Origin of the sequence: Mesorhizobium sp. BR-1-1-10 (genome assembly GCF_020165595.1) — a bacterium.
Taxonomy (GTDB): Bacteria; Pseudomonadota; Alphaproteobacteria; order Rhizobiales; family Rhizobiaceae; genus Mesorhizobium; species Mesorhizobium australicum.
In genome coordinates this window covers 1-57671 of sequence record NZ_JAIUIL010000012.1, presented here as the reverse complement: position 1 = coordinate 57671, position 57671 = coordinate 1, and the positions used below count along the sequence as shown (strand labels likewise).

Here is a 57671-nt window from a genome sequence, read left to right as displayed (position 1 = left end):
GTTGCTGCCTGCCTTCCGCCGCACGAAACCGATTGCTTTTATCGTGATGTTGTTTTCCACTCGACCCGTCCCATTGGCCCCAGTCCTGCTGAGTTTGTCCCGCTCGGTCGACGCCCGGAGTTTCCCCGATGTCGCCTAAACCGACTTGTCATCTTATCCGCCCTGAAAGCACTTATGAAGGCAAGCAGGGCCTGACCTACTTCGCCGGCATCGCCACCGAGTCGGTCGGCTCCTCCGGCATCTGCATGCACGTGCTCACCATGCCGCCCGGTGCCCGCGCCAAGGCGCATCTGCACGAGAACCATGAAACGGCGATCTACGTGCTCTCCGGCGAGGTCCATACCTGGTATGGCGACCGGCTGGAGCATCACATCGTCGTCAAGGCCGGCGACCTCTTCTACATTCCCGCGGGCGTGCCGCATTTGCCGGCCAATCTGAGCAATGCGCCGTCCTCGGCCGTCATCGCCCGCACCGATCCCAACGAACAGGAAAGCGTCGTCCTGCTGCCGGAACTGGACGCGCTCGTCGCCTGAGGCTGACGGAATGCCTTCCGCCCTCATCGGCACCGGGCAACTTCGCCCATGACGCTGCCGTCCTCGTCGGCGATCGCCAATTTCTTGGCATTCTTGGCGCTGTGCTTGATCGTGAAGGTGGCCGGCGACTTTCCCTCCTCGCCTTCGGCTTCGCACTCTGCCTTGACCGTCAGCGAACCATCGGCCTCACCGTGTTTGCCGGTGAAGGCGCAGGCACTGGTCGCGGTGATAAAATCGGTGTCGGTCAGCAGCAGCATGTCTTCGGCATAGACCTTCTGGCCGTTCTTGTTGATGCAGCCGGACTTATTGCCATAGGGCTTGGACAGGTCGATGCCGGCCGCAGAGGCGGAGCCGGCTGCCAGAACAACAACGGCGGTGAGATAGAGCCCCGCGCACCTCACCTCAAACACCCGTCGCCGGAATGCCTGTCCGCTCGACCTTGCGCGGCGCGGTGATCTCCTTCCAGGTCGACAGCGCCCGGTTGACGGCCGCGTTCGGTTCGCGGCCGACGAACTCACCATGGCCAGGCTTCGCCTTGACCTCGCCCTCCTCGACCGACAGCTCGCCGCGCGAGAACACGAAGCGCGGCAGGCCGGTCACTTCGACCCCTTCGAAGACGTTGTAGTCGATGACGGATTGCTGCTTCTTGGCGGAAATCTTCTTCTTGCGCTGGGGGTCCCAGACGATGATGTCGGCATCCGCGCCTTCGACGATCGCGCCCTTCTTCGGATACATGTTGAGGATCTTGGCGATGTTGGTCGAGGTCACGGCGACAAACTCGTTCATCGTCAGCCGGCCGGTATTGACGCCCCTGGTCCACAGCACCGGCAACCGGTCCTCGAGGCCACCCGTGCCGTTGGGGATCTTGGTGAAATTGCCGACGCCGAAGCGCTTCTGGTCGGTGGTGAAGGCGCAATGGTCGGTCGCCACCACTTGCAGCGAACCGGCCTGCAGGCCGGCCCATAGCGAATCCTGGTGCAGTTTGTTGCGGAAGGGTGGGCTCATCACGCGGCGCGCCGCATGGTCCCAGTCCTTGTCGAAGTACTCGCTCTCGTCCAGCGTCAGGTGCTGGATCAGCGGCTCGCCGAACACCCGCATGCCTTTCTGGCGTGCCCGGCGGATCGCCTCGTGGCTCTGTTCGCACGAGACATGCACGACATAGAGCGGCACGCCCGCCATGTCGGCGATCATGATGGCGCGGTTGGTCGCCTCACCCTCCACTTCCGGCGGGCGCGAATAGGCATGTCCCTCGGGGCCATTATTGCCGGCGGCAAGCAGCTTCTGCGACAGGGCCGCGACCACGTCGCCATTCTCGGCATGCACCAGCGGCAGCGCGCCGAGGTCGGCGCAGCGCTGGAACGACGCGTACATCTCGTCGTCGTCGACCATCAGCGCGCCCTTGTACGCCATGAAGTGCTTGAACGAGGTGATGCCCTTATCGACGACGGTGGCCATCTCGTCGAACACCTGCTTGCCCCACCAGGTGATCGCCATGTGGAACGAATAATCGCAGGACGCGCTCGAGGTCTTGTTGTCCCACATCTGCAGGGCTTCGAGCAGCGATTGCTGCGGCGCCGGCAGGCAGAAATCGACCACCATCGTGGTGCCGCCGGCCAAGGCCGCACGCGTGCCGGATTCGAAATCATCGGCCGAATAGGTGCCCATGAACGGCATTTCGAGATGGGTGTGCGGGTCGATGCCGCCCGGCATCACATAGCAGCCGGTGGCGTCGTACTCATGGTCGCCATGCAGGTTCGAGCCGATGGCAACGATCCTGCCATGCTGCATCAGCACGTCGGCCTTCCAGGTTCGGTCGGCGGTGACGACGGTGCCGTTCTTGATGACTTTGGTCATTTTGCTGTTCCCTTGTTCTTCTCTTCCCGCTTCTTGGTGAGCGGCGTTGAAGGTAAATCTCTAAGTTCACTCAACGATAACGGCCGTCTCCACCACGGCATGAAACAAAACGTCGGCGCCGGCCGCTGCCCATTCCTTGGTGATCTCTTCCGCCTCATTGTGGCTTAACCCATCCACGCAAGGGCACATCACCATGGCGGTCGGCGCGACGCGGTTGATCCAGCAGGCGTCGTGGCCGGCACCCGAGACGATGTTGCGATGCGTATAGCCAAGCCGCTCGGCCGCATCGCGGATCGCCTTGACGCAGCCCTTGTCGAAGGTGACCGGATCGAAAGCGCCGACCTGCTCGATCTTGTACTGGATGTCGAGCGCGTCGCAGATCGTGTCGATGCCTTCGCGGATGCGGCCATCCATGGCGTCAAGCACTTCCTTTTCCGGCGAGCGTATGTCGATGGTGAAGACGGTGCGCCCGGCGATGATGTTGCGCGAGTTGGGATAGACCTCCATGTGGCCGACCGCGCCGACAGCGTCGGGCTGGTAGTCCATGGCGATCTCGTGCACCAATTCGATCACTCGCGCCATGCCGAGCCCGGCATTGCGGCGCTTGGGCATCGGCGTCGAGCCGGTATGCGCTTCCTTGCCGGCCAGCGTCACCTGCAGCCATTTTAGGCCCTGGCCATGGGTGACGACACCGATGTCGATGTCCTCGTCCTCGAGGATCGGCCCCTGCTCGATATGCAGTTCGAAGAAGGCGTGGATCTTGCGATCGCCGACCTTCTCGGCGCCCTTCCAGCCGATGCGCTCAAGTTCCTCACCGAATTTCTTGCCGTTCTTGTCCGTGTGCTCGTAGACGTCGGCCTGGTCGAGCACGCCGGCGAACACGCCGGACGCCATCATAGCCGGCGCGAAGCGCGCGCCCTCCTCGTTGGTCCAGTTGGTGACGACGATCGGATGTTTCGTCTTGATATCGAGGTCGTTGAGCGAGCGCACGATCTCCAGCCCGCCGAGAACGCCGAGAACGCCATCATATTTGCCGCCGGTCGGTTGCGTATCGAGATGGCTGCCGACATAGACCGGCGGCAGGCTGGGGTCGGTGCCTTCGCGGCGGGCAAACATGGTGCCCATCTCGTCGACGCCCATTTCGAGCCCCGCGGCATCGCACCAGCGCTTGAACAGATGCCGGCCTTCGCCATCCTCGTCGGTCACGGTCTGACGATTGTTGCCGCCGGCAATGCCGGGGCCGATCTTCGCCATCTCCATCAGCGAATCCCACAAACGGTCTGAATTGATTCGCAAATTCTCACCGGGTGCGGCCATTCAAAACCTCATCAATTGCGGGGCGTCCCCCTCCCCCTCGAGGGGAGGGTGGCCGCGAAGCGGTCGGGTGGGGTCGGCTGACATACGCTCGACTTTTTCCTTGACCACCTGCGCGACATGCCAAGCGCTGTTTATGACATCGGGTTCGTCGACACGGAAGACCTCGAACCCAAGCGATCGTAGATACGCGTCACGAACGGCATCGTGCTGCTTGCCCTTTTCGTGCTCATGCAAATCGCCGTCGACTTCAACAATCAGCTTTGTAGAAAAGCAGGCAAAGTCAACGATATAGGGCCCAATCGGACATTGTCGGCGAAACTTGATTCCGTTTGTTTTCAACTCACGCAATTCATACCAAAGAAGGGATTCGCCTTTGGTCGCGTGAACTCGAAGCGCGCGCGCCTTTTGGCGCATTTCGAAGCTCACGCGGGTACGGGGCATCAGAAGCGACCTCGCGGCAAAGGATCACGTCGGCACCCGGTCGAACCGACCCCACCCGACCGCTTCGCGGCCACCCTCCCCTCGAGGGGGAGGGATATCGGCGCCCAGTTCTTCAATCGATCATCCTAAGCACTTCACGCACATGGTCGATCAGTTCGTTGATCTGGCCCTTGGTGATGATCAGCGGCGGCGACAGTGCGATGATGTCGCCGGTGGTGCGGATCAGCGCGCCGCGCTCGAACGCCTTGACGAAGGCCGAGAAGGCCCGCTTTGTCGGACTGCCGGCGATCGGCGCCAGTTCGATCGCACCGATCAGGCCGATGTTCCTGATGTCGATGACATGCGGTTCGCCCTTCAGCGAATGCAGTGCATCTTCCCAGTAAGGCGCCAGTTCGTCGCCGCGCGTCAGCAGGCCCTCTTCCTTGTAGGTGTCGAGCGTGCCGAGTGCGGCCGCACAGGCGATCGGGTTGCCCGAATAGGTGTAGCCGTGGAAGAACTCGATCATGTGCTCGGGGCCGGTCATGAAGGCGTCGTGGATTTCCTTCTTCACGAACACCGCGCCCATCGGGATGACGCCGTTGGAGACGCCCTTCGCGGTGGTCATGATGTCGGGCGTGACGCCGAAATAGTCGGCCGCGAACGGCGCGCCGAGACGGCCGAAGCCGGTGATGACCTCGTCGAAGATCAACAGGATGCCGTGCTTGGTGCAGATTTCGCGCAGCTTCTCGAGATAGCCCTTCGGCGGCAGGATGACGCCCGTGGAACCCGCGACCGGCTCGACGATGACGGCGGCGATGGTCGAGGCGTCATGCAGGGCGACGATACGCTCGAGCTCGTTGGCGAGCTCCGCGCCATACTCCGGCACGCCTTTGGAGAAGGCGTTCTTCTCCGGCAGATGCGTGTGCGGCATGTGGTCGACGCCGCCCAGCAACGTGCCGAACATCTTGCGGTTGGTGACGATGCCGCCGACCGAGATGCCGCCGAAATTGACGCCGTGATAACCGCGCTCGCGGCCGATGAGCCGGGTGCGCGACCCTTCGCCCTTCACGCGGTGATAGGCGATCGCCATCTTCAGCGCCGTTTCGACCGATTCCGAACCGGAATTGGTGAAGAAGACATGGTCCATGCCCTTGGGCGCGAGGTCGACCAGGCGGTTCGCCAGTTCGAACACGATCGGATGGCCCATCTGGAAGGCGGGTGCATAATCCAGCTCGGCGGCCTGGTGCTGGATCGCCTCGGTGATCTTGGGACGGCAATGGCCGGCGTTGACGCACCACAGGCCGGCGGTGCCGTCCAATACCTTGCGGCCATCGCTGGTCGTGTAATGCATGTCCTTGGCGGACACGAACATGCGCGGCGCCTGCTTGAACTGCCGGTTTGCCGTGAACGGCATCCAGAATGCGCTGAGATCGTTCGGCGTGACTTTCAGCCGGTTGGACATGACCAAGACTTCCCCTTGTAACCTGTTTCGCTGCGTCCAACGCTTGGTCTTTGCCGCGCTTTCATGCTACGCAAATTTTGACCGATTGGACAAACGTTTAGCACCGCCATGTCGGCGGTCAATGGATTACTAGCGGAAATGCGGCTCCTGAAGTGCGTTCCACAGCCTGGGGAAAAACTGGTCCAGAGAATTGGTCCAGATGACCTTGAATGCGAGATATGGCAATAGGAAGGTCCGCAACGGTGACCACGAGCACGCAAGCCCCTCGCCGCACCCGCATCCAGCAGGAAAAGCGCGAACTGATCCTGGAGGCCGCGCTCGAAGTGTTCTCCACCAACGGCTTCCGCGGTTCGACCATCGACCAGATCGCCGAAGCCGCCGGCATGTCGAAGCCGAACCTGCTCTACTATTTCCGCCGCAAGGAAGACATCCACGAGACATTGATGGAACGGCTGCTCGAAACCTGGCTGGCGCCGCTGCGGGAACTCGACAACATCGGCGATCCGATGACCGAACTCAGGAGTTACATCAGGCGCAAGCTGGAAATGGCGCGCGACTTTCCGCGCGAGAGCCGCCTGTTCGCCAACGAGATCCTGCAAGGCGCGCCGCGCATCATGCCGCTGCTGGCGGGCGAGTTGAAGACGCTGGTCGACGAGAAAGCCGCCGTCATCAAGGGCTGGATGCGCGCCGGCAAGATCGCCCGGACCGATCCCTGGCATCTGATCTTCTCGATCTGGGCGACGACGCAGCATTACGCCGATTTCGATGTCCAGGTCCGCGCCGTGCTGGGGCCGAACCGTGGCGGCGACGGCCGCTTCGAGGACGCTGCCCGCTTCCTGGAGCAATTGTTCCTCGATGGGCTGAAGCCGAAAGGGTAACAGGCGAAATCATGTCTAGATTGGCCGAAGCGCACATTGGCTTCGTCATTCTAGGGCGAAGCAAGGAGCGAAGCGACGCGGCGCAGACCCTAGAATCCATGCCGCGACACATGAGCGCCGCTACGGTCCAGAATTCTGCTCGGCTGCACTATACTGTCAAGGTAACGGCATGGATCCTCGGGTCTGCGCGTCCGCTTCGCTTCCGCTCCGCCCGTGGATGACGAAGTTGAGAGCGCGCCGGCAGATAACTTCACGCGCTGCGCCGTTCGGCCGGCATCGCCTCCAGCAATCTTTGAAGTTTGGAGATCGAGTTCTGCTCGGCGAGCGGCGTGTAGACGATCAGCCGCATGTCCGAGCCGTCGTCGATCGACAGGCTCATATGCTCGAAGGCCATCAAGCCCACCATGGGATGCCGGACATGCTTCACTCCGGTTAGCCTGCGCGCCACGTCGCGCCGGGGCCACCAGTCACGGAACTCGGGACTTGAACTCATCATCAGCGCGATCAGCCGTTCGAAATCCAGATCGCCGACATATTTGGCGCTTTCGGCACGAAACGAAGCAAGCACCACGCGGGCGAGTTCTTCCCAGTCGACCAGCAGGCGGCGATGGTGCGGGTTGGTGAACACCATGTGGACGATGTTTCTGCTATCGCCCTCGAGCAAGCCATAGTCGCCGAACACCGCCACGGCCGCGTCGTTCCAGGCAAGAACGTCCCAACGACGGCCGACGACATAGGCGGGCTGCAGCACCAGGCTTTGCAGCATGTGCAACAGCGTAGCGTCGACCTTTTCAGACGCCGCCACACGACGCTCCGGCTGCTGGCGGCCGGCCAGGATGAACAGATGCCGCTTCTCGACGGCGTCGAGGCGCAAAGCCTCGCAGAGCGCCGCCAGCACTTCCACCGAGGGCCGCACGTCCCTGCCCTGCTCGAGCCAGGTGTACCAGGTGGTGCCGACACCGGCGATCATCGCCACTTCCTCCCGCCGCAGACCCGGCGTGCGCCGTCGCGGACCTGTCGCGATGCCGGTGGCCGATGGCGCCAGCCTTTCCCGGCGCGACCGCAGGAAGGCGCCGAGTTCGCGCCGGCGGCTCTCGTCGGCTGATCGGGTGGAGGCAACGGGAGCGTTCATACCGGCTATTATAGCAGTATTGATACCAGGATAAAGTTTGAACTGTTTGACATGGGCGAAGCGCTCCATCTTGCGTTCAGAGCAACAACAGGAGGCTCTGAACATGGAATTGAAAGACAAGACCATTCTCATTACCGGCTCGACCGACGGCGTCGGCCGCGTGGTGGCGCAAAGGCTGGGTTCCGCCGGCGCACGGGTGCTGGTGCATGGCCGCGATTCCACACGCGGCGACGCCACTGTAGCCGCCATCGAAGCGCCGGCGGCAAGGCCGAATTTTTCGCGGCCGATCTCGCTTCGCTGGCGGAGGTACGACGCCTCGCCGAAGCCGTTCGCGCCAGCACGAGCCGCCTCGACATCCTCATCAACAACGCCGGCGTCGGCACCGCTGGCGACAAACGACAGACAAGCGCCGATGGCCACGAGTTGCGCTTTGCCGTCAATTATCTCGCCGGCTTCCTGCTGACTTCGGAGCTTCTGCCGCTGCTGAAGGCGAGCGCGCCGGCACGCATCGTCAACGTCGCGTCCGCCGGCCAGCAGGCGATCGATTTCGACGACGTCATGCTGACCCGCGGCTACAGCGGCGTGCGCGCCTATTGCCAGAGCAAGCTGGCGCAGATCCTGTTCACCGTCGATCTGGCGGGGCAGTTGGAAGGCAGCGGCGTCACCGTCAACGCACTGCATCCGGCGAGCTACATGAACACCACCATGGTCCGCCAGGCGGGCGTCACGCCATGGAGTTCGGTCGAGACCGGCGCCGAGGCTATCTTGAATCTCGCCACCTCGCCCGCGCTGGAAGGGCGCAGCGGCCTCTATTTCGACGGCCTGCGCGAATCCCGCGCCGACGCCCAGGCTTACGATGCCAAGGCAAGACAACAATTGCGAAGCCTGAGCCTCGACCTCGTCGGGCTGGCTTTCCCTGAAACGAAGGAACAGCATTCATGACCAGCAACATCGAACACACGGTGATCATCGGCGGCTCATCCGGCATCGGCCTGGCGACGGCGCGCAAACTGCTCGGCCCGGGCATGAAGGTCACGATCACGGGGCGCAACCAGGACAAGCTCGTCAGCGCCTGGAAAGGCCTTGGCGTAGCGGCCGACAAGGCGGCCTTCGACGCTTCGAAACCGGATGAAGTCCGCCAATTCTTCGAGCGCCTCGGCTCGTTCGACCACCTCGTTCTGGCGGCGAGCGGCGGCAAGGGCCTCGGTCCGTTCGAAACCCTCGACCTCACCGATATCGCCGGGGGCGTCGACGAGAAGGTGCGGCCTCAACTCTCCTGCCTGCAGGCCGCCTTGCCGACGCTGAACAAATCGGGGTCGGTCACCTTCATCTCGGCGGTATCGGCCCAGCTCGCCACGCCGGGCGTCGCCGGCATCGGCGCCATCAATGGCATGCTCCTGACCGTGGCGCCGATCCTGGCCATCGAGCTGAAGCCGCTGCGCGTCAACGTCGTGGCGCCGGGTGTCATCGACACGCCATGGTGGGACTTTTTGCCCGCAGAGCAGCGGCAGGCGGTCTTTGCCGACTATGCGGGGAAAACGCCGGTCGGCCGCATCGGCCGCGCCGAGGACGTCGCCTCGGCGATAGCCTTCCTCGTCTCCAACGGCTTCATGACCGGCCAGGTGCTGACCTGCGACGGCGGCCTACGGTTCGCGGCGTAAAACGTTGGAGAGTTAAAGCGACTGCGCGATCAGCGACAAAAACCTCCGCTCAGTGCGACATTGCCGACGAAGCCATTGATGCGGGATGCACGCTCCGGACCTGATGATCCCAGAAATTGTGGAACATCGGCGTCGCCACGATCAGGAACAGCACCAGCACCACGCAGGCAATCGCGGTCCAGAGGCCGACCATCACCAGCACTCCCGCGATGATCTGCGCGACAATGCCCGCCCACAACGCCAGCCGGGCCTGGGGCACGCCACGCGCGGCCACTAACCTGGTCAGGAAATCCGCGTTCTGGATGTTGCGCAGGCCGGCGAAGACAAAGGCACCGCCGAGCAGCAGCCGACCGAGAAACAGCAAGGTCGAAGGCAAATCGACAGGCATTGAACTCCCCCTTTGAAACAGTAGGGGCGCCGCCTTTCCCGGGCGGCGCCCCAACAGATGTCCGGACTGTCAGGCTGCCTTGGCGGCCGGCATCGGATGGATGGCGTGGAACGGAATGCAAAGTCGGTTCCATGTGTTGATCATGCCGATCGCGACGGAGAGCTTGACCAGTTCCTCTTCCGAGAAATGCTCCAGCGTGCGCGCATAGAGTTCGTCCGGCACGCCATCGTTGGCGATCAGCGTCACCGCCTCGGTCCAGGCCAGTCCGGCGCGTTCGCGCTCGGAGAACAGCGGCGATTCCTTCCAGGCGGCGACGAGATAGAGCCGCTGCTCGGTCTCGCCGTCGCGCCTGGCTTCGCGGCTGTGCATCTCGACGCAGAAGGAACAGCCATTGATCTGCGAGGCCCTGAGCTTGACCAGGTGCAGCAGGCTCACCTCCAGTCCACATTCGTCGACCGCCTTGTTGAGTGCCGACACAGCCTTCATGATCTCGGGCGCCTTGGCGAAGAACTGCAGCCTCTGTTTCATCGTCTTTCCTTTCACATCCTTGGGGAGGTTAATTTAGGCTTGGTTGGTTGAACTGGGTTTCTGCCGCCGTTGATGGCGCTCGACAAAGGCGCAGCTCGCGGCAAATGATCTGGGGTCGCCTTCCGCGGCGTAATCCGCCACGATATCGGACAACTTCACCTCGGCGAGGGCTGCCCGGTAGGCGCGCTCCGCCTTCAGCATCGCGGCATTGATGCCGCAAGGTTTGACATAAGCAGAGGCATCGAGCTTGACCGGACCGTTGCGGCGGATCTCGCCGCAGCGAAAAGCCGGCTCGCGCCCTTCGATGGCCAGCACGATGTTGAGCAGCGTGATGCGTTCGGCAGCCCGCGCCAGCCGGTAGCCGCCGGCCGGGCCCGGCACCGATTCCAGAATGCCGGACGCCGTCAGCATGTTGAGGTGCTTCAGCAAATAGCTCGGCGACAGGCCAAAGGATTCCGCCAGCGCCGCGCCCGGCATGGTACTGTTGCCGTCGACGCTCGCCAGTGTCGCCGCGCAGTGGATGGCCGCCTCAACACCCTCGCCCAGCTTCATAATGCTAGTCTCCAATTCATAGACACAGAATATCCTGGATAATATTTATCTGCAATAGGAAAATGAAAAAGCGACGTCCGCAGACGCCGCTTTTGAAGGTTGCCCCTACTCCGCCGCCACCTTGGCCATCGGGTTGTTCGGGTGCGTGGTCCAGTTGGCATAGACCGGCGACACCGGTCTGCCGGTGCGCTGATCCAACGCGCCGGCGGCCAGCGGTTCCATGGTGATGCAATTGTCGACAGGGCAGACATTGACGCACAGATTGCAGCCGACGCATTCGGCCTCGATCACCTCGAAATGCCTGACGCCGTTGACCATGCTGGTGATCGCCTGGTGCGAGGTGTCCTCGCAGGCGATGTGGCAGCGGCCGCATTTGATGCAGGCATCCTGGTCGATATGCGCCTTGGCGACATAGTTGAGGTTGAGATACTGCCAGTCGGTGACGTTGGGCGTGGCGCGGCCGATAATGTCGTCGAGCGAGCGGTGGCCCTTCTCGTCCATCCAGTTTTCGAGGCCGGCGATCATCTCCTGCACGATCTTGAAGCCGTAGGTCATCGCCGCCGTGCAGACCTGCACATTGCCGGCGCCTAGCGCCATGAATTCGGCGGCGTCCCGCCACGTGGTGATGCCGCCAATGCCGGAGATCGGCAGGCCGCGGGTTTCGGGATCGCGGGCGATCTCGGCCACCATGTTCATGGCGATCGGCTTCACCGCCGGGCCGCAATAGCCGCCATGCGAACCCTTGCCATCGATGGTCGGCATCGGCGCGAAACTGTCGAGGTCGACGCCGGTGATCGAATTGATGGTGTTGATCAGCGACACCGCGTCGGTGCCGCCGGCATGCGCTGCCCGCGCCGGCTTGCGGATATCGGCGATGTTGGGCGTCAGCTTGGTGATGACGGGCATGCGCGTATATTGCTTGCACCAGCGCACCACCATTTCGATATATTCCGGCACCTGGCCGACGGCCGCGCCCATGCCGCGTTCCGACATGCCGTGCGGACAACCGAAATTGAGCTCGATGCCGTCGGCGCCGGTCTCCTCGACCAGCGGCAGGATCGATTTCCAGCTCTCCTCGACGCAGGGCACCATGATGGAGGCGATCAGCGCACGGTCGGGCCAATCCATCTTGACCTGCTTCATCTCGCGCAGATTGGTCTGCAAATCGCGGTCGGTGATCAGTTCGATGTTGTTGAGGCCGAGCAGGCGCCGGTCGGCGCCCCAGATCGCGCCGTAGCGCGGGCCGTTGACGTTGACCACCGGCGGCCCCTCTTCACCCAACGTCTTCCAGACCACACCGCCCCAACCCGCCTTGAAAGCGCGGATGACGTTGTAGGCCTTGTCGGTCGGCGGTGCCGAGGCCAGCCAGAACGGATTGGGCGATTTGATGCCGACGAAATTATTTCTGATGTCAGCCATGACAGGTCCCTTTCAACGGAGACGAAGGAGCATTTCCACAGGTGCAAGACTGCCGCCTTCAAGCGCGGCGGTGAGATTAGCGATCTTGGTGCGGGCATCCTCGCCCATGATCAAGGCGACGCCGGGCGGCGGCTTTTTGCCCTCGGCCTGCGCGGCAGCCATGCGGGCACGCATGGTGGCGAAGAATTCGATGGCGAAAGCGCCGCGCGGGCGCTCGGCGATTACTGAAAAGCCGCAGGCGGTGGCGGCGGCTCGATAATCAGCAGGCGTGGCGACGAACGATATGGTCGCGTCGGAGGCCCATGGCAGCGGATAGGCCAGTGCTCCATCCTTGAGCCGCATCACGTCATAGACGGCAAAGACGCCGCCGGGCTTCAGCACGCGGGCGGCCTCGCTCATCAGCTTGGCCTTGTCGGGAAGGTTCATGCCGACATGCAGGATCATTGCCGCATCGAAGCTGGCCTTGCCGAACGGCATGTCCAGCGCGCTGCCTTGCACGAAGCGCGTCTTGCCGGCCATTCCCACCCGTTTCGACAGGCTGGTCGCGATATCGACATAGCTTTGGGTCAGGTCGATGCCGGTGACATCGGCGCCGGCATTGTTCGCGGCAAAACGGGCCGGGCCGCCGATGCCTGAACCGATGTCGAGAAGCCGGGCTCCAGGCTTCAGCCCCATCTGGTCGATGAGTTCCCTGGTGGCGGCCACGCCGCCAATGTGGAATTCGTCGACCGCTGCGAGATCGTCAGCGCTCAGATGGTCAATTTCCACGCCGGTGTCGGCAAGCGCGGCAAGAATCCGCTCCTCCAGGCCTGAAATCTCGTAGTGACGGGCAATGCCCGGTTCCACCGTGGCCATGGTCCTTATCCCTGGGTCAGGCTCCTGTGGATGCTTTCCGCCGCGTCGCGGCCTTGCGCCACAGCCGAAACGGTCAGGTCGTCGCCACCAAAAATGCAGTCGCCGCCGGCCCAGACCTTGGCCAGCGATGTGCGCCCTTCCGCGTCGACCTTGATACGGCCGGCTTCGAGATCGATCGACGCCCCGCTGCCGTTGAGTGCAGCCGGCACGAAACTCTGGCCGATGGCCTTGAACACCTGGTCGGCAACCAGCGTCAGCGTCTCGCCGGTGCCGGCAAGCCGGTCGCCGTCGAGTGCCGTGTATTCGAGTTCGATGGCACTGACCTTGCCGCCTTCGGCAATCACCCGCTTCGGCTGCAGCCAGTGACGGATGGTGACGCCATTGGCGGCGGCCAGGTCCTGTTCGAATTCGGAGGCGTTCATATGCTCCTGGCCGCGCCGGTAGCAGATCGTCACCTCCTCGGCGCCAAGCAGCTTCGACTGCACGGCGGCGTCGATCGCCGTCATGCCGCCGCCGATGACGACGACGCGGCGGCCGACCGGCAATCCGGAGAGGTCGCTGGCCTGGCGCAGTTCGGCAATGAATTCGACCGCGTTGGTGACGCCGGCGGCATCCTCGCCATCGGCGCGCAGCGCGTTGACACCGCCAAGCCCCATGCCAAGGAAAACGGCGTCGTAATTGCGGATCAGGTCGGAGAGCTGGTAATCGCGGCCGAGCGCCTTGCCATTCTGGATGTCGATGCCGCCGATCGCGGTGACATAGTCGACCTCGGCCTGGGCAAAGTTGTCGACGCTCTTATATGCGGCGATGCCATATTCGTTGAGGCCGCCCGCCTTCGGGCGCGCCTCCAGGATGGTCACGTCATGGCCATGGCGGGCGAGCCGGTGCGCCGCGGCAAGACCAGCCGGGCCGGCGCCGACGACGGCTACGGTTTTTCCTGTCGGCTCGGCGCGCGGATAAAATTGCCTGCTCTCGCTCATCGCGACATCGGTGGCGTAGCGCTGCAGACGACCGATCTGGACCGGCTTGCCTTCCGCAACCTCGCGCACGCAAACCTCCTCGCACAGCGTCTCGGTGGGGCAGACGCGGGCGCACATGCCGCCCAAAATGTTCTGGTCGAAGATGGTCTTGGCCGAGCCGATCGGGTTACCGGTCGAGATCTGGCGGATGAACAGCGGAATGTCGATCGAGGTCGGGCATGCGTTCATGCACGGCGCGTCGTAGCAGAAATAGCAGCGGTCGGATTCGACCAGCGCCTCGTGATGATCGAGCGGGGGATGCAGGTCGGAAAAATTATCCGCGTATTGGTCGGGCAGAAGCCGGCCGCCGACAATACCCTCTTTGAACTGGCCTTCTGGCATTCTCAGTTCCCCATGTTTTCGTTTTGGGGAAGGCTAGCACGTTTTATTTTTTTATCAATTGGTCAATTTTTGGCACAAACCGTTGAAAAGACTGGAAGAAAACATGATAGTGGTATTCATGTTATGATGACGGTGACACTGGGATAAGGCCGCCACCCCTGCCATTGCCATGGATAGACCTGATTTCGTCGGCGACCAATTGCTGCAGGCGCCACAGATTGCGGTCGCGAATGCCGAATTCCTCGAGGTGGCTGACGGTGTTGTAGAGATATTCGGCGCCCGATCCGACATGGCCACAGGCCCGCGCCAGCACCCGCGCCACCCGGTCCAGCGGCTGCCCGAGCGAAGTGCCCCTGCCCGTCACCCCGACCCAGAAACCCAGCGCCCGAAGATGCCCTTGCGCCGTACGCACCGAGACCCACCTGACCGAAGCGACGCTCTCATGATCGTCGATCTCGCGCCGCAACAGCCTTTCGATCTGAGCAGTCTTCTCCCCTTCCGGCAAACGGTAGATCACACCATCGCACCGCCCGCCGCGTTCGAGGGCCATCATCAGCCCAGGCTGCGCGACGCTGCCGCGCCAGCGAACCATGTCGATGCAGAACGAGCGGTGCCAGCCATGGGCGGTGGCACGCTGGCGTTCGACGGACTCGAAAGCCGGCTTCCAGATCAGCGAGCCATAGGCGAACACCCATAGCGGCCCCGCATCTGCTTCATCGGCGAGCCGCGCGGAAAGGACCCGGAAATCCTCGTCGCTCAGTTGCGTCCAGCCGCCGCTGGGCCCGGGATCGGCCTCGTCGCGATGGCACAGTGCGACAAGCTCGGCTGTAAGTGACATCTGCCGCATGGAACGACGACCTCCTCCTCGAGGCCAAGCAAAGGCGAAAATCGCAAGACACGCAAGATTGCCAAGAGGGTGCGCCTTGCCGTTCCCGATTTCCAGCCCAGATGTCGGATTTCCGTCGTCAAGATCGTCCTAGGATGGATCGAACGACGATCGGCGCACAAAGGTGAGGAGACCGACCATGCCACAATCCCCGATGCCCTTCTTCTGGTACGAACTGATGACATCAGACCTCGACGCCGCCGAGGCTTTCTACCCCGCCGTGGTGGGCTGGAAGGCCGAGCCCTTCGATAAGGCTCCAGGCATGCCGCGCTATGTCGTCATGAATGCCGGCGAGCGTGGCGTCGGCGGCCTGATGACGATGCCTCAGGATGCCGCCAAGATGGGCATGCCGCCCGCCTGGCTGGGCTACATCCACGCCAGGGATGTCGACGCGGCAACAGCGTCGCTGGAAAAGGCGGGGGGCGCCGTTCACCGCCAGCCCGACGACATTCCAGGCGTCGGCCGCTTTGCCGTCGTGGCCGATCCGCAAGGCGCGACCTTCATGCTCCTGCAGCCGAACGGCCCCGACCAGCCCGTCGTGCCGGCCAGCACGCCGGGCCATATCGGCTGGCATGAGCTTTATACGAGCGACTGGAAGGCCGCGTTTGACTTCTATTCCAGCCAGTTCGGCTGGGCCAATGCCGGCGAATTCGACATGGGGCCGATGGGCACTTACCAGACCTTTACCGCCGGCCCCGAATCCGGCGGTGGCATCATGAACAAGCCCGAGCAGATTCCGGTGCCGGTCTGGCAGTTCTATTTTAACGTCACCGGCATCGACGCGGCCGCAAAACGCGTCACCGACAATGGCGGCAAGATCCTGATGGGACCGATGGAGGTCCCCGGAGGCAGCTGGGTCGTGCAATGCCAGGATCCGCAAGGCGCGCACTTCGCTTTGATGGCGCCGGTGCGATAAGCGCCCGCGTCAACCGCTGATATCACGCTTGCTGGCGTCGACTTATTCCGGTGCCAGCACCGCGACCTTGAGGGTCTCTTTCCTGGCACCGCTGAACTGGACGGTGGCTTGGCCGGCCGCGAGTTTGAAGCGCACGCTTTTGCGGATGCCGGGACACGTCTTGACGCCGCTATAGCCGGACGATTTCACGGCTTTGCCGTCCTGGATGACATCGACCCAGGCCTCGCCCGACAGGCTGATCTGGATGGTCCCCTCCGGCGGCACCGCCACACTGGCGACGGCACCGAACGTGCCTTCCGCAGGTGCGCGTTCGGGCGGCACCGCAAAGCCGGCCTTCTCGGCCGGCACCAGCGCCAGATCCGCGGCCGCCCCTACTGCCAGTGTCGCTCCGGACGGCGTTGAGGGTGCCGTTGCAAACAGCGCCTGTTCGCGCGTCACCGGCCATCTGAAGGCCTCGCAGCCGGCGTCCTCGGCCATGGCTAAACTGGTACTCACAAGGATTGCGAACAGGCTGATGGCGACTTTTTTCATGACAAGGGGACCCACATGTGAAGAGCATCCAAATCGACGCCTACAACCAATACAACCAAACACACAAAAATGCAACCTTTACGAGAACAATATGAAAGGCGGGGAACATTTCCAATCACCAATTGTTGATGGCTGGCCATGGGAAGTGAATGGTCCACTGCCGGGCAATAACTTATGGGCCATCCGAGAAGCCAAACGGAGTTTTGGATGAAGCTTTTCGATGGCCTTGCCAGATACCAGCCGCAGGCGCTTGGCGTTCTGCGCATCATGACCGCGCTGCAGTTCATCGAGCACGGCACGCAGAAACTGTTCAATTTCCCCGCCAGCGACCACGCAGCCACCGCGTTGAGCGGACTGCCGCTAGCAGCCGGCATCCTCGAATTCGCCGGTGGCATTCTGCTGGCGCTGGGCCTTTTCACCCGCCCGGTCGCATTCCTTCTGGCCGGCGAAATGGCGATTGCCTATTTCATGGCTCACATGCCGCGCGACTTCTTCCCCGTCAACAACAGCGGCGATTCGGCGATCTCGTTCTGCTTCATCTTCCTCTATCTGGTCTTTGCCGGCGCCGGCGCCTTCGCGCTGGACAACCGCCGTAGCGCGTGAACCCCATGCGGGGGTGGTTCACCCCCGCATCCGTTCGAAATTCGCATCGAACAGCGGCGCCGCCTGGATTCGCGCCGCATGCCGTTTGCCGAGCAACTCGATTTCGAAGCCGTCGCTCTCCTCTGCGATCTCCTTCGGCACATAGCCGACAGCGACCGACTTCTTCGAATGATGGGCATAGCCGCCCGACGTCACCCAGCCGCGCACCGCGCCACCGAACCAGATCGGTTCGTCGCCGATGACATCGGCATCGTCGGCATCGACGATGAAGGCGCGCAGCCGCAACTTGCCGCCCTGTTTGCGCTCGGCCAGAGCCGCCGCCTTGCCGATGAAATCCGCGTCCTTGCCGTAGGCGACGAAACGATCGAGGCCGGCTTCCAGCGGCCCGTAGATCGGCCGGTATTCGCGCCCCCATGAGCCGTAGTTCTTCTCCAGCCGCAGCGCGTTGAGCGCGCGCGAGCCGAACAGACCGATGCCGAATTCCGCCCCCGCCGCCATCAGCGCCTGATAGGCGACACGCTGATATTCCGGCGCCACCCAGATCTCGTAGCCGAGATCGCCGGTGTAGCTGACGCGGCCGACCAGGCATGGCGCCATGCCGACATCCATCTTGCCGACGGCCATAAAGGGAAATGCCGCGTTCGAGATGTCGGAGCGCGTGGCTTTCGCCAGCACGTCCCTGGCCTTGGGGCCGGCAATCGACAGGCCGGTAAGCTTTTGTCCCAGCGCTTCGATATAGACCGAGCCATCGTCGGGCAGATGCTGCTCGAACCAGCGCATGTGATATTGCTCGGCAATGCCGGAGCCGGCCAGGAACCAGCCCGCTTCTTCCCGACCTTGGGGGCTGAGATTGGCCAGCGTGAAATCGCCGATCAGCCTGCCGTCGTCCTTCAGCATCGGGGCGAGCGTCATCCGGCCGGGCTTCGGCAGCTTGCAGGCGAGCATCCGGTCGAGCCAGGCCGCGGCCCCCTCGCCCGTCACCTTGTATTTGGCGAAGCTCGATATCTCCGACAAGCCGACGCCTGCGCGAACCGTCGCGACTTCGGCGGCGACATGGCTGAAGTCGCTCGAGCGCCGCCATGAGAACTCGTCCTTGACGCCTTCCGGCGCGTACCAGAGCGGCACTTCCAGCCCGTAGGCGACGCCCCACTGCGCACCCTTGGCCGACAACAGGTCATAGACGGGCGTCGTCTTTAGCGGCCGCCCGGCCGGCAGTTCCTCGTTGGGGAAGCGGATCGAAAAACGCCGGGAATAGTTTTCGCGCACCTTGGCGTTGGTGTAGGCCATCGTCGCCCAGTCGCCGTAGCGCGCAACATCCATCGCCCAGATATCGGCGCCGGGATCGCCCTCGATCATCCAGTTGGATAGCGCCAGACCAACGCCACCGCCCTGGCTGAAGCCGGCCATGACGCCGCAGGCGACCCAGAAGCCCGGCAGGCCGCGCACCGGCCCGACCAGCGGGTTGCCGTCGGGCGCGAAAGTGAAGGGCCCATTGATGATCTGCTTGATGCCGGTGTTCTGGAAAGCCGGGAAATGCCGGAAACCGACCTCGAGCGACGGCGCGATGCGGTCGATATCCGGCGCCAGCAATTCATGGCCGAAATTCCACGGCGTCTGGTATTCTGACCATGGTTTGTTGGCTTTCTCATAGGTGCCCATCAGCATGCCGCCGCGTTCCTGGCGCAGATAGAGTTCGCCGTCGAAATCGACCGCATGGATGATTTCGGTGCCGGTTTTCTGGTTCCAGGCGGCAACCTCCGGCATGTCCTCGGTGATCAGGTACATGTGCTCCATCGCCAGTACTGGCAGTTCGAGCCCAACCATGCGGCCGACCTCGCGCGCCCACAGGCCGCCGGCATTGACGACATGCTCGGCCACCACCTCGCCCTTGTTGGTGATGACGCGCCACAGCCCGTCGGGACGGCGCACGATATCCTCGACCTTGGTGAAGCGCTCCACCTCGGCGCCGAGTTTTCGTGCCGCCTTGGCATAGGCGTGGGTGACACCGGAGGGATCGAGGTGGCCGTCCTCCTTGTTGCGGACGGCGCCGACGAACTGCTTGGGATCGAGCAGCGGCATCAGTTCGGCCGCCTCTTTCGGGGAGATTTCCTCCAGCTCGATGCCGAGATAACGGCCCTTGGCGACCACCCCGCGCAGCCAGTCGAGCCGCGCCTCGGTGGCCGCAAGAAGCACGCCGCCGGTCAGGTGGACGCCGGTTGCCTGGCCCGACAGCTCCTCGATCTCCTTGTAGAGGTTGATGGTGTATTTCTGCAGCTTGGCGACGTTGGGATCGCCATTGATCGTGTGCATGCCGCCAGCCGCGTGCCAGGTCGAGCCTGAAGTCAGCTCGTCGCGCTCCAGCAGCACGACGTCGGTCCAGCCATGACGGGCGAGATGGAACAGCACCGAACATCCGACGACGCCACCGCCGATGACCACGACCTTTGCATGCGATTTCATGGTTTCTTCTCTGATGTCAGTTAGTTGGATGGGTGGGATGATTCAAAACGGGACGTTCGTGGCGCATCACGGCTCGCCCTGTCCGATCGCTTCCTTGCGCTTGGCCACGTAGGCCTCGAGCGCTTCGCGCACGGCGATGTCCATCACCGGCTCGACATAATCCTCCAGCGCCTTCTTCCACAGCCGCGTCGCGCGCGCGGTCGCGTCGAGGCCGCCGGCCTCCTGCCAGGCCTCGTAATTCTGCCAGTTGGAGAGCATCGGCTGGTAGAAGGCGGTGGCGTAGCGCTCCAGCGTGTGCGGCTCGCCGAAGAAATGGCCGCCGGTCGGCACCGCGCCCAGCGCCTCGACGGCAAGTTCGGCCTCGTCGACCACGATCGGGCGCAAAAACTCCATCATGTGCTGGATCACCTCGACGTCGATGATGAATTTCTCGAACGAAGCCGTCAGCCCGCCCTCCTGCCAGCCGGCGGCGTGGTAGACGAGATTGCCATGGCCAAGCACCGCGCCCCACAACGCCATCAGGGTCTCATAGGCGCCTTGCGCGTCGGCGACGTTGGAAGCCGAACCGGGCGTCGTCCGGTATGGCAGGCCATAGCGGCGCGCCAATTGACCCGAAGCAATGTTGGCCTTGGTGTTTTCAGGCGTGCCGAAGGCCGGCGCGCCCGACTTCATGTCGACATTGGAGGTGAAGGCGCCGTACATCACGGGCGCGCCTGGCCGCACCAGCTGCGTCAGCACCACGCCGAACAGCGCCTCGGCATTCTGCTGCGCCAGCGCCCCGGCCAGCGTCACCGGGCTCATCGCTCCCATCAACGTGAACGGTGTCACCGCCACCGACTGGCCGTACTCGGCCATGGTCATCAGCCCCTCGGCCATCATCTCGTCGAAGCGACGCGGCGAGTTGACCGATATGATGGTGGCAATGCCGGGATCATCAGCCATCTGGGCCAGCGTCATCCCACGCGCGATCGCCATCATCTCGATGCCGTCCAGCGCCCTGCCCCGGCCGATCGCCGAGACATGAAAACTCTTGTCGGTCAGCGTCAGATTGGTGAAGTACGTATCGAGATGGCGTGAGTTGGCCGGCAGTTCGACCGGCGCGCAGACCTGGTTGCCAAGCATGTGGACGCAGTTGAAATGCTGCGCCAGCCTGGTCAGATCCGCATAGTCGCGCAGATTGCCGGCACGGCGGCCCCGCTCCATGTCATGCACATTGGGAGGACCGGCAACCAGCGTGAAATTGATGGTGTTGCCGCCGAGATGGATTGTGTTGGCCGGATTGCGTGGGGTCAGCGTATAGCCGGACCGCGTTGTCTTCAGCGCCTCGTCGATCATGCCGCGATCGACGCGCACATTGGCCGAGGCGTGATCGACCTTGGCGCCGGCCTTCTCGAACAGCGACAGCGCACGCGGGCTCATCACCTCGATGCCGAAATTCTCCAATATGTGCATCGACGCCTGATGGATCGCCTCGATCTGGTCTGGTGACAGCAAGGCCATCGGCGGATAGGGATTGATCACCCGCCTGGGCCGCAGCTGTGCGATGGGCGCTGGCCCCCGGTTGCTGGTGCGCTCGGCGCCGCGCTTGCGTCTTGGTTCGGTCATGCCGGCATCAAAGCTTCGGTAAACCGCGCAAGCTGTCAGAAATGCGCCGTTTACGGGCGTGATTTTAGCCAAGGCGGCATATGCTCAGCACGACTTTATAAAAGGCGACAATTGGCGTCGGAATACAGCTATGGCATTTTCTCACCTGACCGTGCCGACGAGGCGTTAACAGCGGCAGCAAGATTCCCTTTATGATTTCGGCCTATTGCTCATCCAATGCGTAGGTCGAGTTTTAGTAAAATTGTAGCGGTTGGCGTGCTGCTGGCACTTTCGGCCTGCGCGACGGCACCCAGTCACATCAACAATGTCTGCGCCGTCTTCGACCAGAACGATGGCTGGTTCGACAATTGGCAGTCGGGTGCCGAGCGCGCCTCACAGAAATACGGCGTGCCGGTGCCGGTGCTGATGGCAACGGTGCGCAAGGAATCCGGCTTCAAGAGCAACGCCCGGCCGCCGCGCACCAAACTGCTCGGCTTCATTCCGTGGAAACATGTCTCCTCGGCCACCGGCTTCTCGCAGGCGCTGGACGGCACCTGGTCGCAATATCAGCGCGAAACCGGCAACTGGGCGGCGCGGCGCACGAGATTCGCCGACGCCGTCGACTTCGTCGGCTGGTATCATTCCAAGACAGCCGACACATACGGCGTCGCGCGTAACGACACCTACAACCTCTACCTCGCCTATTACCTGGGCTGGACCGCCTATGGCCGCGGCAATCGTGGCGATGCCGGCGTCCAGGGCTACGCACGGGCCACCGACAAGATGGCCCGCGACTATGCTGTTCAGCTGCAGCAATGCGGGAGCTGATGTCCTGTCCGCGCTAATGCGGCTTTGTCGTGTCCTTCGGTTTTGAATCACCGGTTTCCGACACCTCGTCGCGGACTTCGTGGCGACGGGCCCGCGAAACGGCGTCCGCCTCCTCGGCGGCCTCCCCGATCGCGTCGGCCTCAGCACCTGCCACCTTGCCATGTGGCCGCTTTGGCGGCTCGCCGGCAAAGCCCGGACCTTCGCCATGCGGCGCGTCGTCAGGCACGCCTTCATGGGCGGCATGTTCCTTGTCGAACTTGATCACCGGCTCCATGGTCTTGAGCACGTCCTCGGAGAGCCAGCACAGGCTCATATGGCCATCGCCGAGGTTCTTGACCGGCGGCACCTTGGTCTCGCACAGATTGTCAGGCACCAGCTTCTTGTAGCCGCAGCGTGTCTGGAACGGACAGCCGGACGGCGGGTTCATCGCCGAGGGGATGTCACCTTCCAGCACGATGTGCTTCTTGACCACGCTGGTGTCGGCAATCGGGATCGCCGACAGCAGCGCCTCGGTATAGGGATGGTAGGGCGGCGCGAAGATCTGGTCTGTCGTGCCTTGCTCGACGATATAGCCGAGATACATGACGACGACGCGGTCAGCGATGTAGCGCACGACCGAGAGATCGTGGCTGATGAACAGCATCGTCGTCTTGTTCTTGCGCTGGATGTCCATCAGCAGTTCCGTCACCGCCGCCTGCACCGAGACATCGAGCGCCGAAACCGGCTCGTCGGCCACCACCACCTTGGCGTCGCCGGCGAAGGCTCGCGCCACGCCGATACGCTGCTTCTGGCCGCCGGAAAGCTGGCGCGGCTTGCGGGTTTCGAACGCCCGCGGCAGTTTCACCAGGTCGAGCAGTTCCAGCATGCGCTTGCGCCGGTCGGCAACGGTCTTGCCGACGTTGAATTTTTCCAGCGTCCGGATGATCTGCGACCCGACCGAATGGCTGGGGTTGAGCGTGTCGAACGGGTTCTGGAACACCATCTGGATCGACGACACGGTGTCGACGCTGCGCTTCTCGATGCCGGTCGACTGGATTTCCTTGTTGCCGAGCGTGACGCTGCCGGAGCTGGCGGTTTCCAGTCCGAGCAATACCTTGGCAAGCGTCGACTTTCCGCAGCCGGATTCGCCGACGATGGCCACGGTCTCGGATTCGCGTGCCATGAACGAGATCGTCTCGTTGGCCTTGACGACGCGGCCTTCGCTCGAGCCGAACACCTCGCTGCCGCCGACCTTGTAGTATTTCCGCAGGTCCTCGATCTTGAGAACCGGCGCACCGGGCACGACGCGCTCATTCACCTTCTTGGCGCCGGGCGGCAATGCCTCCCAATCGATCTCGTTGAAGCGCACGCAGCGCGAGAAATGGCCCTCGTGTCCGGCGACTTCGATCATCGGGATTTCGGCGGCGTTGCAGACGCCCTCGACGAAATGGTGGCAGCGCGGGCCGAAATTGCAGCCTTTGGGCCGTTCGTGCGGCAGTGGCAATTGCCCCGGGATCGAGATCAGCGGCCGCGAGTTCTTGTCGGCGCCAGGCAGCGGGATCGAACGGAACAGCCCCTGCGTATAGGGGTGGCGCATCCGGTCGAAGACGTCCTTGATCTTGCCGGTCTCGACCGCCTCGCCCGAATACATCACCGTGATGCGGTCGCAGGTTTCCAGGATGAGGCCGAGATTGTGCGACACGAAGATCATCGAGGTGCCGAACTTCTCGCCCAACCCCTTGACCAGATCGACAATGCCCGCTTCCACGGTTACGTCGAGCGCCGTCGTCGGCTCGTCGAGCAGAAGCAGCGCCGGCTTCGACAGCAGCGCCATGGCGATAACGATGCGCTGCTGCTGGCCGCCGGAAAGCTGGTGCGGATAGGAGCGCATCATGCGCTCGGGATCGGGAAGCTTGACCGAGCGCACCATTTCGAGCGCCCTGGAGTAGGCCTCTTTCGTCGACACCTTGTCGTGGATCAACGGCACTTCCATCAGCTGCTGGCCGATCTTCATCGCCGGATTGAGGCTGGCCATCGGCTCCTGGTAGATCATGGCGATCTTGTTGCCGCGGATGGCGCGCAGCTCCTCGTCGGAGAGCTCGCCCATGTCCTTGCCCTGGAACTTGATCTTGCCGCCAACGATCTTTCCGATGTTGGAGAGGTCGCGCATGATGCCGAGCGACACGGTCGACTTGCCGCAACCGGATTCGCCGACGATGCCCATCGCCTCACCCGGCATGACCGTGCAGGAAAAGTCCATGACGGCCGGTATCTCGCCCTTGCGGGTGAAGAAGGAGATCGAAAGGTTCTCGATCTCGATGATCGGCTGTGCCGGATTTCGAACTGCCTCGTTCATGGGTCGCTCCAATCCTTATTCTTGGCCAAGTGGGATCTGAGACCCCGCCGTCAATCCTTCATCGATTGCTCACGCAGTGAGTCGGCGAGCAGGTTGAGGCCCAGCACGAACGACATCAACGCGATCGTCGGCGGAAGCGCCGGGTGAATAAAGGACCGCAGCAATCGGCTGGCATCCTTGATCGCCGTACCCCAGTCCGGGCTCTCGGGCGCGAGGCCCAGGCCGAAGTAACCCAGCGTGCCGAGCAGTATGGTGGTGTAGCCGATGCGCAGGCAGGCATCGACAATCAGCGGCCCGCGCGCATTGGGCAGGATCTCCCACAGCATGATGTACCAAGGCGATTCACCGCGCGTCTGCGCCGCCGCCACATAGTCGCGCGTCTTGATGTCCATCACCAGGCCGCGCACGATGCGGAACACGCCCGGGCTGGAGGCGAACACCACCGCCACGAAGATATTGAGCTGGTTGGGATCGATGTGGACGATGTGCAGCGGATCCCTGTCGAAGACAAGGCCGAGGTAGATCCAGCCGCCGATGATCAGTGTCAGGCCGAGCAGGATATAAATCCGGTCGGGCCGGTTCTTGTAGCGTGTCCAGAACAGCACGCTGAAGAAAATGATCGGAAACAGGAAGAAGACGCCGGCCAGGGCATAGGGGATCGGCGTGTCCATGATGCCGGGCGTCACCAGCAGGTAGAACAGGAGGATCACCGGGAAGGCCAGCACGAGGTTGGCCAGGAACGACAGGATGGAATCGATCTTGCCGCCGTAGTAGCCGGCCGGCAGGCCAAGCGTGATGCCGACCATCAGCGCGAAACCGGTCGCGGCGGGTGCGATGATCAACACGATCTGGCTGCCATAGACCATGCGCGAGAACACGTCGCGGGCGAGCTTGTCGCCGCCGAAGAGGTAGACGAGCCCCGATTGCGGTTCGATGGCGCCCGGCAGCGTGTCCTTCATGATCGGGATCTGGCCGAGCGGATCGAAAGGCGAGATGGTCGAGGCGAAAATCGCCGTGAACAGCCAGAACAGGCAGATGAACACGCCCGCTATGCCGACGCCGCTGTCGAACAACTGGCCGTAGAGCGCCAGCTTCTTCTTGTAGAGAAAGCTCGCACCCATGACGATGGCGAGCGCGGCCCAGACCGGCCAGAAGCGCCAGAGCACTTCGAGGATGATGGTGGAGGCGCCGATATATTGAGCTTGCATGCGCCTTCTCCCTACTGAACGCGGATGCGCGGATTGAGGAATGCGTAGCCGACGTCGGAAATGAGCTGGGTGATCAGCACGATGAACACCGAGACCAGCGAACAGCCGAGCAGAAGATCGATGTCGTTGTTGCCGGCGGCCTCGACCAGCGTGTAGCCGAAGCCCTGGTAGCGGAACATCACCTCGACGATGACGACGCCGGTGAGCAGCCAGGGGAACTGCAGCATGATGACGGTGAACGGTGCGATCAACGCGTTGCGCAGCGCGTGCTTGACCACGACGCTTTTGAAGGAAAGCCCCTTCAGGCGTGCCGTGCGGATATATTGCTGCGTCATCACCTCGACCATTGAGGCGCGTGTCATGCGTGCGATATAGCCGATGCCGTAGATCGCCAGCGTGATCACCGGCAGGGTGAAATTGTAGAACGTGATGCCCTGGCTTGCGGACGCGGCCGACCCGTTCAGCCAGCCGAGCCACGAAGCGAAGATGACGGTGAAGATGACACCCGACACATATTCAGGCGTCGCCGTCGAGGCGATCGAGGCGATCGACAGCACGCGATCGGTGCGCGACCCCTCCCGCATGCCGGCAAGGATGCCAACCAGCAGCGACACCGGCACCATTACGCCCAGCACGCAGAGCATCAGAATGCCGGTAGCGCCCAGCGCAGGGAACAGCTTGGCCGCGACCGTGGTCTTGAACTTGGTCGAGCAGCCGAAATCACCCTCGATCACGCCGGAGAATGTCGGCACGGCCGGGTCATTGCAGAAGGAGAAGCGCTGCGTGGTCTTTCCGGTCGCCGGATCCGTGATCGGCTGCTTGGGCACGACGCCGAGCCACTGGCCATAGCGAACGAAGAAATTCTGGCGATAGCCGTGATTGACCAGCCAGCTTTCGAGTTGCTCCGCCGATGTGTGCATTTCGGTCTGGCTGATCGCCAGCTTTTTCAGATTGGGTTCGAGATTGACGAGGAAGAAGACGACCAGCGTCAGGCACAGCATCGTGAGCAGTATCGTGCCGATGCGTCTGATGATGAATGAGAACATTGTGCCCCCCTGCCGGCCGGGTTGGGGTCAGATATGGTCAACCCTGTGACGAAAACCCTGTAGCGTCCCGCCGCCGCTGCATCCAATGCAACGGCGACGATCCTGCGAATATGAGAGGCAGGCGCCCCTCATATCCATCAAGCAGCGGTCACGCCTGATCGAGCCAGACCTTGCCGAAATCGTGCTCGTAGGTGGGGTGCATCGAGTGGTTCTTCACCTCGGGCTTGATGTTGATGTAGAGCTTGCGCCAGTAAGGCTGGATGATGATGCCGGAATCCTGCAGCATCTGCTCGATGTCCTTCATCACCACCTTGCGCTTCTCCGCATCGGCGATGCCGAGCGCCTCGTTGACCTTCTTGTCGAAGTCCGGATTGGCATAGGCCGTCTCGTTCCAGGCTTCGCCCGAGCGGTAGGCGATGGCGATGACCTGGATGCCAAGCGGACGCATGTTCCAGTTGGTTTCCGAGAATGGATACTTCGTCCAGTCGTTCCAGAAGGTCGAGCTCGGCAGCACGGTGCGCTTCACCTTGATGCCGGCCTCGCGCAGCTGGGCCGCGATCGCGTCCGTGGTGTTCTTGTGGTAGTCCTCGTCGTTGCTGATCAGCTCGTGTTCGAAATCGATCACGCCGGCTTCCGTCAGCATCTGCTTGGCCTTGGCGACGTCGCGCTTGATCTTCGGCAGTTCGACATATTCCGGATGGATCGGCGCGACATGGTGGTTTTCGGCCGGCGTGCCGGCATTGCCGTAGCCGAGCTGCAGGACCACCGAATTGTCGACGGCCAGGCACATCGCCTGACGCACCTTCTGGTCGCCATAAGGCTTGGCGTTGACGTTGAAGCGCGACACCACGGTAGCCGCGGTCACCACTTCCGAAGGCGGCGCGCCGACGTCCGCGATGATCTTGACGTAGTCGGCGGTCGTTTCGTGGTTGGTCTGCACTTCGCCCGATTCGAAGGCCGAAACGGTCGCGGCCGGATCGGTGCCGTAGTCGATGAACTCGACGCCGTCGAGGAAGGCTTCGCCCTGCCACCACTTGCCGGTCGTGCGGCGCTTGTAGACCACCTTCTGGCCGACATCATAGGAGACGAGCTCGAACGGACCAGTGCCGATCGGGCAGTTCTTGAAGTTGGCGCCCTTCTCGTCGAAGCTCTTGTGGACGACGAGGCCGGGATAGTCGCACAGGTTCGGGATGATGGCGATGTCGGGCTTCGACAGCTTCAGTTTGACGGTCATGTCGTCGACCTTGACGATCGACCCTTCGCGCAACTTCTTGGTCTTTTCGTCGACGAGGCTGCCGAGACGTCCAGGCATCGAGTTGCCTTCGGCTGATTTGTCGGCCCAGCGGGTGAAATTGTAGATCACGTCATCGGCGGTGAACTTGTCGCCATTGTTCCATTCGACGCCAGGCCGCACATGCAGCGTGTACTCGGTGGCGTCGTCGTTGATGTCCCAGCTTGCCAGCAGATATGGAGCGAATGTGTACTCCTTGGTGTATTTCACCAGCGGCTCGAGCGCCTGGCGCTCGGCGTTGGAAATCTCGGACCAGTCGGCGGTACGCGGATCCTTGGGATCCTTGACCGACATCGCCACTTTCAGCACGCCGCCCTTCTTGCCCTGGACGTCCTCGGCCTTGGCCGGGGTCGGAGCGGCAAGGCCGAGCAGGCCGTAGGCCATGGCGGTCGAGGCACCGAAGACGCTGGCGAGCGCGAGGAATTCGCGGCGATCGACTTTGCCCGACTTGGCTTCTTCGGCCATCGCCAGGATGTGATCCGGAACGCTGTCGCCGTTGCTCTTATAGATTGTCATGACTAACTCCCATTGTTGGCTTTCCGCCGATTAACATTCCGCATCCGGGCCATGATGTCAAAGACGGCATGGATTGGGAACATGTTAGCGAATGTGCAACTTTGGAAGGGGGGCAGTTCGCGTGATAGCGACAGTCTTGGCGCAAAATTGCTAGTGCGCCCAGATTTCGCCAAAATCTCTTCGGGCAATTAAATTGAGACATTCGCACTGGTTACGACAGCGCCAGTTGCGGCCAGGATGAAGGCCAGGCCCTCAATATTCCTTCTCGTAGAAGATGCCGCCCTTGGCTTCGCCGGCGTCCGTCGCCTCGCCGCGCAATTTGACGCCGCGCCCGACATTGAGATCGATGGTCGCCTTGCCGGAACCCGGCTTGTCGCCCTTCTGGATGGTCACATAGGTGCGGTCGTTCAGGTACTTGCCGGCCGAGACCGCCGTGCCGCCCTTATCATCGGTGGTCACGTCGAGGTCGTCGACGCCGATGGCGCTGCGCAGGTTTTCCAGAAGCGACGTCGAACCGCCGACGCCGGCCAATTGTCCGGCGGCCTCGGCCAGCTGCGCGATCTGCAGCGGCGACAGGTTCGACATCGACCGCCCGAAGATCAACTGCGCCAGCACCTCGTCCTCCGGCAGCGCCGGCACCGAACTGAAGGTGAATTTGGGATTGGTCGCCTCGCCCGACACCACGATGGTGACGGTCGCGCCGGTCGTGGTCGTCGTCGCCGTCAGATTGAGGTAAGGCACCAGCGAACCCGAGAACCCGACCGTGCCTTCGGTGAAGGTCAGCCGCTTGCCAAGGATCGACAGCCGGCCGCGCTGCAAGGTGAAGGTGCCGACGGCTTGCGGCGACGAGGCCGGGCCGGTCAGCTTGAGCGAGCCACCGAATTCGGCGTCGACACCCCGGCCCTGGATGAAGATCTGGTTCGGCGCGTTGACCGTGACGTCGAGTGCAAGGCCGCTGCCACCGCTCTTGCCGCTGGTCGTGGCCGGGCGCAGCGCCTTGTCCTGCGCCCTGACCGGACCCGGCGCATTCTTGTGCTTGACGTCGAGCGCCGAGAGCGAGCCCGGCAATTTGTCCGGGACCGTGATGACGGTCTTGGCCAGGTTGACGGTGCCGGCAATCGCCGGTGCCGAAGTCAGCGGCCCCTTGATCGTCAGGTCGCCGCCAAGGTTGGCGGTCACCACGCGACCGTCCGTATAACGGCCGTCCGTGAGCTTGATCGACAGGTCGGCCGGGAACCCTTGCGCCGGATTGATGCCGACCGTGCCACTGGCCGACAGGCTGCCGCGCGTCGACAGTGTACCGGTCAGCCGGTTGATCCTGGCTACGTCGTTGCCGATCGAGACATCGAGGGCGATGTCGTTGACAGCGAGACCCGAATTGGCATCGACCAAGCGTGCGCCGGACGCCCTCACCGTACCACCGATGACAGGCGATTTCGCCGGACCGCGCACCTGGACATTGACGTTGGCGTTGCCGGTCAGCGACAAGCCCTGCGCGGCAAGTTTCTCGCTGAGAAGGCCGAATGGCACCGCACCGTTGAAGTCGAGCGCCAGCGCCGGAGTGCCCACCGTCGTCACCGTGCCGCCGCCCTTGAGCCCAAGGCCGGCCCCGTCGCTGATATTGGCGTTGAAGGCCAGCTTGTTGCCGGCAAAGGTGCCGGACGAAGAAACGCTCACCGCGCCGACGCCCGCGCCACGGGTCTGCGATGTCTGCACGCCGGCCGCGTCTATGTTGAAGGCAACTGCGGGGCTCGCCGGTGCGCCCGTCACCTTCACCGTGCCGGAAATGGAACCCGCGGCATCGAGCCCGGGCGAAAAACTGTTGGCGAGCGACATCGGCACGCGCGCCAGCACCGCATTGATGTCGAGCGCCTGTCCGACCTTGCCGGTGACCGTCGCGGTGCCGCCGCCAAGGTTGAGCACCAGCCTGTCCAATGTCGTCGTGCCATTGGCGATGCTGACGGTCGAGGCCTGGGCGATGGCCGCCTTGATGCCCTGGACGGTCGCCTGCCCTGAAGCGAGCTCGATCGTGGTGGTGTCGCCGGCCACCTTCACGCGGCCGGCAGCCCTGGCCGGAATGCCCTTGACCGTGGCGCCGCCGGAGAAGCCGGTCCAGTCGCCGTCGCGCCTGAGGTCGACGTCGATGCCGCTGATCACGGTGCCACCCGATGTGACCGTGTCGGCGCGGATCTTGCCGGAGACGACTGGCGCCGCAAGATAGTTTGCGATCAACGCATCGATGGAAACTGCCTTTGCCTGGAGATCGCCACGCGTGATCGAGGCGGTAGCCGCCTTGATGGCGACCTGGGGTGCCGCGCCATTCCTGGAGAAGGCGATCGTGCCGCGAACGTCGCCCTCGGCCTTTTCCAGCGCCAGCGCGGCAAGCGGCCCGATGTCAGGGAGGTCGAGCGAAATGATGCCTTCAGGCACGAACTTGTCGTCCAGCGCCAGATCCCCCGAGATCCGGTTCTTGCCCAGCGACAGGAGCAGGCCATTGACGGCGCTCTTGCCGTTCGCCGTTGCCAGCACGGCACTCCCCTGCAGCGCCTGCCCGGCGACATTGCCGGTGAGTTGGACATTGGCCGCCGGATTGGCGGCATCGGCCTTGCCGGTAGCCGTGAGCTTCAATCCGGTGATCTCGCGCGATGCCACCGACAGTCTGTCGCTGTTGACGGTAAGCGACAGGTCGGGCGCCATGGCCGGCCCTTGCGCGCTCAGCGCGAAGGCGATGGCGCCCGTGGCATCCTTCGACAATGGCGAGATGTCGCTCAGCGCCCCCCTGATGTCGGCGGTCACTTTGTTGTCGGCAAGGCTTGCCTGTCCGTCGGCGCTCAGCGCGCCGGAAGTCAGCTTCAATCCACCGATGTGGAGATTGCCGTTGGGTTCGCGCTTCAGCATGGCGCTTATCTGGGCGCGGTCGCCAAGCATGCCGCGCGCCGTCGCCGGCAAGGCCGACGATGGCGCATCCGCCTTCAGGTTGAGATCGATGGCACCGTCACGCAGCGATACCTGGCCGGCCACCTGGCTGCTCAGCGCATCGCTTTTCAGCGAGCCGCTGTCGATGGCCACAGTGTCGGCGCTCAGCCGGGCGCTGAGCGCGGCCGTGACCTTGCCGGCGATAAGCGGCGCGATGGTTGGATTGTCGAGCCCAACCTTGTCCACCGACGCCGTTCCGGAAACCGGCCCGGCGCGATTCCGGAGATCGAATGCGTCCGAGTGCAGTGCCAGGGTCAGTCCGTCCACCTTCGCCGGGCTGGTGACGACCGAGGGCAGGATCACGGAAAGGTCCAGTCGGGCATGCGTGCTTTCGCCCGCGATTTTAGCCGATACTGATCGGACCTCGATCTTGACGGGGCTCTCGGCGCTGCCGACCGTCAGCGGCAGGCTGGGGCCGGACGAGGTCAGATCGATGGCAAAGTCGCTCGCCCCATTCGGATTGATGGTGCCTGTGGCCTGCCCGGAGACCTTGTCGCCGGACAGGGTGGCATGGTCGAGGGCGACGCCGCCGGCGATCGTGTAGCTGCCGGCCGCATCGACGGCGAGCGGTCCGAGCCCTGCCTGGCGGGTCTGACTGGTCTCGGCACCGGCCAGTTTCGCGTTGAACCGGATATCGGGAGTTGCCGGCGCTCCGCTCACTTCAGCGATACCGTCAAGCGTTCCCGTGGCATCCAGGCCAGGCGAAAACGCATTGGCAAGCGCCGCCGGCAAGGCGGAGACCTGCGCCGCCAGATCGAGCGTCTCGCCAGCGCTGCCCGACAGCGCCACCTTGCCGCCGCCAATATCGAGCACCAGCTTCTCGATCTTGGCCGTACCGTCGGCGATGGTCAGAGCCGACGGTTCGGCAATCGCCGTCTTGATGCCACGAACGGTGGCGTCGCCCGAGGCGATTTCGACGCTGGTGGTGCCCTCGGCGATCTTCACCCGGCCGGCAGCGGTCGCAGGAATGCCCGCTATGGTCGCGCCACCAGTGAAATCGGTCCAGTCGCCGTCGCGCTTGAGGTCGACGCCGATGCTGCTGATTTCCGTGCTTCCCGAAGTGACCGCATCGGCCTTGATGGTGCCCGAGATCGCCGGCGCCTTGAGATAATTGGCGACGAGCGCATTGATGGCGATCGCTTTGGCCGTCACCTCGCCACGCCCGACCGACGTGCTTTTGGCATCGATGGCAATGGACGGTGCATCGCCGTCCTTGGCGAACAGGATGGTGCCGTTGATGTCGCCGGTCACCGCCTGGCCGGCGAGCGCGGCCAACTGGTCGATGGCAGGTGCGGCGAGCGTCAGCGTGCCCAGGGGCATGAACTTGTCGTCGAGCGCCAGGTCGCCTGAGACCTTGTTGTCGCCCAGCGACACCAGGAAGCCATTGATCGAACGCTTGCCCTCGCTGGTCACCAGGGCCGCCTTGATGTCGAGCGGCTGGTCGTTGACGGCGCCGGTCAGCGAGACGTTGGCGGAAGGGTTCGTTATGTCGGCCTTGCCGCTCGCGCTCAGCTTGATGGCCTTCACCGTGCGGCCCGAAGCGGTCAGGCTGTCGCTGTTGGCGCTAACGGTGAAATCCGGCGCGGTCATCGCGCCGCTTGCCGACAGCGCGAAATCGACCCCGCCGGCAACCGGCACGCCGACCGTCGGCGACAACACCGAAACGTCGCCCAATTTGCCCTTGATGTCGGCCTGGATGTCAGTGCCTTGCATGCTGGCCGTACCGCTGGCGCTGAGCGATCCTGAAGTGAGTTCGATGGAATTCGCGGCGAAAGATCCCTGCGGATCGCGCGATGCCGTGGCCGAGAACTTCACCCGCCCGCCGAGTACCGAGGCGATCTGCTGGGGAAACGCGGTCGCCACGGCATCGGCATTCATTTTGAGCTGCATCGACATGTCGGCGAGCGCCACCGTCGCCGTCAGCGAGGCATTGACCGCATCGGAGCGCAGCGTACCCTGATCGATGGCAATGGCGTCCTTGCTGATCGAACCGGCCAGATCGACATTGACCTTGCCGGTGATCAGCGGCGCCAACGTCGCGACGTCGGTGTTCAGGCCGCCCGCCTCCAGCTTGACGGCAACCGGGCCGGCGCGGTTCTGGATATCGAAACCATCGGAATGGATTTGCGCCGCCAGATCGTCCAGCCGCGTGCCGCCGGCGACGATCGAAACGAAGGAGGCGCCGATGTCGACGATCGGCGCCTTGCCGTCGCCGAAGGCGCGCGCGGTGGCGTTCTTGATCGCGAGCGTGATCGGCTGCGCCTTGCTGCCGACGCTGATCACCACGGGCGGGCCCTTGGCGGCGAGTTCGACCGACAGGTCGCTGGCGCCGGCAGGATCGGCAATGCCGGACGCGGTGCCGTGCACCGCATCGCTCTCGATGCTGGCCCGGTCGATGCTGATGCCGCCCACCGACGTGGCGGTGCCCGCGACATCGAAGTTGGTCTTGCCGGCAAACAACGGCTTCAGGTTTTCCGGCAGGAAGCGGGCAAAATCGCCGTCGCCCTTTGCCTCGACATGATTGCCCTTGTCGGTGAGCTGGTGACGGCCGGTGAGCTGGGTGACGATCCGATGGTCGACGAGGAAGGTGCCGACACCGCTCCAGTTGGCAAGCGGCCCACTGCCCGAAACCACGATATCTACTGGTGGCGCATCCGGCAGCTTGAGCAGGTTGGCAATGATGCCGCCGGCCGGCTCCGACGCCTTGAGGTCGAGGTCCAGCTTGTTATCGGCGGGTGCGAAATGGATCTTGGCGTCGACATTGCCCTGTTTGCCGTCGTGACGGGTGACATTGAGCACCGTCTGGACCGCCAGTGGCGCGGCATCGGCCTTGAGCATTCCCTTGGCCGCGAGCTCGGCGATGCCGCTGCCGGCCAGTTGCTGGCCAAGCGCGATTTCCGGCAGTTCGATCTGCTTGATGTCGATGGAGACCGGCAGCGTCGTCGTGCCGCTCTGCGCGGGCGGCTGCGTACCGGCCACCGGCAGGCGTGCCAGTTCGACGCGATCGGCGGCGATGCGATCGGCGCTGAAGCTTTTGGACAGAAGTGCCGTCGGCGACCAGTCGACGGCCACCTTGCGCGCCACCAGCCAGGCGCCCTCACGGTCCTCAAGCACGACATGGTCGACGCTGAGATTACCCGACCAGATGCCGTTGATGCCGCTGACGGTGACCTTGCGGTCGGCGCTTGAAGCCAGCCGCGAAATGATGCCGGCGAGGTTGTCGCGCCCGCGCTCGGTCTTGGTCAGCACGACCAGCGCGCCGATCGCACCCGCGACCACGATCAGCAGCGTGTAAAGGACAATGCGAAGGATGCGCCAGACCGTTTTCATCGTCAGAACGCCTGTCCGATGCCGGCATAGATGCCGAAATGCGGATCACCTGGGTCGCGGTTGAGCGGCACGGCCGCGTCGATGCGCAGCGGCCCGAACGGCGTGACGTAGCGCAGGCCGACACCGGCGCCGACCTTGACGTCGGAGAAGTTGGGAACCGACTTGGTCGACACGGTGCCGGCATCGACGAACGGCACGATGCCGATCGTGTCGGTGACCGCGATGCGCATCTCGACCGAAGTCTCGAAGAAGGACAGACCGCCGATCGGCTGGCCGGTGAAGTCCTTCGGGCCGATGCCCTGATAGGCATAGCCGCGCACCGAACCGCCGCCGCCGGAATAAAACCGCCGGTCGGCCGGGACGTTCTGCAGCCCGGTACCGACGATCGAGCCTACGGCGACACGTTCGGCCAGCACGAATTTCGAGGCCGTGTCCAGCGATTGATAGGCCGACCCTTCGCCCTTCAGCTTGAGGAAGGCCGCACCGCTCAAAATGTCGTAGCTCGGCTCGGCATAGGCCAGCAAACGGAAGCCGGTGGTCGGGTTGAGCCGGTTGTCTCTGTTGTCATAGACATACTGCAGCGGAATGCTGGCGATCAGGTATTTGTGCTTGCCGAAGGCGTCGTGAATGCGCGAATAATCGAGCGCGACCTCGGCCGACACGGTCTGCTTCTTATCGAGTTCATAGGACAGGCCGGTGCTGCCCTTGACCGAGAAATGGTCGTAGGCGTCGGGATGTTCCAGCACCGTCTTGATGCTGGCGAAAAACTTCGACGCCGGCCCGATGACGCCGGGTTTCTCGAACATGATGCCGGCGTTGTAGTTCAGTTCGGACAGATTGTTGCTGCCGATGCCGCTGATGGCACCGTCGATGCGCAGCTTTTCGGCACGGCCAAACAGGTTGCGATGGCCCCAGTAGCCCTCCAGGCCAAGCCCCTCGGTGTTCGAGAATGTGCCGCCCAGCCCGAAATAACGCGGCTTGCGCTCGCTGACCTGAACGCCGATCGGGATGTTGCCGTCGGCATCGAGCCTGTCGGCTTCCTTGAAGGTGACACTGTTGAACACCTCGAGCGCCAGCAGCCTGTCGCGCGCGTCGCTGATTTCCTGCGGCGAGTACTGCTTGCCGCGCTTCAGCCCAGTCATGTATTCGGTGAAGTCGCGGTCGACCTTCTCGGTGCCTTCCACCGTGGTCGCGCCATAGCCGGCTACCGGCCCGGCCGCGACCGTCAGCGTCACGTCGAGCGTCGATGTGGCGTGGTCGGCGACGATCTGCCGGCCGGTCACCTTGGCCAGCGGCCTGCCCTGCTCCTTCAGCGTCCGCACGATCAGCGCCTCGGCCTTGAGCACAGCGCCCGATCCGGCGTCGCCGCCTGCTATCAGCCCATAATCGGCGCTCATCAGCCCCGCCGCGTCGCCTTCCAGCCTGATGTTGCCGAGCGTGAATTTGGGGCCGGCCGAGATGGTGATCGCCACCGGAATGGGCTGTGGCCCCTTGAATTCGGCGTCCGGCGGCAATTCGTCGAGCGGCTTGCCGTCGATGGTGACGGTGACGACGCCTTCATAACGGGCATCGGCATAAAGGGCGGCGACCAGCTGTTCACGGTCGCTGCGTGCCTTGGCCATCAGCCCGAGCGAGCCCGAAACCGGCCGGTCCTCGTCGCCTTTCAACGCCGAGGCGTTTTCGAGCTTCTTGACCAGGTCCTTGTCGGCATCGGGCGCGGAGATGGTCACCGCATAGCGCAGGGGATCGACAATGTCGGCGTCCTCGTCGCTGGACGATCCCCACAGCTTGATGCCGAAAAGCTCGAACGCGGCCGCGGGCCTCGATTCGCAAAGCAGCGCCATCGAGCACATCATGGCCAAAAGCAGGGCGCGCGGAAGCACGCGCCCTGGCGCGATCCCTCCTGACATCTGCTCTTCATACGCCGGCATTAAGACAACCTAGTTCGTAAAACTAAAATTGGAATGAAGTTCTGAAGCGCTCGTAAAGGGGCCACAATCCAATTGTCTGAAATAGGACGGGCTTGGAATTCACACCTTCTGCGTTTCCGCAAGAAAGCGTGATCCCCTTTCCCATGGAGGTTACTGTCCGCATACCGGTCCTTGGCCGGAAAATAAACCGTTGGCAGGCGGCACCTGCCGCGTTCGCGCGTTGACAAGCCCGACTGAAGCTTGATCATGCCCGGACGTCTGCAATTGTCTGGAGGGTGTAATGGCAATGCGCGCGGCTCGTGGTCTGTCGATTCTCGTCCTTTTTTTCCTTGCCTGGGGTAGCGTCGCGCAAGCGGCCGAGGCCCGGCGGATCGCGACGACGGACAATTCCGATTATTTCGGCTTCGATCTCCGGTCCGACCAGAACGTCACGCTCGACCAGTGCAAGACGACATGCCTCGGCGATCCGGCCTGCCGCGCCTTCACCTACAACACCAAGGCAAAATGGTGCTTTCTCAAATCCGACTATAACCAGTTGAAATCCTTCACCGGCGCGGTCGCCGGCAAGGTCGTCAACATGGACGGCGATCCCGACATCGGCGCGCCGCCGGAACTCGCCTTCTTTCCCAACTGGATGGCCGACCAGGCCCAGCAATACCGCAACAAGCTGCTCGGCCCGGCCTTCGACAAGCCGACAGAGGGCATGGCGGCGCTGACCAATGCCGCCGAACAGGCCGTATTGACCGGCGACCATCGCTCCGCCATGCAGAAATACGAGGCCGCGGTCTCGGTCATGCCTGACGATGGCCAGCTCTGGCTCAAGCTGGCGCGCGAAACGCTGGCCGTGCAGCCTGCCGCCAACACCTCCGAAGCCTCGACTTTGCCGGCAAACGGCACGTCGGCCGCCTTCAACGCCTATAAGCTGCTGCGCACCACCAAGACGCGCGCCGAAGTGCTGGCGCTGCTCGGCAACGGTCTCGACAAGCGCGATCTCTACCGGCCGGCGCTGCAGGCCTATGAGGCCAGCCTTGCGCTGGAAAGCTCGCCCGCGGTCCAGGCCGACTATGCCGATCTGAAAGCCCGCAAAGGATTCCGCGTTGTCGATCACAGCATCGATGCCGACACCAGCGCGCCGCGCATCTGCGCGCAATTCTCCGAGGAACTGGTCAAGACCGGCGTCGACTACGCGCAGTTCGTCACCGTCGACAACGCGCCGCCCAAGGGCGTCGAGGCCAAGGACAAGCAGATCTGCGTCGAGGGCCTGGAGCATGGCCAGCATTACGACGTCACCTTCCGCGCCGGCCTGCCGGCGGCGATCGGCGAAGTGACCGCCGCCCCCGTGGTGCTGTCGATCTACGTACAGGACCGCGCGCCGTCCGCCCGCTTCACCGGCGACAGCTTCGTGCTGCCGGCCGGCGCGCGCCGCGGCATCCCGGTCGTCACCGTCAACATGAACGCCGCCGAAATGAAGCTCTACCGCATCGGCGACCGTTCGCTGGCGCAGCTTCTGTCGGGCTACCAGTTCCTGCACCAGCTCGACGGCTATGACATCTCCAACATTTCCGAGCAGATGGGCGCACCGGTCTGGCAGGGCCAACTCGACATCGGCAACGACCTCAACAAGGAAGTCACCACCTCCTTCCCGGTCGACGAAGCGCTGCCGCAGCGCAAGCCCGGCGTCTATGTGCTGACCGCGCAGCCCGTCAACGACAAGAGCGACGACTACGGTTCGCTGGCCACGCAGTGGTTCGTCGTTTCCGACATCGGCCTGTCGACCTATACCGGCCAGGACGGGCTCAATGTCTTTGCCCGTTCGCTGGGCAGCGCCAAGCCGATTGCCGGCGCCGAACTGACGCTGGTTGCCAGGAACAACGAGGTTCTCGGCACCGCGACGTCGGATGCCGACGGCCACGCCGTCTTCAACCCCGGCCTGACGCGCGGTGACGGCGGCATGGTGCCGGCCGTGCTGATGGCCAAGCAGGGCGATAATGATTTCGTCTTCCTCGACATGGCCAAGGCCGGCTTCGACCTGTCCGACCGTGGCGTCACCGGACGCGCGGCACCAGGCGCGCTCGACGTCTATGCCTGGACCGAGCGCGGCATCTACCGCGCCGGCGAGGACGTCCATGTCGCCGCCCTTGCCCGCGATGGTGCGAGCAAGGCGGTCGAGAACCTGCCGCTGACCTTCATCTTCTCGCGCCCCGATGGCGTCGAGGACCGCCGCATCGTCAGTGACGGCGCCTCGGCCGGCGGCCATGCCGTCGACCTGCCGCTCGAACCCAACGCCATGCGCGGCACATGGTCGGTGTCGATCCACACCGATCCCAAGCAGCCGGCGGTGGCCAGCCAGATGTTCCTGGTCGAGGACTTCGTGCCGGATCGCATCGAATTCGACATGAAAGCCGACAAGCAGGAGATTGCGCGGGGCGAAACCGCCAACATCGACATCGACGGCCGCTTCCTCTATGGCGCGCCGGCGGCGGGCCTTGCGCTGGAAGGGGAGTTGACGCTGTCGACCTCTCGTGACTGGGACCGCTTTCCCAACTTTTCCTTCGGCCTCGCCGACGAGCAGTCGGCGGAGCCGACGGTCACGCCGCTCACCGACCTCCCGGTGGTCGGCGATGACGGCAAGGCGACCTTCCCTGTTACCGTCGACCAGTTGCCCTCGACCACCAAGCTGGTCGACGGCAAGGTGACGGTGCGCATGCGCGAAACCGGCGGCCGCGCCATCGAGCGCTCGCTCAACATCGGCATCCGCCCGCAAGGCCATATGATCGGCATCCGATCGGACTTCGCCGATGGTGAAGTGCCGCAGGGCGGCACCGCCAAGTTCAGCCTGATCGCCGTCGATCCCAACGGCAAGCGCGAGGCGCTGAAAGGCGCGCGGTGGACACTGGTCAAGGTCGAACGCAATTACCAGTGGTACCGCTCCAACAACTCCTGGAACTACGAGCCGGTCTCCTTCACCAAGTCGATTTCCAACGGCCAGGTCGACCTCGGCGCCGACGGCGACGCCACCGTCTCCGTGCCGGTCGATTGGGGCCAGTACCGGCTCGAGGTCGAGACATCCGATCCTGAGGGGCCGGCGACCAGCTACGAGTTCGACGCCGGCTGGTATGTCGCCTCGACGACCACCGAAACGCCTGATGGCCTGGAGATCGCGCTCGACAAGGACAATTACGCCGCGGGCGAAGTGGCGAAGCTGAAAATCTCGCCGCATTTTGCCGGCGAACTTCTGATCAACATCGGTTCCGACAAGCTGTTGAAGACCATAACGGCGACCGTACCGGCAGGCGGCAGCACCGTCGATATCCCCGTCGGTGACGATTGGGGTGCCGGCGCCTATGTCACGGCAACCCTGTTCCGGCCGGGCGATGCGCAGGAAACGCGCATGCCGGCCCGCGCCATCGGCGTGAAGTGGCTGACGGTCGATCCGGGCGCCAAGAAGCTCGCCATCACGCTGACGCCGCCCGACAAGACCGTGCCGCGCCAGCAGCTGTCGATCCCGGTTTCCGTGGCCGGCGTGCAGCCGGGCACGAACGCCTATGTCATGGTTGCCGCCGTCGATGTCGGCATCCTCAATTTGACCAACTACAAGGCGCCGGATCCGGAGAACTGGTTCTTCGGCCAGCGCATGCTCGGCATGGAGATCCGCGACATCTACGGCCGCCTGATCGATGGCTCGCTGGGCACCACCGGCAAGCTCCGGACCGGCGGCGACGGCGCCAACATGCAGGCGCAGGGCAGCCCGCCCACCGAAAAGCTGGTCGCCTTCTTCTCCGGCATCGTCCAGCTCGATGCCGACGGCAAGGCGCGGATCGACTTCGATATCCCGCCGTTCAATGGCACCGTGCGCGTCATGGCCGTCGCCTGGACCAAGGAAGCGGTCGGCCATGCCCAGGCGGACGTGATCGTGCGCGATCCCATAGTGATTACCGCCGGCCTGCCGCGCTTCCTGGCGCCTGGCGACAATGCCGTCATGCGCCTCGACGTGGCCGACACCGACGGCCCGGCCGGCGACTACGCGCTGTCGATCGATACGACGGGCGACCTGTCGATCGGCGACAAGTCCCTGCCCCAGAAGCTGACGCTCGCCCAGGGCAAGCGCCAGACGCTAACCGTGCCGCTGATCGCCAGGACGGCGGGCAATGCCTCGCTCACCATCAAGCTGGCGCACGCCGACGGCACCAAGGTCGAGCAGACGCTCTATGTGCCGGTGCGCCCGGCGCAATTGCCGGTCACCACGCGCCTTGTGGTCGACCTCAAGGGCAATGGCGGCGCGCTGCGCGTCGACAAGGAACTCTTGGCAGCCAGCCTGCTCGATGGCGCTTCGGTCAGTGTCGGCGTTTCGCAGGCGGCAGCCTTCGACGTGCCCTCGCTGCTGATGACGCTTGATCGCTACCCCTATGGCTGCGCCGAGCAGACCACCAGCCGCGCCATGCCGCTTCTCTACGTCAACGAGATGGCATCCGGCGTCGGCATGGAAAGCGACCCTGACCTGCACGGCCGCATCCAGGACGCGATCTACAAGGTCCTGAGCTACCAGTCCTCGAGCGGCAGCTTCGGCCTGTGGGGTCCGGGCTCCGGCGACCCGTGGCTCGACGCCTATGTCAGCGAATTCCTGACCAGGGCGCGGGAGCAGAAATACGACGTGCCGGCTCTGGCGATGAACCAGGCCCTCAACAACCTGCAGAACTCGCTCGGCTACGACCAGAGCGTACAGGACCGCGGCAGCGAGATCGCCTACGCCCTTTATGTGCTCGCCCGCAACAAGAAGGCCTCGATCGGCGATCTGCGCTATTACGCCGACACCCAGCTCGAAGCCTTCTCGAGCCCGATGGCCGTTGCCCAACTGGCGGCGAGCCTGGCGCTCTACGGCGACACGCAGCGTTCGGAGGCGACGTTCAAGACCGCGCTTCAGCTCGCCAAGTCGAGCACGGACTACGACTGGTACCGCTCCGACTACGGTTCGGCGCTGCGTGACGGCGCGGCGATGCTGTCGCTGGCGGCGGAATCGAAGCCGGTATCGACCATCGTGCCCGAGCTGATCAAACTGGTGACCAGGGAACGCGCCGAAGCCCGCTGGACCAGCACCCAGGACGATTCCTGGATGCTGCTGGCGGCGCGCGCGCTGAAGGAGGGCAACGACTCCATCGCGCTCACCGTCAATGGCGCGCCGCATTCCGGCGGCTATTCCAACCAGGTCAACGGCTCCGAGCTTGTCGACAGCCCGCTGGAAATCGCCAACACCGGCAAGACCACGCTGCAGGCCGTCGTCACCACCGTGGCGTCGCCGATCCAGCCCTTGCCGGCCGGCGGTGACGGCTTCACCATCAGCCGCACCTACTACAAGCTCGATGGCACCGAAGCCAATGTGACCGAGGCAACCCAGAACGAACGCTATGTCGTCGTGCTCAAGGTCACCGAGCAGAACAGCTGGCCGTCGCGCCTGCTGGTCACCGACCTGTTGCCGGCCGGCTTCGAGATCGACAATCCAGGCCTGGTCTCCAGCGCCCAGTTGACGAACTTCTCCTGGCTGGCACAGACCGACGCCGCGCATCTGGAATTCCGCGACGATCGCTTCGTCGCGGCATTCAACCCGGCCGATGGCGACCACGACCACAATCTGACGCTTGCCTATGTCGTGCGCGCCGTGACGCCGGGCACCTATGCCCATCCGGCGGCAACGGTGGAGGACATGTACCGTCCGCAATATTCGGCCCGTACAGCTACCGGCATGATGGAGATCAAGGCACCGTAAGGTGCCTTGGCGGAAATGAACGTGAGGTTCGCGCCGCCCCTCATTGCCCTGCCGGGCATTTCTCCCCGTATAGAGACGGGGAGAAAGAAGCCTGCACCAAAGCTTTCGCCAGCTTTAAACGTCGCAGGAAAGGCGCCAATGCATGCCACAGCTCCCTTCTCCCCGTCACTAAACGGGGAGAAGGTGGCGGCAGCCGGATGAGGGGCGGCGCCATGCTTTCCAAGAAACTCCTCCGTCGCGCTGCCATCGCAGTTGCCTCCCTTGCCGCCTTCTTCACGATTGCCGCCGCCGCCCTCTGGCAACTCGACCGCGCCTTCCCGCCCCCGCTTCCTGAAAGGCTCACCGTCTCCACGGAAGTCCAGGACTGCGACGGCCAGCTGTTGCGCGCCTTTGCCACACCGGACGGCTACTGGCGGCTGGAAACCCGGCTCGACCAGGTCGACAAGCAGTTCGTCGACATGCTGGTCACCTATGAGGACAAGCGCTTCTGGGACCATGAGGGGGTCGACGTGCTGGCGCTGGCGCGCGCCGCCGGCCAGTTCGCAACCAGCGGCCATATCGTCTCCGGCGGCTCGACCCTGTCGATGCAGCTCGCCCGCCTGATCGAGCCGCGCGAGAGCCGCAGCCTCGGCTCCAAGCTCAAGCAGATGCTGCGGGCCATCCAGATCGAGCGGCGGTTGTCGAAGCGCGAGATCCTCCAACGCTATCTCACACTGGCGCCCTATGGCGGCAATCTGGAGGGCGTGCGTGCCGCTTCGCTCGCCTATTTCGGCAAGGAGCCAAAGCGGCTCACCGTTTCCGAAGCCGCGCTTCTGGTGGCCCTCCCGCAACTGCCGGAAAAACGCCGCCCTGACCGCAACCTGCAGATCGCCCACGCAGCTCGCGACCGTGTGCTCACCCGCATGGTCTCATCAGGCCTGATCGGCGAACGCGAGGCGGCACGCGCGGCGCTTGACGATGTGTTGGGCCTGCGCCGGCGCTTGCCGGCCCTCGCCCCGCATGCCTCTTACGCGATGCTGCCCAAGGCCGTCCCCGGCCAGCCGCTCAAGCTGACGATTCGCAAAAGCGTTCAGCAAGGACTGGAACAGGTGGCCCGCGACGCCGCCACCAGGCTCGGGCCGCGTCTGTCGGTCGCCATGGTGCTGGCCGATGCCCGCACCGGCGACATTCTGGGCGAAGTCGGCTCGGCCAATTTCTTCGATTCCAGCCGTTCCGGCTGGATCGACATGACCAAGGTCGTGCGCTCGCCCGGCTCGACGCTGAAGCCGTTCATCTATGGCCTCGCCTTCGAACAGGGACTGGTGGCGCAGGAGACGCTGATCGAGGACAGCCCGGTCGATTTCAGCGGCTACAGACCCAAGAATTTCGACATGGGCTATCAGGGCGATGTCTCGATCCGCCAGGCGCTGCAATTGTCGCTCAACGTCCCGGCGATCCGGGTGCTCGACGCGGTCGGTCCGGCGCGGCTGACGGCGCGCTTCCGCCAGGCGGGCGTCAACCCAATCCTGCCGGTCAATGAGGCGCCGGGGCTGGCCATCGGGCTTGGTGGCGTCGGCGTCACGCTGCGCGACCTCGTCCAGCTCTATACGGGGCTCGCCAATGGCGGCAAGACGCACTCGCTGCGCGACGGCACCGAACCGGCCAATGCCGTGAGTTCGACCGCCACCATCCTCAGCGACCAGGCCAATTGGCAGATCATCGACATCCTCTCCGGAGTAAAACCGCCGGAAGGTGCCTTGCAGCGCGGCATCGCCTACAAGACCGGAACCTCCTACGGCTACCGCGACGCCTGGTCGGTGGGCTTCGATGGCCGCTATGTGCTGGGCGTCTGGGTCGGCAGGCCCGATGCCGGCGCGGTGCCGGGCCTCTCCGGCTATGTCTCGGCCGCCCCGATCCTGTTCGAAGGCTTTGTCCGCTCGGGCCTCGCCACCGTACCGCTGCCAGGCAAACCGCCCGGTGCCTTCACACCCAAGCGCGAGGACCTGCCTGTGACGCTCGCCCGCTTCGGCGCCGGCGCGGATGGCCTGGTGCAGGCGACGCCGACCGAACCGGCGCCGAGCATCATCTTCCCGCCGGACGGCGCCCGCGTCGATCTCTCCACCAACTCGGCCGACGCCTCGCCGCTGGTGCTGAAATTGCAAGGCGGCCGCGCCCCGTTCCGCTGGCTGGCCAATGGCAAGCCCCTCATCGGCCTCGACCGCCGCCGCACCGCGACCTGGCTGCCCGACGGCGCGGGCTATTCGACGCTCACCGTCATCGACGCCGCAGGACGGGCTGCCAGTGTGAAGGTCTTCGTCCAGTGAAAGCGATCCTTGAATAGAATGCGCCAGGCGATTCAGCGCATTGGCTTTTGTGCGCTGATGATTGCCGGCTCGGCCCTGCCGGCGCCTGCCGATCCCCTCCCCGCGGGTTTCGTTCGCCTCGCCGATGTCGCCCCATCGATCCGCCAGGACATTCGCTACGCCAACGCCGACAATTTTCTGCACCGCAAGGTGAATGGCTATGACGCGCCGGTCTGCATTTTGACCCGGGAGGCCGCCGAGGCACTTTCCAGAGTCCAGCGGGCGATCGCCACCAGAGGCCTGACGCTGGTCGTCTTCGACTGCTATCGCCCTGCCCGCGCCGTTGCCGACATGGGTGAATGGACGGCCGCGGGTGGACCGCCGGACCCGCAATGGTATCCGACGGTCAAGCGTGGCGATCTCATTGCCAAGGGCTACGTCGGTGATCGGTCCAGCCATTCGCGCGGCTCCACCGTCGATGTTGCCATCGCGCCTGTCGACAGTACCCCCGTGCCGAAACCGGCCTGCGGCGCGATCGATGCCGACACCCTCGATTTCGGCACCGGCTTCGATTGTTTCGACCCGATGAGCGAGACCGCGCATCGCCCGCTCGGCGCCAAAGCTGCGGCAAACCGAAAGCTGCTCGTCGATGCCATGCGTGCTGGCGGGTTCAAGAACTACGCGCGCGAATGGTGGCATTTTGCGCTGGCCCGGGAGCCATTTCAAAAGCAGCGCTTCGATTTCCCGGTGACCGCCGAGTAACCTGCCCAACCACCCTTGCCCAACCAGCCTTGCCCGGCAACCGCGCATCCCTAGATAGGCCGGATGGTGGGCCGACTCCGGCGCGGAGCGACCGCGAGGAAAATATTTCTCATAACAGCGACAAGTCGTCGAAGATTTTCTTCAGGAGAACAAAAAAGGCAACATTCAATGCATCTTATTTCTATCAATTCGCTAGATTTGGCGCGGGTTCAACGGAGGCAGAAATGACCAAACCTCATTTCAGGAAACTGCTCGGCGCACTGGTCGCCACATCTATCCAGTTCGGCACGCTCGGTTTCGCATTTGCCGACACCACCATTCTCAATGTGTCCTACGATCCGACGCGCGAGCTCTACAAGGCCTATGACGAGGCCTTCGCCGCGCATTGGAAGGCGGAGACCGGCGAGACGGTGACCATCCAGCAGTCGCATGGCGGATCGGGTGCCCAGGCCCGCGCGGTGATCGATGGCCTCGACGCCGATGTGGTGACGCTGGCGCTCGAAGGCGACATCAACGCCATCGTCTCCAAGTCAAAGAAGATCAATCCAGACTGGCGCACCAAATTCGAAAACAATTCGGCGCCCTACACTTCGACGATCATCTTCCTTGTCCGCAAGGGCAATCCCAAGGGCATCCACGACTGGAACGACCTCGTCAAGGACGGCGTCCAGGTGATCACGCCCAACCCCAAAACCTCGGGCGGCGCACGCTGGAACTATCTCGCGGCCTGGGCCTATGCCAACGCCAATGATGGCGGCGATGAAGCCAAGACCAAGGACTTCGTCGGCAAGCTCTACGCCAATGCTCCCGTGCTCGACACCGGCGCGCGCGGCTCGACCGTGACCTTCGCGCAAAAAGGCCTGGGTGACGTGCTGATCGCCTGGGAAAACGACGCCTATCTGGCGCTCGACGAGTTCGGCGCCGACAATTTCGACATCGTTTATCCGCCGACCTCCATCCTGGCCGAGCCACCGGTGGCCGTGGTCGACGCCAATGTCGACGCCAAGGGCACACGCAAGGTGGCCGAGGCCTATCTGAGCTACCTCTATTCCAAGGAAGGCCAGACCATCATCGCCAAGAACCATTATAGGCCGTCCAAGCCCGAACTGGTTCCGCCCCAGGATCTCGCCAAGCTGCCGCCGATCAAGCTGATCACCATCGACGATCCGCTTTTCGGCGGCTGGAAGAAAGCGCAGCCTTATCATTTCGGCGACGGTGGTATATTCGACCAGATCTACAAGCCGGCCCAGTGAGCTAAACCTAGATCGGGACGACATGACCACAGCACCCGCGCGGGCGGGGTGGCGGTTCAGACAGCCGAGCGTCATTCCGGGTTTCGGATTGACGTTCGGCTTCTCGCTTGCCTACCTCACCCTCATCATCCTCATCCCCCTATCCGGGCTGATCTGGCGTTCGGCCGCTCTCGGCTGGGTCGATTTCTGGGCCATCGCCACCGATCGCCGCACGATCAACGCCCTTCGAATCAGCTTCGGCACGGCGTTCATCGCGGCTGTCGTCAATGTCGTCTTCGGCACGCTCGTCGCCTGGGTGCTGGTGCGCTACCGTTTTCCGGGCCGCCGCATCGTCGACGCCATGGTCGACCTGCCCTTCGCCCTGCCGACGGCTGTGGCCGGCATCGCGCTGACCACGCTCTACGCGCCGAATGGCTGGATCGGCAAATTGCTGATGCCGCTCGGCATCAAGGTCGCCTACACGCCGCTCGGCATCGTCATTGCGCTGATCTTCATCGGCCTGCCCTTCGTCGTGCGAACCGTGCAGCCGATCATGGAAGAGATCGACAAGGAAGTGGAGGAAGCCGCAGCCACGCTTGGCGCCAGCCGCTTCCAGATCATCACCCGCGTGCTCTTTCCCGGCCTGGCGCCCGCCATCATCACCGGCTTCTCGCTGGCCTTCGCGCGTGGCGTCGGCGAATACGGCTCGGTCATCTTCATCGCCGGCAACCTGCCCTACAAATCCGAGATCGCGCCGCTTCTGATCGTCATCCGGCTCGAGGAATACAATTACCCGGCGGCGACCGCGATCGCCGCGATCATGCTGGCGCTGTCGTTCATCATGCTGTTGATCGTCAATCTGGTGCAGACATGGAGCCGCAAGCGCTATGGCTGATCCCGAGATCAAATCATACGAACCGTATCATGAGAGCCGCTCGGCGGCGGTGACCGAGAGCCGGCCGGCACGCGCCGTGCTGATGGCCATCGTCTTCGTCTTTCTCGCCGTCTTCCTGCTGCTGCCGCTGATCATCGTTTTCAAGGAAGCTTTCGCCAAAGGCGTTGGCACCTACCTGCAATCGCTAAGCGATGCCGACACGCGTTCGGCGATCCGCCTGACCTTGCTGGTGGCCGCGATCTCGGTCCCGCTCAACATCGTCTTCGGCATCTCGGCCGCCTGGGCGATCGCCAAGTTCGAGTTCAAGGGCAAGGCCTTCCTGACCACGCTGATCGACCTGCCCTTCTCGGTCTCGCCGGTCATTTCGGGTCTGGTCTACGTGCTTCTCTTCGGTGCTCAAGGGTTGCTCGGCGAGTGGCTGAAGGCACATGGCATCCAGATCCTGTTCGCCGTGCCGGGCATTGTGCTGGCCACCGTCTTCGTCACCTTCCCCTTCGTCGCCCGCGAACTTATTCCGCTCATGCAGGAACAGGGCAATGGCGACGAGGAGGCGGCGCTGTCGCTTGGCGCCAATGGCTGGCAGGCCTTCTGGTACGTGACCTTGCCTAACGTCAAATGGGGCCTGCTCTACGGCGTCCTTTTGTGCAATGCGCGCGCCATGGGCGAGTTCGGCGCGGTTTCGGTGGTCTCGGGCCACATACGCGGCCTGACCAACACCATGCCGCTGCATGTCGAAATCCTCTACAACGAGTACAACGCCGTCGGCGCCTTTGCCGTCGCTTCCTTGCTTGCCGGGCTGGCGCTCGTCACGCTGGTCTTGAAAACACTGCTCGAGATGCGCTACGGCGCCGAACTCGCCGCGACGCGCGGACATTAGAAGGTTCATTGCATGGAAGTTCGCGTTGCCAACGTGCGCAAGGAGTTCGAGCGGTTTCCGGCGCTCCACGATGTCTCGCTCGACATCAAGTCGGGCGAACTGATCGCGCTGCTCGGACCGTCCGGCTCCGGCAAGACGACGCTGCTCAGGCTGATCGCCGGACTGGAGCGCCCGACGCGTGGGAAAATCTTCTTTGGTGACGAGGACGCTTCGCAGAAATCGATCCAGGAGCGCAACGTAGGCTTCGTCTTCCAGCACTACGCGCTGTTCCGCCACATGACGGTGGCCGACAATATCGGCTTCGGCCTCAAGGTGCGGCACGGGCCGACGCGGCCGTCGACCCCCGAAATCCGCCGCCGCGCCTCCGAGCTTCTCGATCTTGTCCAGCTTTCAGGGCTGGAGAAGCGCTATCCGGCGCAGCTTTCGGGCGGCCAGCGCCAGCGTGTGGCGCTCGCCCGCGCCATGGCCATCGAACCCAAGGTGCTGCTGCTCGACGAGCCGTTCGGCGCGCTCGATGCGCAGGTGCGCCGGGAACTGCGTCGCTGGCTGCGCGAAATCCATGACCGCACCGGCCACACCACCGTCTTCGTGACCCACGACCAGGAAGAGGCTTTGGAGCTTGCCGACCGCGTCGTGGTGATGAGCCAGGGGCGCATCGAACAGGTCGGCACCGCCGACGACATCTACGACACGCCGAACTCGCCTTTCGTGTACGGCTTCATCGGTGAATCCAGCTCCCTTCCCGTCAAGGTCGAGAATGGCGAGATCTGGCTGGCCGACCGTCCGATCGGATTGTCGGCGCCGCATGCGCCCGAGGGCGACGCGATGCTCTACTTCCGGCCGCATGACGTCGAACTGCTGGACGGCTGCAGCGGCTGCATCGCCGGCACCGTGGCCGCCAGCCGCCGGGTCGCCGGCACAAGGCGCGTCGAGCTCGAGATCGGCGGCGAACGCCAGCGGGTCGAGATCGAACTGCCGGTCGATCATCCGGCGGCGCAGAAGAGCCGCGTGGCGTTCCGGCCGGGGCGCTGGAAGCTGTTTCCGGCTGCGTAGCGATAGGACCGCCGTCAATCCCTATCCCGGTCGAGGGCGGCCGCCTACCCTTTCACCAGGCCTTTCAACGACAGCACCAATGTCATGGGATTTTTCGGGGAAGCCGCAAAGCCATGGCGCTCATAAAAGGCTTTCGCTTCGTCCGATATCGCATGAACAAAAATTCCGCGTATCCCGAGGATCGTCGCGGCTTGACCGGCGCGCAGGACGGCATCTTGCAGAAGCGCTGCACCCAGTCCCTTCCCTTGCCAGCCTGTGCCCACCGCGAGACGCCCGAGCACGACCATTGGAATGGGATCCGGCATGTTGCGCCGAACAATGCCGGGCGCTTCCGCTAGGTCAAGCCCGCCCGAAGACAGGCAGTAGTAGCCGACAACGCGTATGCCTTCCGCGACCACATAAGTACGAGATGCGCCACTGACCTGGTTGGCCCGTGCGCGGCGGCGAAGCCATTGGTCGAGACTTTCCGTTCCGCTTTGGAAAAGTTCGAGATCGTGGTTCTCGGCCAGCGGCGTGGGCGCCGACAGCATCAGTCCTGCCATGGCTTGGGCACGTTCATAAGACGCGCAAAACCTTCCCCGCCTGGCGGTTCATCGAGGATGTCGAGATAGTGCCGGTAACTCTGGGCATCCACCTTGATCAGTGTTTGGTCCAGGAGCGTATCCTCGGCCGCGCGGTAGGCGGCATCGATCATGAAATCGGAACGGGTTTTCCCGCGTAGCTTCGCGGCGCGGTCAATCAGTATGCGCATATCTTCGCGAATGCGCAGATTGACAGGCTTAGCGTGAGTTTCGGCTGCGGCTTTCGCCATGGAGGGCTCCTTTCCTTCACCATAACATGCCGCATACACAATGTGTATCTATTTGTCCTTTCCATTGGGAAAAGGTTGACGTGAACCGAGCTCCAATATGATGCCGCTCAAAAGAAAAACCTAGGATCAGCCTGTCTGGGAAACGGTTTTCTAGCAACGAGTGCCAAGCCCTGAATCTATGCCTCGCCGTCCCTTTGTACCCTCGCTATGCTCGAACGATAAAACATTACATCCGGAGCCATTTCATGAAGCGATTTTTCCTCGGCGTTGCCGCCGCAGCCGGCCTCATCCTCGCATCCTCCCAGGCCTGGTCGGCCGACAAGCTGCTCAATGCCTCCTATGACGTCGGCCGCGAACTCTTCGTGCAGGTCAACAAGGCCTTTATCGCCAAGCATCCGGGCGTCAGCATCGACCAGTCCCATGCCGGCACTTCGGCGCAGGCGCGCGCCATCGCCGAGGGCCTCGGCGCCGATGTCGTCACCTTCAACCAGGTCACCGATGTCGACTTCCTGGTCAAGAAAGGCCTCGTCTCGGCCGACTGGCAGAAGGATTTTCCAGACAACGCCTCGCCCTTCTATTCGCTGCCATCGTTTCTCGTCCGCGCGGGCAATCCAAAGCACATCAAGGACTGGAGCGACCTCGTGCGCGACGACGTGCAGGTGATCTTTCCCAATCCGAAGACGTCGGGCAATGCGCGCTACACCTATCTGGCGGCCACCGCCTACGCCAAGGAAGCCTTCAAGGGCGACGACGCCAAGGTGAAGGAGTTCATTACCAAGCTGTTCAACAACGTGCCGATCTTCGACACCGGCGGGCGCGCCGCGACCACCACCTTCGTGCAGCGCGAGATCGGCGACGTGCTGATCACCTTCGAATCCGAGACGCGCGGCATCCGCAAGGAATATGGCGACGACAAGTTCGAGCAGGTCACCCCTTCGGTCAGCCTGCTGGCGGAATTCCCGGTGGCGATCGTCGACAAGGTCGCCGACGAACACGGCACGCGTGACCTGGCCAAGAGCTATCTCGACTTCCTCTATACGCCCGAGGGCCAGGGCATTGCCGCCGAGAATGGCCTGCGCGCACGCGACGCGGCTGTCGCGGCCAAATACAAGGCCGATTTTCCGGACGTGCGCCTGCTGACGGTGGAAGACGTCTTCGGCGGTTGGGACAAGGTCCAAAAAGAGCATTTCGCCGCCGGCGGCCTGCTCGACCAAGCTTATGGCAGCCGGTAAAGTTTCAGCGGTCCGATAGAAAGATCAGGAGAGCCGGCCCCGGGGCCGGCTTTTCTTGTTTAGGCAGACGATAGGGCAATCCGGCGCCTTCGTGCAAAACGTTACAAACAATCAACGCGTTCGTGCCAAACATGCCTTTCCAATGGCTTGTTTTCGCGAAACGGCAGGGTGTGGAAGCAATGCCGTCATCATTTGCACACAAACAGCCGCCAGATGCGGGGTGGTTGGGGCTTCAACGGGTTGACTCGGGCATGCTGACGAAAAAAGGCAAATACGGCCTCAAGGCCCTCGTGCATCTTTCCAACCTTCCGGTTGGCCAATTGGCCTTCGTCAACGACATCGCCGTCGCCAACAACATCCCGAAGAAATTCCTCGATGCCATACTGGGCGAATTGCGCAACGCCGGCTTCGTCCAGAGCCGCAAGGGCAAGGAAGGCGGCTATCGCCTCGCCCGCCCCGCTTCCGAGATCAAGATCGGCCATGTCGTGCGTGTGCTGGACGGTCCGCTGGCGCCGATACCTTGCGCCAGCCGCACGCAGTACCAGCGCTGCGAGGATTGCGACGAAGCGACCTGCCAGGTCCGGCACATGATGCTGGAAGTGCGCCAGGCGATCGCCGAGGTGCTGGACAACCGCAGCCTCGCCGCCATGCGCGATGCCGACAACGACGATTTTCCGGTCGAGTTGACATCCCAGATCTAGAGCCGGGCGAATGAGGCTGTCGAGGTTCACGAAATCCCGAAAAGTCCCCCGCAAGCCATCGGCAGCCAGCTTCCGCACCGAGATCATCGCCGACGTCTTTGTCCCCGAATATGCCGAGGACGTGCGGTTCTTCAGCCGCAAGCAGCTTAACGCCGGCAAGCTCCGCCGCTTCTCCACCAGGGATCTTCGCGAAAGCCTGGCCGCCCTCTTCTACCTGGCGGTCGCGGCGGTGCTGCCGGTGCGCTGGTGGTCGCCGATCTGCGATTGGGCGTCGCGGTTTCGCCTGAAGCGTCATATGCGCAAGGATTTCCCCGGATATGCCGCCGCAACCCGCGCGGTGCTCGGCAGCGACATCGATGCGCGCAAGCTGTTCGAGGCATTGCTCGCGGCGCGCCATCGCCGCCGCATGCAGCTTGCCGCGCATCTGGTCGCCCGTCGCTGGACGCCGGCGATCCGGCTGGAAGGGCTTGAGGACTTGCAGGCCGCTTTGCAACGCGGCCATGGCGCGATCCTCTGGTGCGATCAGTTCACCGCCCAGACAATGATCGGCAAGCGCGCCATGCATGAGGCCGGCATCGAAGCGCATCAGGTCAGCGTCAACACGCATGGCGTTTCCGAGACGGCATTCGGCCAGCGCTTTCTCAATCCGCCAATGGTTCGTGTCGAGAACCGGTTCCTGAAAAGCCGGATCGTCTTCGACCGTGACGACGCCTATCAGGTCACCATCCGCATTCAGAAGATGCTGAGGCAGAACGGCGTCGTGATGATGACCAACACAATCCACGCCGGCTCGACCTTCACCGAAACCGCGCTTGGCGAAAGCGGCTGGACGCACCTTGCCTCGGCACCGGCGAATTTCGCCGCGCGCGGCAAGACGGCCCTGTTTGCGATGTCGACCTTCGAGGTCGTTCCCTTCCGGGAATATCGCGCCGTCTTGAGCCCCGAGCTGGTGCCGGCGGCACCGGCGCTCCAGGCAGCGGACACAGTCAGGGACGGCGCCAAGAACATGGCCCTGCAGGCACGCTACATCCTGCTCAAACGCGACCGCCTGCTGCAGGCGCTGAAAGAGTGCCCCGAGCAGATGATGTCCTGGTCGCGCCATGAGCGGTTGACGGAAGCCCAGGACGGCATCGGCATCAGCGCCGAAGAAGGCTCATGACGGGCGTATCAAGCGCATTGCCTGGGCGACGAGTTCGTCGACCGGCCGTGTCGCGTCGAGCGTCAATGCCCGCTCGTCTTGCCCCGGCGGCTCGAGGATGGCGAACTGGCTGTCAACCAGGCTTGCCGGCATGAAATGGCCCTTGCGGTTGCCAACGCGCCGCCGCGCGGTGGCGGGATCGATCTCCAGATAGAGGAAGACGATATCAGGGCAAAAACCGCGCAGGCGCTCGCGATAACCGCGCTTCAGCGCCGAGCAGGCGGCGACCACACCTTGCCGCTTGCCGATCGATGCCTGGATCTGCTCGCCGATCGCGTCGAGCCAGCCTTCGCGCAGTTGATCGGTGAGCGGCTCGCCGCGTGCCATGCGGGCGACGTTTTCGGGCGGATGCAGCCTGTCGCCCTCGATGAAGACGGCACCGAGCGCGGTGGCCAGCGCGATGCCGACGGCTGACTTGCCGCAGCCGGCGACACCCATCACCACGACGGCCGCTGGCGCCAAACCGGAAGCGCCCGTCGGCGCCTGCGCTGCGTTTTCGTCCACCGTCAGCGGCTCGCCGGTGCGCGGCCATAAAGCAGGAGCATGGCGACGATGACGACGCCATAGATGATCTGCCGTCCCGCCTCCGGCATCTGCATGACCGAGAGGATGGATTGCAACAGCGTGATCAGGATCACGCCGGCGACGGTGCCGAGATAGGAGCCGCGCCCGCCCAGGATCGAGGTACCGCCCAGCACCACGGCTGCGATCGACGGTAGCAGATAGGCATCGCCCATCGACTGCGCCGCCTTGGAGGCGTAGCCGGCCAGCAGCACGCCGCCGAAGGCGGAGAGCCCTCCGGAGACAGCGAAGGCGATCATCACCACGCGTCTCGTGTCGATGCCGGAGAGATAGGCGGCACGCTCGCGGTTGCCGATGCCATAGACCGCGCGGCCGAAGCCGGTGCGCGTCAGCACGAACACCATCGCGATCCCTATAAGCGCCCAGATGATGACGGCGTTGGGGACGCCCGGAATGGTGAAGCCGGTGGCCAGGTAGCGCATGGCGCCGGTCGCCGAGTCCTGTGGCGAGAAGCCGCCGGTGTAGACCACCATCAGCCCTTGCGCGACGGCATTGGTGGCGAGCGTGATGATCATTGAGGGAATGCGCAAATAGGCCACGCCGATGCCGTTGACGATGCCGATCAGCACGCCGCAGAAGATGCCGAACGGGATCGCCAGCACCACCCCGGCCGGACCGTAGGCGGCCGCCGCGCAGGCCATCATCGCGCCCGCCGCCACCGACCACGGCACCGACAGGTCGATCTGGCCGAGCAGGATGACCAGCATCATGCCGGTGGCGATGACGCCGAGGAACGAGGCCACCTTGAGCTGCTGCAGGAGATATTCAGGCGACAGGAAGCTGCGTGAATAAAGACTGCCGACCAACAGCAGCACCACGATGCAGGCAAAGGCGGTCAGCACCGCCGGGTCGGCGCGGCGGATGAATTTCGGCATGCGGCCGGCAATGCCGCCCAAGGTCGTCTCGCTCACAGGAACCACTCCAGCCGGTTGCGGACCCGAAACAGGGCGAAGGCGCCGAGGCTGACGGCGACCAGCAGGATAACGCCCTGGAACAGCGGCTGCCAGAGCGGATCGAAGTCGAACACGAACAACAGGTCGCCGATGGTGCGGAAGGCAAGGGCGCCGAAGATGGCGCCGATGGCGCTTCCCTTGCCGCCGAACAGCGACACACCACCCAGCACGACCGCCGCGATCGAGAACAACGTGTAGGAGTTGCCGCTCGCGTAGGCAGCCTCGCCCGTATAGGTGAAGAAGGTGAGGAACAGCCCGCCGATCGCCGCCAGCAGCCCGGCCAGCGTATAGGCGGCGAACTTGCCGCGCCGGATCGGCACGCCGGACATATAGGCCGCCGTTTCCGAAGAGCCCGCCGCGTATGCCGCGCGGCCAAGGATCGAGCGGCTGAACGGCACCCAGATCACCAGCACGATGGCGAGCAGCACCACCAGGCTCGCCGGCACAAAGCCGAACACGCGGCCGGTCAGCGCGTCGGCCAGGTCCTCATTGACCGAACCGCCCGGGAAAGGTCGCAACAACAGTCCGATGCCGTAGTAGACAGCCCCGGTGGCGATGGTGGCGACGATCGGCTGCAGCCGCCCATAGATGACGATGGCGCCGTTGACGGCGCCGCACAGAAGGCCCGCCACAAGCACGGCGATGACGCCGAGCGTGGTCTGCATCGGCGTGCCCACCACCAGCCAGGAGGCCAGGCAGTTGGTGAGCAGGAAGATCATGCCCACGGACAGGTCGATGCCGGAGGTGATGACGACCAGCGTCTGCGCCATGGCGACGAAGGCAAGCAGCACGCCCTTGTTCGCCGCCGTCTGCACGACATTGGCGGTGAAGCCCGCCGGGTGGTTCGAGGTGTAGATGACGAACATGACGATGAAGATGCCGAGAGCCAGCAACGTTCCGCGCTGCTCGGCCAGCCAGTAGCGCCAGTCTTTCACACGCTTGCTCCCAGGCCCACCGGGCTCTCCTCGCCATGGATGTTGAGCGCGCTCGCTATAAGCGCCCGCTCGGTGATCTCGCCGCCGACCAGCTCGCGCTTGACGGCGCCGTCATAGAGCACCAGGACCCGGTCGCAGCAGCCGATCAGTTCGTCATAGTCGGTCGAATAGAACAGGATCGCCGCGCCCGCATCCGCCAGCTTGCGCATCAGCTGATAGATCTCCTGTTTGGTGCCGACATCGATGCCGCGTGTCGGGTCGTTGAGCAGGATGATGCGCGGCTGACGCATCAGCCATTTGGCGATCACCACCTTCTGCTGGTTGCCGCCCGACAGCGCGCCGACCGGAATGTCGAGGCCCGCCGTCTTGATCGCCAGCAGGCCGACCATGTCGTCGATCAGCCGCTGTTCGGCGGCGCGATCGATGATGCCGCCTTTCGACAGCCGATCGAGCGCGGCGAAAGACAGGTTTTCGCGCACCGTCATCGGCAGCATCAGTCCTTCGGTCTTGCGGTCCTCCGGGATGAGCGCCATGCCGACGCTATCCTCGCGGGCCGCTGCCGGGCTGGTGATCGTCACTGGCTTGCCGTCGATCAGCACCTCGCCGGAGAGGCCGCGCAGCACACCGAAGAAGGCGAGCAGCAATTCGCGCTGGCCCTGGCCGTCCAGCCCGCCGAGGCCGACCACCTCGCCTGCCCCGACTGTCAGCGAGATATCGTGCAGCCGGTCGGCCCAGGACAATTTGCGCGCCTCGAGCCGGGGGGCGGCGCCAGTGGGTGCCGCCGCCGGCTTGGGCGGAAAAATATGGCTGTATTCACGGCCTATCATCAGCTCGACCACCTCGTTGTCGCTCTTAGAGCCGGCCTCGTAGCTGGCGACATTGCGGCCATTGCGGAACACGGTGCAATGGTCGGCCAGTTCGGCGATCTCATTCATGCGGTGCGAGATGTAGAGCAGCGCCAGCCCTTCCGAGCGCAGTCGTTTCAAGACGCCGAAGATCTTCGCGACATCCGCCGCCGTCAGCGCCGAGGTCGCTTCGTCGAGGATGAGGATGCGCGGTTTCCTGGCCAGCGCCTTCGCGATCTCCACCATCTGCCGTCGTGACAGCGGCAGGTCCTTGACCAGCGCCAGCGGATGGATGTCGCCGGCACCCGCGCGCGCCAGCGCATTCTCGGCGATGCGCCGCTGCGCCCTGCGGTCGATCATGCCGAAGCGTTTTGGCGGATCGGAAATGACGATGTTGTCGGCGACGCTGAGTTCGGGGATCAGCGACAGTTCCTGGAAGATGCAGACGATGCCGGCCTTGTTCGCCGCACCCGGCGACGCGAAGGTCACCTCGCGTCCGTCCAGCACCATGCCGCCCTCGTCGGGCGCCACGACACCGGCCATGACCTTGATCAGCGTCGATTTGCCAGCCCCATTTTCACCGAGAATGGCGTGGATGCTGCCGGCCTCGACCGTCAGTTCGGCCTTTTCCAGCGCCCGCACGCCGCCATAGCGCTTGGAAATGCCTTCCATGCGAAAGAGTGGAGCCGCACCGTCCATCAACCCTCCCAGGGCGATTGTGGGATTGCAGGCTGGGGCCGCGGGATCAGCC

Annotated in this window: 43 protein-coding genes and 2 pseudogenes; 17 read left to right on the top strand and 28 right to left on the bottom strand. The window is 63.7% G+C overall.

Annotation, left to right across the window (positions count from 1 at the left end; all coding sequences use genetic code 11):
• The first annotated feature begins 128 nt into the window (after nucleotides 1-128).
• Complete coding sequence (locus LB555_RS23855) at nucleotides 129-533, top strand: cupin domain-containing protein (RefSeq protein WP_015317160.1); 405 nt, start codon at nucleotides 129-131, stop codon at nucleotides 531-533.
• Nucleotides 534-556: 23 nt separating this feature from the next.
• Here the strand turns inward: LB555_RS23855 and LB555_RS23850 are convergent, their stop codons facing one another.
• The 5 genes from LB555_RS23850 to LB555_RS23830 form a co-directional block, all read right to left on the bottom strand.
• Nucleotides 557-943, bottom strand: coding sequence for a hypothetical protein (locus LB555_RS23850; RefSeq protein ID WP_224683930.1), 387 nt, complete (start codon nucleotides 941-943; stop codon nucleotides 557-559).
• Complete coding sequence (gene hydA, locus LB555_RS23845; RefSeq protein ID WP_224683929.1) at nucleotides 936-2387, bottom strand: dihydropyrimidinase; 1452 nt, start codon at nucleotides 2385-2387, stop codon at nucleotides 936-938. Before hydA ends, LB555_RS23850 begins: the two co-directional genes overlap by 8 nt.
• Before the next feature lie 66 nt (nucleotides 2388-2453).
• Nucleotides 2454-3704 (bottom strand): Zn-dependent hydrolase, encoded by a 1251-nt coding sequence (locus tag LB555_RS23840; protein WP_224683928.1) that lies wholly within the window; start codon nucleotides 3702-3704, stop codon nucleotides 2454-2456.
• Nucleotides 3705-4145: an endonuclease domain-containing protein gene (locus LB555_RS23835; protein ID WP_015317156.1), complete on the bottom strand. Its 441-nt coding sequence runs from the start codon at nucleotides 4143-4145 to the stop codon at nucleotides 3705-3707. It abuts the gene before it with no gap.
• Between the two features lie 112 nt (nucleotides 4146-4257).
• On the bottom strand, nucleotides 4258-5586 hold the full coding sequence (locus LB555_RS23830; RefSeq protein ID WP_015317155.1) for an aspartate aminotransferase family protein: 1329 nt from the start codon (nucleotides 5584-5586) through the stop codon (nucleotides 4258-4260).
• Nucleotides 5587-5828: 242 nt separating this feature from the next.
• On the opposite strand from LB555_RS23830, the gene LB555_RS23825 reads away from it, so the two are divergent.
• Nucleotides 5829-6464, top strand: a complete 636-nt coding sequence (locus LB555_RS23825; RefSeq protein WP_224583448.1) for a TetR family transcriptional regulator C-terminal domain-containing protein — start codon at nucleotides 5829-5831, stop codon at nucleotides 6462-6464.
• A 250-nt stretch (nucleotides 6465-6714) separates the two neighbouring features.
• Here LB555_RS23825 and LB555_RS23820 read toward each other — a convergent pair whose 3' ends face one another.
• On the bottom strand, nucleotides 6715-7596 hold the full coding sequence (locus tag LB555_RS23820; protein WP_224683927.1) for a helix-turn-helix transcriptional regulator: 882 nt from the start codon (nucleotides 7594-7596) through the stop codon (nucleotides 6715-6717).
• A 103-nt stretch (nucleotides 7597-7699) separates the two neighbouring features.
• On the opposite strand from LB555_RS23820, the pseudogene LB555_RS23815 reads away from it, so the two are divergent.
• Nucleotides 7700-8538 (top strand): annotated as a pseudogene (locus LB555_RS23815) (SDR family NAD(P)-dependent oxidoreductase).
• Nucleotides 8535-9257, top strand: coding sequence for an SDR family oxidoreductase (locus LB555_RS23810; protein WP_224683926.1), 723 nt, complete (start codon nucleotides 8535-8537; stop codon nucleotides 9255-9257). The pseudogene LB555_RS23815 and the gene LB555_RS23810 overlap by 4 nt, the downstream one beginning before the upstream one ends.
• A gap of 12 nt (nucleotides 9258-9269) precedes the next feature.
• Here the strand turns inward: LB555_RS23810 and LB555_RS23805 are convergent.
• The 7 genes and pseudogenes from LB555_RS23805 to LB555_RS23775 form a co-directional block, all read right to left on the bottom strand.
• A pseudogene (locus tag LB555_RS23805) lies at nucleotides 9270-9645 on the bottom strand (DoxX family protein).
• 69 nt (nucleotides 9646-9714) lie between these two features.
• Complete coding sequence (locus LB555_RS23800; protein WP_015317149.1) at nucleotides 9715-10173, bottom strand: carboxymuconolactone decarboxylase family protein; 459 nt, start codon at nucleotides 10171-10173, stop codon at nucleotides 9715-9717.
• Between the two features lie 33 nt (nucleotides 10174-10206).
• Nucleotides 10207-10725 (bottom strand): RrF2 family transcriptional regulator, encoded by a 519-nt coding sequence (locus LB555_RS23795; RefSeq protein ID WP_224523398.1) that lies wholly within the window; start codon nucleotides 10723-10725, stop codon nucleotides 10207-10209.
• Nucleotides 10726-10830: 105 nt separating this feature from the next.
• Nucleotides 10831-12144 (bottom strand): NAD-dependent dihydropyrimidine dehydrogenase subunit PreA, encoded by a 1314-nt coding sequence (preA, locus tag LB555_RS23790; protein ID WP_140615544.1) that lies wholly within the window; start codon nucleotides 12142-12144, stop codon nucleotides 10831-10833.
• A 12-nt stretch (nucleotides 12145-12156) separates the two neighbouring features.
• Nucleotides 12157-12999 (bottom strand): class I SAM-dependent methyltransferase, encoded by an 843-nt coding sequence (locus LB555_RS23785; RefSeq protein ID WP_224683925.1) that lies wholly within the window; start codon nucleotides 12997-12999, stop codon nucleotides 12157-12159.
• Nucleotides 13000-13004: 5 nt separating this feature from the next.
• On the bottom strand, nucleotides 13005-14360 hold the full coding sequence (locus LB555_RS23780; protein WP_015317145.1) for an NAD(P)-dependent oxidoreductase: 1356 nt from the start codon (nucleotides 14358-14360) through the stop codon (nucleotides 13005-13007).
• 121 nt (nucleotides 14361-14481) lie between these two features.
• A complete protein-coding gene (locus tag LB555_RS23775; protein WP_015317144.1) occupies nucleotides 14482-15207 on the bottom strand; it encodes a gamma-glutamylcyclotransferase in 726 nt (241 codons plus the stop codon).
• A gap of 178 nt (nucleotides 15208-15385) precedes the next feature.
• On the opposite strand from LB555_RS23775, the gene LB555_RS23770 reads away from it, so the two are divergent.
• Nucleotides 15386-16162 carry a VOC family protein gene (locus tag LB555_RS23770; RefSeq protein ID WP_015317143.1) on the top strand — a complete coding sequence of 259 codons (777 nt, stop codon included), beginning with the start codon at nucleotides 15386-15388 and terminating at the stop codon, nucleotides 16160-16162.
• A gap of 42 nt (nucleotides 16163-16204) precedes the next feature.
• On the opposite strand, the gene LB555_RS23765 is transcribed toward LB555_RS23770, so the two are convergent.
• A complete protein-coding gene (locus LB555_RS23765; RefSeq protein WP_140726016.1) occupies nucleotides 16205-16693 on the bottom strand; it encodes a hypothetical protein in 489 nt (162 codons plus the stop codon).
• A 207-nt stretch (nucleotides 16694-16900) separates the two neighbouring features.
• Between LB555_RS23765 and LB555_RS23760 the strand changes: the two genes are divergently transcribed.
• On the top strand, nucleotides 16901-17296 hold the full coding sequence (locus LB555_RS23760; RefSeq protein WP_015317141.1) for a DoxX family protein: 396 nt from the start codon (nucleotides 16901-16903) through the stop codon (nucleotides 17294-17296).
• 18 nt (nucleotides 17297-17314) lie between these two features.
• Here LB555_RS23760 and LB555_RS23755 read toward each other — a convergent pair whose 3' ends face one another.
• Nucleotides 17315-19756, bottom strand: coding sequence for an FAD-dependent oxidoreductase (locus LB555_RS23755; protein ID WP_224683924.1), 2442 nt, complete (start codon nucleotides 19754-19756; stop codon nucleotides 17315-17317).
• A gap of 66 nt (nucleotides 19757-19822) precedes the next feature.
• Nucleotides 19823-21361: a trimethylamine methyltransferase family protein gene (locus LB555_RS23750; protein ID WP_224683923.1), complete on the bottom strand. Its 1539-nt coding sequence runs from the start codon at nucleotides 21359-21361 to the stop codon at nucleotides 19823-19825.
• A gap of 216 nt (nucleotides 21362-21577) precedes the next feature.
• Here LB555_RS23750 and LB555_RS23745 point away from each other — a divergent pair, with 216 nt between their 5' ends.
• A complete protein-coding gene (locus LB555_RS23745) occupies nucleotides 21578-22168 on the top strand; it encodes a transglycosylase SLT domain-containing protein (protein ID WP_015317138.1) in 591 nt (196 codons plus the stop codon).
• 13 nt (nucleotides 22169-22181) lie between these two features.
• On the opposite strand, the gene LB555_RS23740 is transcribed toward LB555_RS23745, so the two are convergent.
• The 6 genes from LB555_RS23740 to LB555_RS23715 form a co-directional block, all read right to left on the bottom strand.
• Nucleotides 22182-24503, bottom strand: coding sequence for an ABC transporter ATP-binding protein (locus LB555_RS23740; RefSeq protein ID WP_224683922.1), 2322 nt, complete (start codon nucleotides 24501-24503; stop codon nucleotides 22182-22184).
• Between the two features lie 50 nt (nucleotides 24504-24553).
• The gene (locus LB555_RS23735) at nucleotides 24554-25711 is read right to left on the bottom strand and encodes an ABC transporter permease (RefSeq protein WP_015317136.1); all 1158 of its coding nucleotides are present in this window, start codon (nucleotides 25709-25711) and stop codon (nucleotides 24554-24556) included.
• Between the two features lie 11 nt (nucleotides 25712-25722).
• Nucleotides 25723-26757: an ABC transporter permease gene (locus LB555_RS23730; protein ID WP_015317135.1), complete on the bottom strand. Its 1035-nt coding sequence runs from the start codon at nucleotides 26755-26757 to the stop codon at nucleotides 25723-25725.
• 148 nt (nucleotides 26758-26905) lie between these two features.
• Entirely contained in the window at nucleotides 26906-28564 is a 1659-nt protein-coding gene (locus LB555_RS23725; RefSeq protein ID WP_015317134.1) for an ABC transporter substrate-binding protein, read from the bottom strand.
• Nucleotides 28565-28816: 252 nt separating this feature from the next.
• On the bottom strand, nucleotides 28817-34870 hold the full coding sequence (locus tag LB555_RS23720) for a translocation/assembly module TamB domain-containing protein (RefSeq protein WP_224683921.1): 6054 nt from the start codon (nucleotides 34868-34870) through the stop codon (nucleotides 28817-28819).
• Between the two features lie 2 nt (nucleotides 34871-34872).
• The gene (locus LB555_RS23715) at nucleotides 34873-36801 is read right to left on the bottom strand and encodes an autotransporter assembly complex protein TamA (RefSeq protein ID WP_224683919.1); all 1929 of its coding nucleotides are present in this window, start codon (nucleotides 36799-36801) and stop codon (nucleotides 34873-34875) included.
• A 280-nt stretch (nucleotides 36802-37081) separates the two neighbouring features.
• Between LB555_RS23715 and LB555_RS23710 the strand changes: the two genes are divergently transcribed.
• The 7 genes from LB555_RS23710 (at nucleotide 37082) to LB555_RS23680 (ending at nucleotide 49663) form a co-directional block, all read left to right on the top strand.
• Complete coding sequence (locus LB555_RS23710; RefSeq protein ID WP_224683918.1) at nucleotides 37082-42562, top strand: alpha-2-macroglobulin family protein; 5481 nt, start codon at nucleotides 37082-37084, stop codon at nucleotides 42560-42562.
• Between the two features lie 212 nt (nucleotides 42563-42774).
• Nucleotides 42775-44865 (top strand): penicillin-binding protein 1C, encoded by a 2091-nt coding sequence (gene pbpC, locus LB555_RS23705; protein ID WP_224683916.1) that lies wholly within the window; start codon nucleotides 42775-42777, stop codon nucleotides 44863-44865.
• Between the two features lie 18 nt (nucleotides 44866-44883).
• Nucleotides 44884-45606 (top strand): M15 family metallopeptidase, encoded by a 723-nt coding sequence (locus LB555_RS23700; protein WP_015317129.1) that lies wholly within the window; start codon nucleotides 44884-44886, stop codon nucleotides 45604-45606.
• A 224-nt stretch (nucleotides 45607-45830) separates the two neighbouring features.
• Nucleotides 45831-46859, top strand: coding sequence for a sulfate ABC transporter substrate-binding protein (locus LB555_RS23695; protein ID WP_140714499.1), 1029 nt, complete (start codon nucleotides 45831-45833; stop codon nucleotides 46857-46859).
• A 22-nt stretch (nucleotides 46860-46881) separates the two neighbouring features.
• Entirely contained in the window at nucleotides 46882-47733 is an 852-nt protein-coding gene (cysT, locus tag LB555_RS23690; RefSeq protein ID WP_224683915.1) for a sulfate ABC transporter permease subunit CysT, read from the top strand.
• Nucleotides 47726-48610, top strand: coding sequence for a sulfate ABC transporter permease subunit CysW (gene cysW / locus LB555_RS23685; RefSeq protein ID WP_015317126.1), 885 nt, complete (start codon nucleotides 47726-47728; stop codon nucleotides 48608-48610). Before cysT ends, cysW begins: the two co-directional genes overlap by 8 nt.
• Nucleotides 48611-48622: 12 nt before the next feature.
• Nucleotides 48623-49663 carry a sulfate/molybdate ABC transporter ATP-binding protein gene (locus LB555_RS23680; RefSeq protein WP_015317125.1) on the top strand — a complete coding sequence of 347 codons (1041 nt, stop codon included), beginning with the start codon at nucleotides 48623-48625 and terminating at the stop codon, nucleotides 49661-49663.
• A gap of 44 nt (nucleotides 49664-49707) precedes the next feature.
• On the opposite strand, the gene LB555_RS23675 is transcribed toward LB555_RS23680, so the two are convergent.
• Both LB555_RS23675 and LB555_RS23670 read right to left on the bottom strand, forming a co-directional pair.
• A complete protein-coding gene (locus LB555_RS23675) occupies nucleotides 49708-50193 on the bottom strand; it encodes a GNAT family N-acetyltransferase (protein ID WP_140874409.1) in 486 nt (161 codons plus the stop codon).
• Entirely contained in the window at nucleotides 50193-50474 is a 282-nt protein-coding gene (locus LB555_RS23670; protein ID WP_140873259.1) for a DUF1778 domain-containing protein, read from the bottom strand. The genes LB555_RS23675 and LB555_RS23670 overlap by 1 nt, the downstream gene beginning before the upstream one ends.
• A 245-nt stretch (nucleotides 50475-50719) precedes the next feature.
• Between LB555_RS23670 and LB555_RS23665 the strand changes: the two genes are divergently transcribed.
• From LB555_RS23665 to LB555_RS23655, 3 genes are all read left to right on the top strand, one after another.
• Nucleotides 50720-51706 carry a sulfate ABC transporter substrate-binding protein gene (locus tag LB555_RS23665; RefSeq protein WP_224641245.1) on the top strand — a complete coding sequence of 329 codons (987 nt, stop codon included), beginning with the start codon at nucleotides 50720-50722 and terminating at the stop codon, nucleotides 51704-51706.
• 251 nt (nucleotides 51707-51957) lie between these two features.
• Complete coding sequence (locus LB555_RS23660) at nucleotides 51958-52407, top strand: RrF2 family transcriptional regulator (protein ID WP_023769580.1); 450 nt, start codon at nucleotides 51958-51960, stop codon at nucleotides 52405-52407.
• Between the two features lie 10 nt (nucleotides 52408-52417).
• On the top strand, nucleotides 52418-53566 hold the full coding sequence (locus tag LB555_RS23655; RefSeq protein WP_224683914.1) for a hypothetical protein: 1149 nt from the start codon (nucleotides 52418-52420) through the stop codon (nucleotides 53564-53566).
• Here LB555_RS23655 and LB555_RS23650 read toward each other — a convergent pair.
• The 4 genes from LB555_RS23650 to LB555_RS23635 are packed head-to-tail and all read right to left on the bottom strand — an operon-like array spanning nucleotide 53561 to nucleotide 57619.
• Nucleotides 53561-54109: a gluconokinase gene (locus LB555_RS23650; RefSeq protein WP_224683913.1), complete on the bottom strand. Its 549-nt coding sequence runs from the start codon at nucleotides 54107-54109 to the stop codon at nucleotides 53561-53563. The two genes, LB555_RS23655 and LB555_RS23650, sit on opposite strands and share 6 nt — an antisense overlap.
• A 2-nt stretch (nucleotides 54110-54111) precedes the next feature.
• Nucleotides 54112-55098 carry an ABC transporter permease gene (locus LB555_RS23645; RefSeq protein ID WP_015317118.1) on the bottom strand — a complete coding sequence of 329 codons (987 nt, stop codon included), beginning with the start codon at nucleotides 55096-55098 and terminating at the stop codon, nucleotides 54112-54114.
• Nucleotides 55095-56075, bottom strand: coding sequence for an ABC transporter permease (locus LB555_RS23640; protein ID WP_140665363.1), 981 nt, complete (start codon nucleotides 56073-56075; stop codon nucleotides 55095-55097). Before LB555_RS23640 ends, LB555_RS23645 begins: the two co-directional genes overlap by 4 nt.
• Nucleotides 56072-57619 (bottom strand): sugar ABC transporter ATP-binding protein, encoded by a 1548-nt coding sequence (locus LB555_RS23635; protein ID WP_224683995.1) that lies wholly within the window; start codon nucleotides 57617-57619, stop codon nucleotides 56072-56074. Before LB555_RS23635 ends, LB555_RS23640 begins: the two co-directional genes overlap by 4 nt.
• Nucleotides 57620-57671: the final 52 nt, after the last annotated feature.

Excerpts from the sequence above, each read along its gene's own strand:
- LB555_RS23855 (WP_015317160.1), top strand. The coding sequence starts at position 129 with ATGTCGCCTAAACCGACTTGTCATCTTATCCGCCCTGAAAGCACTTAT.
- hydA (WP_224683929.1), bottom strand. The coding sequence starts at position 2,387 with ATGACCAAAGTCATCAAGAACGGCACCGTCGTCACCGCCGACCGAACC.
- LB555_RS23840 (WP_224683928.1), bottom strand. The coding sequence starts at position 3,704 with ATGGCCGCACCCGGTGAGAATTTGCGAATCAATTCAGACCGTTTGTGG.
- LB555_RS23835 (WP_015317156.1), bottom strand. The coding sequence starts at position 4,145 with ATGCCCCGTACCCGCGTGAGCTTCGAAATGCGCCAAAAGGCGCGCGCG.
- LB555_RS23830 (WP_015317155.1), bottom strand. The coding sequence starts at position 5,586 with ATGTCCAACCGGCTGAAAGTCACGCCGAACGATCTCAGCGCATTCTGG.
- LB555_RS23820 (WP_224683927.1), bottom strand. The coding sequence starts at position 7,596 with ATGAACGCTCCCGTTGCCTCCACCCGATCAGCCGACGAGAGCCGCCGG.
- LB555_RS23810 (WP_224683926.1), top strand. The coding sequence starts at position 8,535 with ATGACCAGCAACATCGAACACACGGTGATCATCGGCGGCTCATCCGGC.
- LB555_RS23800 (WP_015317149.1), bottom strand. The coding sequence starts at position 10,173 with ATGAAACAGAGGCTGCAGTTCTTCGCCAAGGCGCCCGAGATCATGAAG.
- LB555_RS23795 (WP_224523398.1), bottom strand. The coding sequence starts at position 10,725 with ATGAAGCTGGGCGAGGGTGTTGAGGCGGCCATCCACTGCGCGGCGACA.
- preA (WP_140615544.1), bottom strand. The coding sequence starts at position 12,144 with ATGGCTGACATCAGAAATAATTTCGTCGGCATCAAATCGCCCAATCCG.
- LB555_RS23785 (WP_224683925.1), bottom strand. The coding sequence starts at position 12,999 with ATGGCCACGGTGGAACCGGGCATTGCCCGTCACTACGAGATTTCAGGC.
- LB555_RS23780 (WP_015317145.1), bottom strand. The coding sequence starts at position 14,360 with ATGCCAGAAGGCCAGTTCAAAGAGGGTATTGTCGGCGGCCGGCTTCTG.
- LB555_RS23775 (WP_015317144.1), bottom strand. The coding sequence starts at position 15,207 with ATGCGGCAGATGTCACTTACAGCCGAGCTTGTCGCACTGTGCCATCGC.
- LB555_RS23770 (WP_015317143.1), top strand. The coding sequence starts at position 15,386 with ATGCCACAATCCCCGATGCCCTTCTTCTGGTACGAACTGATGACATCA.
- LB555_RS23765 (WP_140726016.1), bottom strand. The coding sequence starts at position 16,693 with ATGAAAAAAGTCGCCATCAGCCTGTTCGCAATCCTTGTGAGTACCAGT.
- LB555_RS23760 (WP_015317141.1), top strand. The coding sequence starts at position 16,901 with ATGAAGCTTTTCGATGGCCTTGCCAGATACCAGCCGCAGGCGCTTGGC.
- LB555_RS23755 (WP_224683924.1), bottom strand. The coding sequence starts at position 19,756 with ATGAAATCGCATGCAAAGGTCGTGGTCATCGGCGGTGGCGTCGTCGGA.
- LB555_RS23750 (WP_224683923.1), bottom strand. The coding sequence starts at position 21,361 with ATGACCGAACCAAGACGCAAGCGCGGCGCCGAGCGCACCAGCAACCGG.
- LB555_RS23745 (WP_015317138.1), top strand. The coding sequence starts at position 21,578 with ATGCGTAGGTCGAGTTTTAGTAAAATTGTAGCGGTTGGCGTGCTGCTG.
- LB555_RS23740 (WP_224683922.1), bottom strand. The coding sequence starts at position 24,503 with ATGAACGAGGCAGTTCGAAATCCGGCACAGCCGATCATCGAGATCGAG.
- LB555_RS23735 (WP_015317136.1), bottom strand. The coding sequence starts at position 25,711 with ATGCAAGCTCAATATATCGGCGCCTCCACCATCATCCTCGAAGTGCTC.
- LB555_RS23730 (WP_015317135.1), bottom strand. The coding sequence starts at position 26,757 with ATGTTCTCATTCATCATCAGACGCATCGGCACGATACTGCTCACGATG.
- LB555_RS23725 (WP_015317134.1), bottom strand. The coding sequence starts at position 28,564 with ATGACAATCTATAAGAGCAACGGCGACAGCGTTCCGGATCACATCCTG.
- LB555_RS23720 (WP_224683921.1), bottom strand. The coding sequence starts at position 34,870 with ATGAAAACGGTCTGGCGCATCCTTCGCATTGTCCTTTACACGCTGCTG.
- LB555_RS23715 (WP_224683919.1), bottom strand. The coding sequence starts at position 36,801 with ATGCCGGCGTATGAAGAGCAGATGTCAGGAGGGATCGCGCCAGGGCGC.
- LB555_RS23710 (WP_224683918.1), top strand. The coding sequence starts at position 37,082 with ATGGCAATGCGCGCGGCTCGTGGTCTGTCGATTCTCGTCCTTTTTTTC.
- pbpC (WP_224683916.1), top strand. The coding sequence starts at position 42,775 with ATGCTTTCCAAGAAACTCCTCCGTCGCGCTGCCATCGCAGTTGCCTCC.
- LB555_RS23700 (WP_015317129.1), top strand. The coding sequence starts at position 44,884 with ATGCGCCAGGCGATTCAGCGCATTGGCTTTTGTGCGCTGATGATTGCC.
- LB555_RS23695 (WP_140714499.1), top strand. The coding sequence starts at position 45,831 with ATGACCAAACCTCATTTCAGGAAACTGCTCGGCGCACTGGTCGCCACA.
- cysT (WP_224683915.1), top strand. The coding sequence starts at position 46,882 with ATGACCACAGCACCCGCGCGGGCGGGGTGGCGGTTCAGACAGCCGAGC.
- cysW (WP_015317126.1), top strand. The coding sequence starts at position 47,726 with ATGGCTGATCCCGAGATCAAATCATACGAACCGTATCATGAGAGCCGC.
- LB555_RS23680 (WP_015317125.1), top strand. The coding sequence starts at position 48,623 with ATGGAAGTTCGCGTTGCCAACGTGCGCAAGGAGTTCGAGCGGTTTCCG.
- LB555_RS23675 (WP_140874409.1), bottom strand. The coding sequence starts at position 50,193 with ATGCTGTCGGCGCCCACGCCGCTGGCCGAGAACCACGATCTCGAACTT.
- LB555_RS23670 (WP_140873259.1), bottom strand. The coding sequence starts at position 50,474 with ATGGCGAAAGCCGCAGCCGAAACTCACGCTAAGCCTGTCAATCTGCGC.
- LB555_RS23665 (WP_224641245.1), top strand. The coding sequence starts at position 50,720 with ATGAAGCGATTTTTCCTCGGCGTTGCCGCCGCAGCCGGCCTCATCCTC.
- LB555_RS23660 (WP_023769580.1), top strand. The coding sequence starts at position 51,958 with ATGCTGACGAAAAAAGGCAAATACGGCCTCAAGGCCCTCGTGCATCTT.
- LB555_RS23655 (WP_224683914.1), top strand. The coding sequence starts at position 52,418 with ATGAGGCTGTCGAGGTTCACGAAATCCCGAAAAGTCCCCCGCAAGCCA.
- LB555_RS23635 (WP_224683995.1), bottom strand. The coding sequence starts at position 57,619 with ATGGACGGTGCGGCTCCACTCTTTCGCATGGAAGGCATTTCCAAGCGC.